The 57,671-nt window shown below is 41.8% G+C and carries 40 protein-coding genes (1 of these 40 running past the window's edge); 21 read left to right on the plus strand and 19 right to left on the minus strand.

The features are described from left to right. Nucleotides 1-158: 158 nt before the first annotated feature. The 3 genes from H6G41_RS24785 to H6G41_RS24795 form a co-directional block, all read right to left on the minus strand. Nucleotides 159-1,379 carry a type II secretion system F family protein gene (locus H6G41_RS24785; RefSeq protein WP_190749604.1) on the minus strand — a complete coding sequence of 407 codons (1,221 nt, stop codon included), beginning with the start codon at nt 1,377-1,379 and terminating at the stop codon, nt 159-161. Nucleotides 1,380-1,523: 144 nt separating this feature from the next. After that, nucleotides 1,524-2,639, minus strand: a complete 1,116-nt coding sequence (locus H6G41_RS24790) for a type IV pilus twitching motility protein PilT (protein WP_190749606.1) — start codon at nt 2,637-2,639, stop codon at nt 1,524-1,526. A 73-nt stretch (nt 2,640-2,712) separates the two neighbouring features. Further along, nucleotides 2,713-4,725, minus strand: coding sequence for a GspE/PulE family protein (locus tag H6G41_RS24795; protein WP_190749608.1), 2,013 nt, complete (start codon nt 4,723-4,725; stop codon nt 2,713-2,715). A gap of 443 nt (nt 4,726-5,168) precedes the next feature. Between H6G41_RS24795 and grpE the strand changes: the two genes are divergently transcribed. The 6 genes from grpE to H6G41_RS24825 all read left to right on the plus strand — a co-directional run bounded on the left by grpE (nt 5,169) and on the right by H6G41_RS24825 (nt 13,245). Then, nucleotides 5,169-5,906, plus strand: a complete 738-nt coding sequence (gene grpE / locus H6G41_RS24800) for a nucleotide exchange factor GrpE (protein ID WP_190749610.1) — start codon at nt 5,169-5,171, stop codon at nt 5,904-5,906. Nucleotides 5,907-6,185: 279 nt separating this feature from the next. Continuing rightward, nucleotides 6,186-8,144: a molecular chaperone DnaK gene (gene dnaK, locus H6G41_RS24805; protein WP_190749612.1), complete on the plus strand. Its 1,959-nt coding sequence runs from the start codon at nt 6,186-6,188 to the stop codon at nt 8,142-8,144. 675 nt (nt 8,145-8,819) lie between these two features. After that, complete coding sequence (dnaJ, locus tag H6G41_RS24810) at nt 8,820-9,947, plus strand: molecular chaperone DnaJ (RefSeq protein ID WP_190749613.1); 1,128 nt, start codon at nt 8,820-8,822, stop codon at nt 9,945-9,947. Next, nucleotides 9,947-10,204, plus strand: coding sequence for a sulfurtransferase TusA family protein (locus tag H6G41_RS24815; RefSeq protein WP_096644151.1), 258 nt, complete (start codon nt 9,947-9,949; stop codon nt 10,202-10,204). Before dnaJ ends, H6G41_RS24815 begins: the two co-directional genes overlap by 1 nt. Further along, nucleotides 10,201-11,322 (plus strand): small ribosomal subunit biogenesis GTPase RsgA, encoded by a 1,122-nt coding sequence (rsgA, locus tag H6G41_RS24820; protein ID WP_190749615.1) that lies wholly within the window; start codon nt 10,201-10,203, stop codon nt 11,320-11,322. The genes H6G41_RS24815 and rsgA overlap by 4 nt, the downstream gene beginning before the upstream one ends. A gap of 333 nt (nt 11,323-11,655) precedes the next feature. Next, nucleotides 11,656-13,245 carry a glycoside hydrolase family 57 protein gene (locus H6G41_RS24825; protein WP_190749617.1) on the plus strand — a complete coding sequence of 530 codons (1,590 nt, stop codon included), beginning with the start codon at nt 11,656-11,658 and terminating at the stop codon, nt 13,243-13,245. A gap of 204 nt (nt 13,246-13,449) precedes the next feature. Here the strand turns inward: H6G41_RS24825 and pstB are convergent, their stop codons facing one another. From pstB to pstS, 4 genes are all read right to left on the minus strand, one after another. Then, complete coding sequence (gene pstB, locus H6G41_RS24830; protein ID WP_190749619.1) at nt 13,450-14,256, minus strand: phosphate ABC transporter ATP-binding protein PstB; 807 nt, start codon at nt 14,254-14,256, stop codon at nt 13,450-13,452. 54 nt (nt 14,257-14,310) lie between these two features. Beyond that, a complete protein-coding gene (gene pstA, locus H6G41_RS24835; protein WP_190749621.1) occupies nt 14,311-15,192 on the minus strand; it encodes a phosphate ABC transporter permease PstA in 882 nt (293 codons plus the stop codon). A gap of 19 nt (nt 15,193-15,211) precedes the next feature. Then, nucleotides 15,212-16,162, minus strand: a complete 951-nt coding sequence (pstC, locus tag H6G41_RS24840) for a phosphate ABC transporter permease subunit PstC (protein WP_190749623.1) — start codon at nt 16,160-16,162, stop codon at nt 15,212-15,214. A 204-nt stretch (nt 16,163-16,366) separates the two neighbouring features. Continuing rightward, the gene (gene pstS, locus H6G41_RS24845; RefSeq protein WP_190749625.1) at nt 16,367-17,545 is read right to left on the minus strand and encodes a phosphate ABC transporter substrate-binding protein PstS; all 1,179 of its coding nucleotides are present in this window, start codon (nt 17,543-17,545) and stop codon (nt 16,367-16,369) included. A 1,197-nt stretch (nt 17,546-18,742) separates the two neighbouring features. Between pstS and H6G41_RS24850 the strand changes: the two genes are divergently transcribed. Further along, on the plus strand, nt 18,743-19,324 hold the full coding sequence (locus H6G41_RS24850) for a biotin transporter BioY (RefSeq protein WP_199316293.1): 582 nt from the start codon (nt 18,743-18,745) through the stop codon (nt 19,322-19,324). 119 nt (nt 19,325-19,443) lie between these two features. Then, on the plus strand, nt 19,444-19,914 hold the full coding sequence (gene lspA / locus H6G41_RS24855) for a signal peptidase II (protein ID WP_190749627.1): 471 nt from the start codon (nt 19,444-19,446) through the stop codon (nt 19,912-19,914). A gap of 297 nt (nt 19,915-20,211) precedes the next feature. Here the strand turns inward: lspA and H6G41_RS24860 are convergent, their stop codons facing one another. Beyond that, nucleotides 20,212-20,844 (minus strand): hypothetical protein, encoded by a 633-nt coding sequence (locus tag H6G41_RS24860; protein WP_190749629.1) that lies wholly within the window; start codon nt 20,842-20,844, stop codon nt 20,212-20,214. 434 nt (nt 20,845-21,278) lie between these two features. On the opposite strand from H6G41_RS24860, the gene H6G41_RS24865 reads away from it, so the two are divergent. Further along, nucleotides 21,279-23,549, plus strand: a complete 2,271-nt coding sequence (locus H6G41_RS24865) for a transglycosylase domain-containing protein (protein ID WP_190749631.1) — start codon at nt 21,279-21,281, stop codon at nt 23,547-23,549. A gap of 68 nt (nt 23,550-23,617) precedes the next feature. On the opposite strand, the gene H6G41_RS24870 is transcribed toward H6G41_RS24865, so the two are convergent. Both H6G41_RS24870 and H6G41_RS24875 read right to left on the minus strand, forming a co-directional pair. Further along, the gene (locus tag H6G41_RS24870; protein WP_190749633.1) at nt 23,618-25,123 is read right to left on the minus strand and encodes a DUF4335 domain-containing protein; all 1,506 of its coding nucleotides are present in this window, start codon (nt 25,121-25,123) and stop codon (nt 23,618-23,620) included. After that, entirely contained in the window at nt 25,120-25,746 is a 627-nt protein-coding gene (locus H6G41_RS24875) for a DUF3038 domain-containing protein (RefSeq protein WP_190749635.1), read from the minus strand. The genes H6G41_RS24870 and H6G41_RS24875 overlap by 4 nt, the downstream gene beginning before the upstream one ends. A gap of 416 nt (nt 25,747-26,162) precedes the next feature. Here H6G41_RS24875 and H6G41_RS24880 point away from each other — a divergent pair, with 416 nt between their 5' ends. The 4 genes from H6G41_RS24880 (at nt 26,163) to H6G41_RS24895 (ending at nt 29,005) form a co-directional block, all read left to right on the plus strand. After that, complete coding sequence (locus H6G41_RS24880; RefSeq protein ID WP_190749637.1) at nt 26,163-26,681, plus strand: adenine phosphoribosyltransferase; 519 nt, start codon at nt 26,163-26,165, stop codon at nt 26,679-26,681. Nucleotides 26,682-26,812: 131 nt separating this feature from the next. Then, on the plus strand, nt 26,813-27,859 hold the full coding sequence (locus tag H6G41_RS24885) for an ABC transporter permease (RefSeq protein ID WP_190749639.1): 1,047 nt from the start codon (nt 26,813-26,815) through the stop codon (nt 27,857-27,859). A gap of 91 nt (nt 27,860-27,950) precedes the next feature. After that, a complete protein-coding gene (locus H6G41_RS24890) occupies nt 27,951-28,232 on the plus strand; it encodes a hypothetical protein (RefSeq protein ID WP_190749678.1) in 282 nt (93 codons plus the stop codon). Between the two features lie 137 nt (nt 28,233-28,369). Next, nucleotides 28,370-29,005, plus strand: coding sequence for a hypothetical protein (locus tag H6G41_RS24895; RefSeq protein ID WP_190749641.1), 636 nt, complete (start codon nt 28,370-28,372; stop codon nt 29,003-29,005). A gap of 160 nt (nt 29,006-29,165) precedes the next feature. Here H6G41_RS24895 and H6G41_RS24900 read toward each other — a convergent pair whose 3' ends face one another. Continuing rightward, nucleotides 29,166-29,708: a hypothetical protein gene (locus tag H6G41_RS24900; RefSeq protein WP_190749643.1), complete on the minus strand. Its 543-nt coding sequence runs from the start codon at nt 29,706-29,708 to the stop codon at nt 29,166-29,168. Between the two features lie 451 nt (nt 29,709-30,159). Between H6G41_RS24900 and H6G41_RS24905 the strand changes: the two genes are divergently transcribed. The 3 genes from H6G41_RS24905 (at nt 30,160) to H6G41_RS24915 (ending at nt 34,300) form a co-directional block, all read left to right on the plus strand. After that, complete coding sequence (locus H6G41_RS24905; protein WP_190749645.1) at nt 30,160-31,233, plus strand: AAA family ATPase; 1,074 nt, start codon at nt 30,160-30,162, stop codon at nt 31,231-31,233. A gap of 133 nt (nt 31,234-31,366) precedes the next feature. Then, nucleotides 31,367-33,997: an ATP-binding protein gene (locus H6G41_RS24910; protein WP_190749647.1), complete on the plus strand. Its 2,631-nt coding sequence runs from the start codon at nt 31,367-31,369 to the stop codon at nt 33,995-33,997. A gap of 27 nt (nt 33,998-34,024) precedes the next feature. Then, the gene (locus tag H6G41_RS24915; protein WP_190749649.1) at nt 34,025-34,300 is read left to right on the plus strand and encodes a hypothetical protein; all 276 of its coding nucleotides are present in this window, start codon (nt 34,025-34,027) and stop codon (nt 34,298-34,300) included. Nucleotides 34,301-34,559: 259 nt separating this feature from the next. Here H6G41_RS24915 and pcrA read toward each other — a convergent pair whose 3' ends face one another. The 4 genes from pcrA to H6G41_RS24935 all read right to left on the minus strand — a co-directional run bounded on the left by pcrA (nt 34,560) and on the right by H6G41_RS24935 (nt 42,147). Next, on the minus strand, nt 34,560-36,872 hold the full coding sequence (gene pcrA, locus H6G41_RS24920) for a DNA helicase PcrA (RefSeq protein ID WP_190749651.1): 2,313 nt from the start codon (nt 36,870-36,872) through the stop codon (nt 34,560-34,562). A 159-nt stretch (nt 36,873-37,031) separates the two neighbouring features. Then, the gene (locus H6G41_RS24925; RefSeq protein ID WP_190749653.1) at nt 37,032-38,756 is read right to left on the minus strand and encodes an ATP-binding protein; all 1,725 of its coding nucleotides are present in this window, start codon (nt 38,754-38,756) and stop codon (nt 37,032-37,034) included. A 710-nt stretch (nt 38,757-39,466) separates the two neighbouring features. Then, nucleotides 39,467-40,741 (minus strand): methionine adenosyltransferase, encoded by a 1,275-nt coding sequence (metK, locus tag H6G41_RS24930; protein ID WP_242038039.1) that lies wholly within the window; start codon nt 40,739-40,741, stop codon nt 39,467-39,469. 401 nt (nt 40,742-41,142) lie between these two features. Further along, nucleotides 41,143-42,147: a phosphoribulokinase gene (locus H6G41_RS24935; protein WP_190749657.1), complete on the minus strand. Its 1,005-nt coding sequence runs from the start codon at nt 42,145-42,147 to the stop codon at nt 41,143-41,145. Between the two features lie 1,465 nt (nt 42,148-43,612). Between H6G41_RS24935 and petH the strand changes: the two genes are divergently transcribed. Continuing rightward, entirely contained in the window at nt 43,613-44,890 is a 1,278-nt protein-coding gene (gene petH, locus H6G41_RS24940; RefSeq protein WP_190749658.1) for a ferredoxin--NADP reductase, read from the plus strand. A 206-nt stretch (nt 44,891-45,096) separates the two neighbouring features. Here petH and pdxH read toward each other — a convergent pair whose 3' ends face one another. After that, on the minus strand, nt 45,097-45,741 hold the full coding sequence (gene pdxH, locus H6G41_RS24945; RefSeq protein ID WP_190749660.1) for a pyridoxamine 5'-phosphate oxidase: 645 nt from the start codon (nt 45,739-45,741) through the stop codon (nt 45,097-45,099). Between the two features lie 233 nt (nt 45,742-45,974). Between pdxH and H6G41_RS24950 the strand changes: the two genes are divergently transcribed. The 3 genes from H6G41_RS24950 to H6G41_RS24960 all read left to right on the plus strand — a co-directional run bounded on the left by H6G41_RS24950 (nt 45,975) and on the right by H6G41_RS24960 (nt 49,850). Further along, the gene (locus tag H6G41_RS24950; protein ID WP_190749680.1) at nt 45,975-47,075 is read left to right on the plus strand and encodes an AI-2E family transporter; all 1,101 of its coding nucleotides are present in this window, start codon (nt 45,975-45,977) and stop codon (nt 47,073-47,075) included. Between the two features lie 546 nt (nt 47,076-47,621). Next, nucleotides 47,622-48,452, plus strand: a complete 831-nt coding sequence (locus H6G41_RS24955; RefSeq protein WP_190749662.1) for a segregation/condensation protein A — start codon at nt 47,622-47,624, stop codon at nt 48,450-48,452. A gap of 231 nt (nt 48,453-48,683) precedes the next feature. Next, nucleotides 48,684-49,850 carry a sugar phosphate nucleotidyltransferase gene (locus tag H6G41_RS24960; protein WP_190749664.1) on the plus strand — a complete coding sequence of 389 codons (1,167 nt, stop codon included), beginning with the start codon at nt 48,684-48,686 and terminating at the stop codon, nt 49,848-49,850. 111 nt (nt 49,851-49,961) lie between these two features. Here H6G41_RS24960 and speA read toward each other — a convergent pair whose 3' ends face one another. Beyond that, nucleotides 49,962-51,980 (minus strand): biosynthetic arginine decarboxylase, encoded by a 2,019-nt coding sequence (gene speA / locus H6G41_RS24965; RefSeq protein WP_190749666.1) that lies wholly within the window; start codon nt 51,978-51,980, stop codon nt 49,962-49,964. 230 nt (nt 51,981-52,210) lie between these two features. On the opposite strand from speA, the gene ndk reads away from it, so the two are divergent. Then, nucleotides 52,211-52,660 carry a nucleoside-diphosphate kinase gene (gene ndk, locus H6G41_RS24970; RefSeq protein ID WP_190749668.1) on the plus strand — a complete coding sequence of 150 codons (450 nt, stop codon included), beginning with the start codon at nt 52,211-52,213 and terminating at the stop codon, nt 52,658-52,660. A gap of 196 nt (nt 52,661-52,856) precedes the next feature. Here the strand turns inward: ndk and H6G41_RS24975 are convergent, their stop codons facing one another. Next, entirely contained in the window at nt 52,857-53,582 is a 726-nt protein-coding gene (locus tag H6G41_RS24975) for a TerC family protein (protein ID WP_190749670.1), read from the minus strand. An 885-nt stretch (nt 53,583-54,467) separates the two neighbouring features. Continuing rightward, nucleotides 54,468-57,671, minus strand: the 3' portion of a protein-coding gene (locus H6G41_RS24980) for a hypothetical protein (protein ID WP_190749672.1). Its footprint extends 2,154 nt past the window's final position; the window shows 3,204 of its 5,358 coding nt (coding positions 2,155-5,358); its start codon lies beyond the right edge, outside the window; it ends in the stop codon at nt 54,468-54,470.

The raw sequence follows: 57,671 nt of genomic DNA on the forward strand, positions 1-57,671 counted from the left end.
CTCGGCTTATGGATTTAGAAACTTTGAAAACTTCCGAATTAGATGCTTGTTAAACTGGCATTTTGATTGTTAGTTTAGCATAACAAGTACTAAAGAACCATAATAAAGTCGGAAGTATAAACATTTCATACTTCCGACTTTGTTTTTCAGTCTTTTTTTTAGCCCAATTTTTCAAATACTTTAAACATCGGCAAATACATCGCTAACAAAATCGTTCCAACCATCCCCCCCAAAACCACAATCATCAGTGGTTCTAAAACACTAGTTAATGCTTTAACTGCTTGCTCAACTTCATCTTCATAGAAATCGGCAACTTTCATCAACATTCCATCTAATTCCCCAGTTTCTTCACCAATACTAATCATCTGAATAGCCATAGCTGGAAAAACTGCTTCTTTTTGCAAAGCAACACTAATCATGCCACCTTGCTGAATTTCTATACGGGCTGCATCTATAGCATTAGCTACAATTTGGTTCCCTGATGTATCTCGAACAATTTCTAAACAAGTAAGAATGGGTACGCCAGAACGAGTCAGCGCCCCAAAAGTCCGGCTAAAACGGGCAACTGCTGTTTTTTGAATCAAGTCACCAAACAAAGGCATTTTAAGAGATAAACGGTCGATAGTTAGTTTACCAACAGGGGTTTTGTAATACTGGTTATAGGCAATTTTAAATCCTATCAATCCAGCAATAATTACTACTGACCAAAAACTGCGTAATATCTCACTACAATTCATCAAAAATTGTGTTAAAGCAGGTAGTTCTATACCGATGTCTTTAAAAATTTTGGCAAAAATGGGAATCAAAAAAACCGTCATCCCGACGAAAATACTAGTTGCTAAAACACCCACAACAACTGGATAAGACAATGCCGCTTTGATTTGGTTTTGTAATCGAGCAACATCTTCTAATAACTTAGCTAAACGATTTAAAACTTCATCAAGTACACCACCAATTTCCCCAGCTTGCACCATACTGACATATAAATTATCAAAGCACTGAGGATGTTTTCGCATTGAGTCTGAAAGATTTGTGCCGGTTTGCACATCATTACCAATATCAGTTAAAGCCGCTTTTAATTTAGGATTGCTACACTGCTCAGCAAGTACACCCAAACTTCTCACAATAGCGACACCTGCATTAGTTAAAACGGCAAATTGACGAGAAAAAACCGCTTTATCCTTTACAGTCACACTGACCATTGAAGTCTGAAATTTCTGTAAATCAAAATTGAATCCACTTTGAGACTCTTTCAGGTCTTGGATTACAAAACCTAAATCTCGCAAATTATTACGGGCTTGAGCCAGAGATTCCGCAGTTAATTTTTCAGTTCTGGATTTTCCTTGTGCATCCCGAACGCGGGCAACATAGGTAGGCATAGGCTATAAAATCAAAATAGTCAAGAGTCAATATTCAATAATTAAGGGTGAAGAGGCAATATGTAATCAGCAATAGTTCTGATTTATTTTTCAACTGATTCCTCTGCCTCTTTTGTACCCTCTGCTTTCTCATTTGTTAATTAATTAGTGGTGAGCTTTAGCCCCAGCACCAGCAGCTTGTGGTGGTACTCCACCAATTAGACGTTGAATTTCATCTGGTTTAGAAGTCTTAGAAATAGCCGCTTCAAAAGAAATAGTTCCAGCTTTATATAAATCGGCTAAAACCTTTTCTAGAGTTTGCATACCCAACTTACCGCCAGTCTGAATTGCTGAATAAATTTGCGATGTTTTACCTTCACGAATCAAGTTAGAAATAGCGGGGGTAATAATCATAATTTCTTGCGCCATTACCCGACCATATTCACCTGGTTTAGGATTTTTCTTGGGTACTAAAGTTTGGCTGAATACTGCCACTAAAGAGTTAGATAATTGCACCCGCACTTGAGTTTGTCTTTCATGGGGAAAAACGTCAATAATCCGGTCAACTGTCTGAGCCGCAGAACTAGTATGCAAAGTACCAAATACTAAGTGCCCTGTTTCCGCAGCAGAAATCGCCAAAGAAATTGTTTCTAAATCTCGCATTTCTCCCACCAGAATAATATCTGGATCTTCCCGCAAGGCTGCTTTCAAAGCATTAGCAAAACTCTTGGTATCTTCACCTAGTTGGCGCTGGTGCACCAAGCTTTTAATTGGTTCATACACAAATTCAATCGGGTCTTCTACTGTCAAAATATGCTCTGCTCTAGTGCGGTTAATCAAGTCAATCATTGCCGCGAGAGTCGTTGTTTTACCAGAACCAGTAGGCCCAGTCACCAAAATTAATCCTCTAGGCTTTTCTGTCATTTCTCGCACAACATCTGGCAAACCCAATTTATCAAAGTTAGGAATTTTAGAACTCAGCGCCCGCAAGCAAGCAGCGTAAGCACCACGATCCTTATACACATTGACGCGGAAACGAGCCAAACCCTTCACACCATAAGAACAGTCAAGTTCCCAGGTCTGCTCTAAGGTTTTACGCTGAGTATTGTTGAGCATACTAAAGATTAGTCTTTGACACTGATCCGCAGTCAATATCTCGTCGCCTATGGGGGTGAGTTTGCCACTGATGCGGAAATAGGGAGGTAAACCTGCGGATAAATGCATATCCGAACCACCCATTTCAATCATCTGTTCCATCAAGTCTTCAATCATCATTTCCATAGTTTTACTTCCCTAGTTATTTGTTAGTTGTCAGTTGTTCGTTGTTATTTGTCTAATGACCAATGACTATTGACTAATCCGAAAAACGAGGTGTCATACAGTAAGGACAATCCAGCCATTCTGGTTGTAATGTGGCGTCACAAGTGCGACATGTTAGACCACTCTTGCGTTTAGCTTTTAATTCGGCTTCCAAACCGGTATCAGTGAATGTCACCCGCTCAACTTCTTCTAGGGTGGTAGAACCTTGACGGACTAAATCCAAGCTGTAAGCCAGCAAGGTTTTCATACCTTCTTCTACGGCTACTTCTTTAATGCGTTCTGTTGGTGCTTCTTCGTTAATCAGAGTTTGCAAGTTTTCGGTAATTCTCATGACTTCGTAAACACCACAACGTCCTTTGTAACCAACACCATTACAACTTGGGCAAGCCTGACCTTTGGCTTTGGCTTCGGCTTGGGCTTCGTTGGTCAAAGAGTTAGCTTTATAGAAAGTGACATTCACCTCTTGAGAAGCAGATAGACCGTAACGGGCCAGTTCTTCAGGCGTAGGAGTATAAGGAATACGACAATCAGAACAAACACGTCTGACCAAGCGTTGTGCTAATACCCCAATCAGAGAACTGGACACCATGAACGGTTCAATGCCCATTTCTCCCAAACGAGCGATCGCGCCGGGGGCATCATTGGTGTGTAAGGTAGTTAATACTAAGTGACCTGTTAAGGCTGCTTCAATTGCTGTTTTCGCGGTTTCTTTGTCTCGAGTTTCACCCACCAGTAACACATCAGGGTCTTGTCGCAGAAACGCCCGCAAAGCTGTGGCAAAATCTAGCCCTTTTTCCCGAATTACCTGTACCTGGGTAATTCCTGGCAAACTGTACTCAATCGGATCTTCCACCGTACTGATGTTAATTCCCGGAGAGTTCTTTTCTGCTAATGCTGAATACAGCGAGGTCGTTTTACCAGAACCAGTTGGGCCTGTTACCAAAATCAACCCAAAGGGACGACTAACCATGTCCTTAACGATATCTAAGGTTTCCTGGTCGGTAATCAACTTATTCAAACCTAGTTGGGTGGAGGAGTTATCTAAAATCCGCAGACAAACCTTTTCCCCATAGCGACTGGGTAGAGTATTGACCCGGAAATCCACCTTGCGTCCCTCAAACATCCGGCGAATGCGTCCGTCTTGGGGTAAACGTCTTTCCGCAATGTCTAAGCTAGAAATGATTTTGAACCGAGCCGTGACCGCCGGAATGATTTTTTTCGGTAGCGGATCGAAAGCTTCACGCAGCACACCATCCTTACGAAACCGAATGCGGAGGTTTTCTTCTTGTGGTTCAATGTGAATATCTGAAACCTTCTCGTGTAAGGCTTTCGCCAAAATTCTATTAACTAGATTAATGACTGGAGCATCTTCAGCACCCTTCATCGCTGCGCCTAAGTCAGCCTCCATCTCATCAGGCGCATCATCTATATCGAGATTGTTAAGATTTTCTAGATCTTGATTGATATCTGTAAACTTTTCTTGCTCTAGATGTTTTTGCCGGATAGCTAATTCATCTAGATATTGATTGATCAGCTTTTGGTAGTCCTCTTGGGTAATTACCATGCGCTGCAATGCTAAACCTTGTGGGCGCAAGATCCGGTTGAGATCATCGGAAGCTTCCAGGTTATCTGGATCGACCATTGCCACCAAAACACAAGGTGGATTTTGGTCTTCATGCTTTGAGAGGGGGATTAACCGATGGCGACGACAAATATCTACTGGGATGAGGGTGTCAATTAACCTTCCCACCATAGTATTGCCCAGTTGGCTGACTTCGGGATCTAGGAATTCAACACCATATAGTATTTTTAGTTCAAATAACTGCTGTTTCTTATATTGTCTAAGTAACTCAGGTGATAGTTGTCGCCCAGAGATTGACTCTAGCATCTCCGTTAAGGGAGTGCCGGATTTGCGGCTTTCAATCAAAGCCTGCCTCATCTGTTCGCTATTAACATAGCCAGACTGCACTAGCTTATTGCCAAAGGGCGAAAACTCTGTTTTTGTAGTGAGAGCGGTACTGCGCCGTTGCGGTGACGAGTAAGTCATAATTGAGCAATGAGTAGGGAAAACCTCTGAGTAAAGTATTCCCAAGCTGTGGCAGATAATTCTCATTTAGATTAAGTAAATTCCTGCCAAAAATTTTCTTTGCTGCCTGAGTTATTCGCTCCACAACAGCAGCACTCTAGCTTTTAAGTCATACAAAAATTAAATTTTAAGTATATTTATGTTAAAAAAATACTCAAAATCATACTTGTAAAAGATTGACTGCTACTCATCTTGTTGATGTACTGCTAAAGCTACTAGATCCGTTCGGGTTACCGCCCTGCTCAGGTCTACGCCAAGACGTTCGCCATTTGTCACAATAAGAGGACAGTGACATCACTTCCAGGAATATATCGGCAAAAAATTCGCCTCATTCATCAGCCGTCCATTGCAACGGTTGCTAGATGTGGTGTAATGCCGTAAATAGTATCTGGGATGAGTGGACAATGATAGACGACAATAAACAGGTAAACAATACAAGCCAACAATTGGGTGAACCCACAGAGGTAAAGCAAGCAATGAAGAGTGACTCCCCAGTCGAAATTAACTCCAACGAATCTGGCAGCGAAGTAACTGAGCCAGTGGCAGCACAAAATAATGTGTCGGGAACTACATTTACATCAGAAAATTCTGCCGCAGCGACGGAGAAGGTCGAACAAGAAACGGCAGCTTTAGGAGAATTGACTCAACAAATCGAGTCACTCAAAGCGCAATTAGAAGAACGCAGCAATCAATATATGCGGATTGCAGCAGATTTTGAGAATTATCGTAAACGCAACCAAAAAGAAAAAGAAGATTTAGAAGCGCAGGTTAAGCGCAACACGATTACGGAATTACTACCAGTTGTGGATAATTTTGAGCGGGCGCGATCGCACCTCAAACCACAAACTGATAGTGAAATGACTATTCATAAAAGCTATCAAGGCGTTTACAAACAACTAGTTGATTGCTTAAAACGCCTTGGTGTCTCGCCAATGCGTCCTGAAGGTCAAGAATTCGATCCGAATCTGCACGAAGCTGTAATGCGGGAACCTACGGATGAACATCCTGAAGGAACAGTGTTAGAAGAGTTAGTACGTGGTTATTACTTGGGCGATCGCATACTGCGCCATGCAATGGTCAAGGTAGCTGCTCCCAAAGAAGATACACCATCACAAGATAATCAGTCGAGTCCAGCTAACTAATAACCTGTAGTTGCTCGCCTCACTGACCAAAGGTGCCTTGGTTTTTGTCAGGGCGAGCATCACTTACCAAAAGTGAAATAAAGATACTAACTGATGGATCTGCTAAGGAGAAAAAGAGACAAACAAGCAGCGGTAGCAGCGGAGAAATAACCAATGTCCAATGCCTAATACTCTATTTCTTATCAACATTTCCGTCAGTATTTGTCTGTAACAAAAAAATCAAATAAGATAGTCCGCAAAGCCTTATGGCCACATAAATCCGTAAAAATACTGAACAGTATGGGAAAAGTTATAGGAATCGACTTAGGCACCACTAACAGTTGCGTCGCAGTTTTAGAAGGCGGTAAAGCAGTTGTCATTGCTAATTCTGAAGGTGGACGCACAACTCCTAGTATTGTGGGTTTTGGTAAGGGGGGCGATCGCTTGGTCGGTCAGCTAGCCAAACGACAAGCCGTCACTAATGCGGAAAACACAGTTTTCAGTATCAAAAGATTCATCGGTCGTCGTTGGGAAGAAACAGCAACAGAACGCGATCGCTCACCTTACACCTGTGTCAAAGGTCGAGATGATACCGTGGATGTGCAAATTCGCGGACGTAACTATACACCCCAAGAAATATCTTCCATGATCCTGCAAAAGCTCAAGCAGGATGCAGAGAATTTCTTGGGTGAATCTGTAGATCAGGCAGTAATTACTGTACCAGCCTATTTTACAGATGCCCAAAGACAAGCAACTAAAGACGCTGGGACAATTGCTGGGCTAGAAGTCTTACGGATAATTAATGAACCGACTGCGGCAGCTTTAGCCTTTGGTTTAGATAAACAAGACCAAGAGCAGCTAATTTTAGTCTTTGACTTGGGAGGTGGAACTTTTGACGTATCCATCCTGCAACTCGGAGATGGAGTTTTTGAAGTCAAGGCAACTAATGGTAATAACCAACTAGGTGGTGATGACTTTGATGACTGCGTCTTACGCTGGATTATTGAAGGCTTCTTGGAACAAGAGAAAATAGACTTGTCTCAAGATAAAATGGCACTGCAACGCCTAAGGGAAGCAGCAGAAAAGGCAAAAATTGAACTTTCTAGTATGATTAGTACCTCAATTAACTTGCCTTTTATTACCGCCGATGAAACAGGCCCTAAGCATCTAGAACTAGAACTGAGTCGCTCAAAATTTGAAGAACTTACGGGGCATTTAATATCAGCTACCATCGAACCAATGACTCAAGCTTTGAAAGATGCCGAATGCAAAGCACAAGACATCGATCGGATTATTTTAGTGGGTGGTTCTACCCGCATTCCCGCAGTTCAAAACGCCTTAATTAAGTTTTTCAATGGCAAAACTCCCGATCGCTCTGTTAACCCTGATGAAGCAGTAGCTCTAGGTGCTGCTATCCAAGCTGGGGTAATGGGTGGAGAAGTTGATAATCTGCTGTTGTTAGATGTTATTCCCCTCTCTTTAGGAATAGAAACTTTGGGTGAAGTTTTTACCAAAATAATCGAACGTAATACCACAATTCCTACCAGTAGATCTCAAATTTTTTCCACAGCAGTTGATGGGCAAACTTCAGTAGAAATTCATGTGCTGCAAGGTGAACGGGCAATGGCACGAGATAACAAAAGTCTCGGTAAGTTCCTCTTAGCAGGAATCCCTCCAGCACCCCGTGGTGTGCCGCAAATTGAAGTAGCTTTTGAAATCGATGTCAATGGTATCCTCAAAGTTTCTGCCCAAGACAAAGGCACGGGTAGAGAGCAGAGTATTAGAATTACTAATACTGGTGGCTTAACTACCCAAGAAGTAGAAAAAATGAGGCAAGCAGCCGAAGTGTTTGCGGAAGACGATAAAAGGCGCAAAGAACTAGTTGAGTTGAAAAACCAGGCCGAAAATCTATTTTTCAGTTATGAATCAACTCTAAAAGATAATAGCGACTTAATTCCTGAAGAGATGAAAAATTTGGCAAATGAGAAAGTCAAACAACTGCAAGCAGCCATGACTAACTCTCATATTTCTCTACAGGAATTTCAGCAGAACTTGGAAGATTTCCAAAAAACTCTTTTTGCCATCGGTGCTAACGTCTACAATCGGGCTAGTAGTCAAATAGGTGAAGAATCCGCAGTTCCTGAGGAACAGCTTGTTTCACAACCAGAACAACCAATTGGTGGCACATTGATACCCCAATTTAACTTTGATTTTGATGACGAAAATACTGCACAGGCTGATTACGAAGCCATCGATTAGAGATTAAGTACTGGGAATTGGCGACAGAAAATTGGCGACAGAAAATTGGCGACAGGAAATTGGCGACAGGAAATTGGCGACAGGAAATTGGCGACAGGAAATTGGCGACAGGGAAATAGAAATTAAGAATTGATAAGTTAGTATTAGGGACTTGGATATTGGGTACTGGGGATTGGTATTAGGAATTGAAACACATCTTTCCTAGTCCCTAGTCTCTACTCCCTAGTCCCTAATCTCTAATTTTGCTAGATTGTAGAAGCAAATTGCCGTGGGCTAGATATGTCCCAGCACAAATACCAAACGCTCTTAGGGGGGTTTTCCACACCTAATGGTGCGGCTAGCCCCTCTGGTGGATGGGCGTGTTTTTCCTTACCTACGTAGCACAATTGTAAAAGAGACAGCCTCAGGCAGTGAGAAGTCAGAGCAGGGTTCTGCTTTGCTCGTCCTTTCCGTAGCTTTTATCGTCTCTGGCGAGCAAAGCACCTGTTGCTTAATACTTGCTGGTGATTTTTGTAAAGGGGAAAAGGTAAAATCAATTATTAACAAAATTTAACTGCTACCTTTTGTCCTCTAACTTCTGCCACGCCACATGCTACCCAGCTTTTACAAGCTGGAAAATCCATCAGGACGCAGTGGCTGTTCTGCTTTCTTCCTTCTAACTTTTACCTTTGCTATATGGCCCGCGACTATTATGAAATTCTGGGTGTCTCTCGTGACGCCGACAAAGAAGAAATCAAACAAGCTTACCGCCGCTTAGCCCGGAAGTATCACCCAGACGTGAACAAAGAACCGGGAGCAGAGGAGCGGTTTAAGGAAATTAACCGCGCTTATGAAGTACTTTCTGAGCCGGAAATGAGAGAACGTTATAACCGTTTTGGCGAACAAGGGGTCTCTGGCGCGGCGGCATCTGGTTTTCAAGATATGGGTGATATGGGCGGATTTGCCGATATCTTTGAGAGCATTTTTAGTGGTTTTGCTGGGGGAATGGGTGGCCCGACCCAAAGAAGACGTAGCGGCCCAGTGCGGGGTGATGACCTGCGATTAGACCTGAAGTTAGATTTTCGGGAAGCAGTGTTTGGTGGTGAAAAGGAAATTCGCATTTCTCACCTAGAAACCTGCGATGTTTGTAGTGGTTCTGGAGCCAAAGCAGGTACTCGCCCACGGACTTGTTCGACTTGTAGTGGCTCAGGTCAAGTACGCCGTGTCACTAGAACACCCTTTGGTAGTTTTACCCAAGTTTCTACTTGTCCTACCTGTAATGGTACGGGAATGGTGATTGAAGATAAATGTGATGCTTGTGAGGGTAAAGGCACAAATCAAATCACCAAAAAACTCAAAATTACTATTCCTGCTGGTGTAGACAATGGTACGCGTTTGCGTATCTCTCAAGAAGGAGATGCCGGACAAAGAGGCGGCCCTCCTGGAGACTTGTACGTCTACTTATTTGTGAATGAGGACGAGGAATTTCACCGGGATGGTATTAACATTCTCTCTGAGATTAAGATTAGTTACCTGCAAGCAATTTTAGGCTGTCGTCTGGAGGTAGATACAGTTGATGGTGCAGTGGAATTAATAATTCCGGCGGGAACTCAACCAAATACAGTGATGAAACTAGAAAATCGTGGTGTACCACGCTTAGGCAATCCTGTAAGTCGTGGCGACCATTTGCTGACGGTGCTGATTGATATTCCCAATAAGGTAACTCCAGAGGAGAGAGAATTGTTAGAGAAGCTAGCTAAAATTAAGGGAGAGCGCACTGGTAAGGGCGGTCTAGAAGGATTCTTGGGTAATCTGTTTAAGTAATGACTGTATCTTCTCTATCATCTCCTGATGCTCAATTGGATTTGCGCGGTACTCCTTGCCCGATTAATTTTGTCCGGACAAAGTTACGTCTGGAGAAAATGCCACCGGGAAGTTTGCTTGAAGTTTGGTTAGACCCTGGCGAGCCAATTGAGCAGGTTCCTGATAGCTTGTCTATGGCAGGCTATCAAGTAGAACAAATTGCAGATTGCACTGGTTATTTTTCCTTGTTAGTACGCCGTCCTGCGATCGCCCAATGACAGGAACAGTTAATTTCACCACTGGACAGTTATTAGGTACAGTGCTAGCTGTACAAGCTAATTTTTATCAAGTCCAGTTGGATGTCACAGACAAGGAACCGCAGGAAAATGATGACGCAGGGAATTTATCACCAACAATTTCTGCGTCTTCCACTCCCCCCATGCTCCTCTGCACCCGCAGAACACGCTTGAAAAAAATTGGTCAACAGGTAATGGTGGGCGATCGCGTAGTCATTGAAGAACCAGATTGGGCTGGGGGACGCGGTGCGATCGCTCATGTCCTACCCCGCCAAACTCAGTTAGACCGTCCGCCAATTGCTAATGTCAACCAAATTCTCCTCGTATTTGCTGTTGCCGATCCACCTTTAGAACCATATCAATTAAGTCGCTTTTTGGTGAAGGCGGAATCTACAGGCTTAGATGTGGTTTTATGCCTGAATAAAAGCGATTTAGTATCGCCACAAGCACAGCAGCAAATTAGCGATCGCCTGGGAGCTTGGGGTTATCAACCGCTATTTATTAGCGTGCAAAATAGTATAAATATTGACCAAATATCTGCTTACTTAAATCATAGAATCACTGTAATTGCTGGCCCGTCTGGAGTTGGCAAATCTAGTCTAATTAATTCCCTGGTTCCCGATGTAAATTTGCGCGTCGGTGAAGTTTCGGGTAAATTAGCTCGCGGTCGTCACACTACCCGCCATGTAGAATTATTTGAATTACCTAGTAAGGGTTTACTCGCAGATACTCCAGGTTTTAACCAACCAGACCTCGATTGTACTCCCGAAGAATTAGTCTATTACTTCCCTGAAGTCAGAGAGCGGTTAGCTACTGGTAGCTGTCGCTTTAGTGATTGTCTGCATCGAGATGAGCCTGATTGTGTGGTGCGAGGAGACTGGGAACGCTATGAGCATTATCTAGAGTTTTTAGCAGATGCGGTTGCCTATCAAACTCAACGCAATCAGCAAGCTGACCCTGAATCTACCCTCAAGTTAAAAACTAAAGGCAAAGGTCACAGCCAATACGAGCCAAAGTTAGAAAGTAAAAAATATCGCCGTGTAGCTCGTAAAACCCAACTGCAAGCTTTACAAAATTTGTATCAAGATAGTGAAGAATAAGCAGATAATAAAGTTGGTAACAGTAATAGCGATCGTAAATTATCCGCTCAACTGTAGTTTTTTACACAAAAATTTCCTATTTTAGTAATCTCCGTATTCAGGACTTTAGGCCTGGGATTAAGGATTTTATCTACTCGCTAAGAAATCCAAAAGCTTCAGTGCAGATTTTATTTTAGCGATCGCGCTACAGCAGATCATTTCTGCTGTGGAAGAATATTTATTGAGGAAAAAATCATTAACTAATGTCACAATCCCAATAAAGTCTTAAAATATTGTTAATTTCTGCCAAACACCTCTCGACCTTCAATTTACACGTACCACCCCAGAATAATTATGGCTATAGGCTACGTCGCGCTTGTTCTCCATGCACATCTACCCTTCGTTCGTCACCCAGAAAGTGATTATGTGTTGGAGGAAGAATGGCTATATGAAGCCATTACTGAAACTTATATTCCCTTATTGAAAGTATTTGAAGGACTAAAGCGAGACGGCATCGACTTTAAAATCACGATGAGCATGACACCACCTTTGGTATCAATGCTCCGCGATCCCCTGTTACAAGAACGCTATGATGCACATTTAGCCAAGCTAGAAGAACTAATTGAACTAGAGGCTGAGCGTAATGTCCACAATGGGCATCTTAAGTATTTAGCAGAACATTATGCTACAGAGTTTAACGAAGCGCGTCAGATATGGGAACACTACAAGGGCGATTTAGTAACAGCATTTAAGCAGTTCCAAGATACTAACAACCTGGAAATTATTACTTGTGGTGCTACTCACGGCTACCTACCACTGATGAAAATGTATCCGCAAGCTGTGTGGGCACAAATTCAGGTAGCTTGCGAACACTACGAAGAAACTTTTGGTCAAGCACCTAGAGGCATTTGGTTACCTGAATGTGCTTACTATGAAGGTTTAGAGCGGATGCTGGCAGATGCAGGGTTGCGTTACTTCCTGACTGACGGTCATGGTATCCTTTATGCCCGTCCTCGTCCTCGCTTTGGCACCTATGCTCCCATTTTTACTGAAACTGGTGTTGCTGCTTTTGGACGCGATCACGAATCTTCTCAACAGGTATGGTCTTCTGAGGTGGGCTATCCTGGTGCAGCAGAATATCGCGAGTTTTACAAAGATTTGGGCTGGGAAGCAGAATATGAGTACATCAAGCCCTACGTTATGCCTAATGGCCAGCGTAAAAATACTGGCATTAAGTATCATAAAATTACTGGACGTGGCTTAGGACTTTCTGATAAAGCACTGTATGACCCTTACTGGGCAAAGGAAAAAGCTGCAGAACATGCTGCTAACTTTATGTATAATCGAGAACGGCAGGCTGAACATTTACATGGGATAATGCAGCGTCCACCGATTATTGTTTCGCCCTACGATGCTGAGTTATTTGGACATTGGTGGTATGAAGGCCCCTGGTTTATTGATTATCTGTTCCGTAAATCATGGTATGACCAAAAAACCTATGCCATGACTCATTTAGCAGATTATTTACGCCAACAGCCAACGCAACAGGTGTGTCGTCCTTCCCAATCGAGTTGGGGTTACAAAGGTTTCCATGAATATTGGTTAAACGAAACCAATGCATGGATTTACCCACATTTGCATAAAGCTGCGGAACGGATGATTGAAATCTCCCATATTGAACCAGAAGATGAATTGCAATGGAAGGCGTTAAACCAAGCTGCGCGGGAGTTACTATTGGCCCAATCTTCTGACTGGGCATTTATTATGCGGACGGGAACAATGGTACCCTATGCCGTGAGAAGAACGCGATCGCACTTAATGCGATTCAATAAAATCTACGAAGATGTAAAAATTGGCAAAGTTGATAGCGGTTGGTTAGAAAAAGTTGAGTTAATGGATAACATCTTCCCGAATATAAACTACCGCGTCTATCGTCCTTTGTAATAAGTTTGCAACCAACTCCATAGAGGTAAAAACATCTTAGGGTGGGGTAATACCTACCCTAATTTTATTTGATAAAGCTTTAGGTATTAGCTTTTGTTTTATTAATCATCAAAAATAATGTGTGGCTGTCAACTGTTAACAGCCACACATTAGCTTCTTAGATTTCAATGGAGATGGCGATTGTAAATAATTTACAAAGTGTATTTAACCAAATCTGCCACTAACATAATCTTTTGTATCTTCCTGTTGAGGATTGTTAAAAATTAACTCGGTGGCATCGTATTCTACTAGGTAGCCACTACGTCCACCTTTTTCTGTCCGTTGGACGTTAAAGAAAGCTGTCATGTCCGAAACCCGCGCAGCTTGTTGCATATTGTGGGTAACGATCACAATGGTATATTGCTCTTTCAACTCATGAATCAATTCTTCAATCCGCAAAGTGGAAATTGGATCAAGAGCAGAGCATGGTTCATCCATTAAAATAATTTCTGGTTGGACAGCGATCGCTCTGGCAATACATAAACGCTGTTGTTGTCCACCAGATAAAGATAAGCCACTTTGCCGCAGTTTGTCTTTGACTTCATCCCATAAAGCCGCCTGACGCAAACTCTTCTCTACCAATTCATCCATATTTCCTTTATAGCCGTTAATTTTGGCTCCAAAAGCAATATTGTCATAAATTGATTTAGGAAATGGATTTGGCTTTTGAAATACCATCCCAATCCGCCGCCGCACCTCTACTGGATCGATGTCAGATGCGTAGAGGTTCTTATCATAATAATAAACTTTACCCTCTGCCCGAAAAGTTTCAATCAGGTCATTGAGACGGTTATAGCATCTTAGTAATGTACTTTTACCACAACCAGAAGGGCCAATAAAGGCTGTAACTCTGTTTTTCGGTATATCTAGCCAAATATCCCGCACAGCTAGGAAATTGCCATAGTAAATATTCAGGTTTTCTGTACGTAATACAGTTTCGGTACCATTCACTGTGCTAATGTTAGAAGCCATAAATAGTCTAGTGTAAGTTTTGGGGTAGTAATATGCCCTGAAGACGAGACTGCACTAAGCTTTCTGGCGAGTTGCCCAGCGGGCGATGATACTGGTCAAAAGTACCATTAACACCAAAATCAGAGAAGCTGCCCAAGCTAGTGACTGTAAATTTTTAAACGGAGTAGTCGCGAAGTTATAAACCAAAACAGCCAGCGAGGCTGTGGGTTGGAATAAGCCATTTGGCCAAAATGGTGAGAATAAAGCCGTAAACAGTAAAGGAGCCGTTTCTCCTGCTGACCGAGCGATCGCTAAAGTTGCTCCTGTGACAATTGCTGGTAAAGCAGCCGGTAACACTACTTGCGTTACCGTTTGGAATTTAGTTGCTCCTAAACCCAAAGATGCTTGTCGCAAATCTTGTGGTACTAACTGCAAAGCCTCATCAGTGGTGCGGACAATAATTGGTAACATTAAAATTGATAATGCAAAACCACCACCTATCGCTGAGTAAGAACCTAAGTTAAGTTTTACTAAAGATAAAACTACAATCCCATAGGCAAATACCCCAGCAATAATAGACGGCACCCCACTGAGAATATTAGTTGCAAATCGTACTACTCTTGCTATTTTACCAGAACTAAATTCTGTCAAATAAATTGCTGCCAAAACGCCAAAGGGTATGCTAATTAATGCACCAATTCCTACCATCATTAAGGTGCCTAAAATTGCATTACCAAAGCCACCTCCCTTGCGTAATGGAGCCGGCGGTAGTTCAGTAAATATACTAAGACTGAGACTGCTAAAACCTTGAATGATGACATAAGACAACACTGCCAATAAAGGTAGCAGCGCTAGAATTCCGCATGTAAATGCTAAGACGGTCATCACTGTATTAAACAGCGTCCGCTGAGACATAGGGGCGCGTGTTAGGCTGCTTTCTGGATAACTAGAAGTCATAATTCAACCCAAAACTACCCTAAATTCGCTTCATTCGGATCACAATCAATTCTGCAAACACATTGACTATGAGTGTTAAAACAAACAAAACTAAAGCTGCATACATTAAAGCCGCTACTTGCAAACCGCTAGCTTCCGAAAATTGATTTGCCAGTAAAGATGCAATTGTATTGGCTGGCGCTAAAAGTGAAAGACTAATATTGTTAGAGTTACCAATCAACATTGTTACAGCCATAGTTTCTCCCATAGCTCGACCTAGTGCCAACATTACAGCACTAACGATGCCTGAAAATGCTGCTGGAATTAAAATTTGAAAAATCGTTTCCCAACGAGTTGCGCCTAATCCTACAGATGCTTGTCGCAAACTCGGCGGAATCGAAATCAGGGCATCCCGCGATATGGCTGTAATTATTGGTAAAGTCATAATTGCTAGAATAACTCCAGCAGGTAACATTCCTGGCCCTGTGGGAATCGTGCTAAAAATTGGTAAAAAACCCAAGGAACTATTGAGCCATTTGCCTACGTTTGTGACAATGGGTACCAACACAAAAATTCCCCAGACTCCGTAGACAACGCTAGGAATGGCTGCGAGCAGTTCTACCAAAAATACTAATACCAGCCTGACTTTGGATGGCAGAAAATCCTCGCTCAATAAAACAGCGGTACCAACACCAATAGGTACGGCTAATAATAGGCCCAAAAAAGAACTCACTAAAGTTCCATAAACCTGTGGTAGTACGCCATATTGATCGTTAACAGGATTCCAAGTACTCTCGGCTAAAAAGCCGAGACCAAACTGCTGGATAGCAGGCCAAGATCCTATTGCTACCTGTGCTGTAATCCACAATAAGGTAGCAGCGATCGCCAATGCAAAAATTCGAGTCAGCCAAATAAAGCTCCTATCTAGGGACTTTTCAACTTCCGAGCGATGTTTGATTGCTGATGGCAAATTCTGAGTATTTGTAGCCATGACTACTGACTTTAAAAGATTAGCTCAAGAAAAATGTGGAAGAGAACCAGACTTATTAAAATTGTCGCGCGATAAACTGTATGAACCGCAGATCGGTCTTCTAGATTAGGAGCGATAAGAAAGCGACAAACCTAGCAATTAATTAAAACTTGCTCAAATCATAGCTGCCCATCCTTTAGCCCTTGACTCCTGTCTAAAAAAAGGCTACTTACTACTAGCGCTAGTAGCACCGCCAACAGCAATCTTATAATCAGGAGTGATTTGATCGGCCGCCGCCGCTACCTTAGCAATTACAGGTTGGGGTAAAGGAATATAACCTAATTCGCTAGCAAGTTTTTGGCCATCAGTTAAAGCGTACTCGATCATAGCTTCCATTGCTTTGGCTTTTGCAGCGTCGGGATATTTCTTGTAGGCTAAAATCCAAGTATAGCTGACTATGGGATATGAATCTGCACCTTCTGGATCTGCAATAAAGGCACGGAGATTTTCTGGCAAGGTTACTGCTTCTAGAGTTTTGGCAGCTGACTGGTCGTTATAAACTATAAACTTGCCTGCTTTATTTTCTAAAGCTGCAAATTTGAGTTGATTTTGTTTTGCATAGCCATATTCAATGTAACCAATTGCACCTTGAGTTTGTTGAATTTGGGCAGTAACACCTTCATTACCCTTAGCGCCCACACCTACAGGCCATTTTACACTCTTACCATCCCCAACTTTTGTTTTCCACTCTGGGCTGATAGCACTCATATGTTGTGTAAATACACCTGTTGTACCACTACCATCAGAACGATAAACCACTGTAATTGGTTGTTTAGGAAGCTTGGCTTCAGGATTAGCCTTAGCAATTTGGGGGTCATCCCAGGATGTAATTTTTCCTAATAAAATATCGGTGTAAACTGTTCTGGGCAGCTTGAGTTCAGTAACATCAGGTAAATTGAATGCCAGTACAATGCCACCAGCTGTAACAGGCAGCAAATTTACACCATTTTGTACTTTTTGAATTTCTTCATCCTTCATAGCAACATCGCTGGCACCAAAGTCTACAGTGCCTTTGATAAATTGCTCAACACCAGCACCACTACCAACTGATTGATAGTTAACTTGCAAATTGGGATATTTTTTATTCAAATCAGTAAACCAACTTGCATACAGAGGTGCAGGAAAAGATGCGCCAGCACCTGTTAAGGAAAGGTTACCACCCAGATCTAATTTTTTACCAGGGTTAGAAGCAGTAGCATCTGTAGCACTACCAGGTGTCTCTTTAGTCGCTGTATTATCTGGAGCTTGTTGTCCGCCGCAAGCAGCCAAGCTCATAGTCAGTGCTAATACCGATATAGTTCTAATAATTGGAGTATTTTTTCTTGCACTTAAGTATGAAAGCATGGGCGTTAGTCTTCGTCAACTTTTAAGTGAGCGATTCTACAATACCTCTAAAATGTAACCTTGAGGGTAAAAAAGAGGTTAACAAAGTACAAGAATTTGTCTTTTTTTGGTAAATTTTATAATTGGCAACCTTGTAAAGTTGGATAAAATTTATACATAGTGGTTAAACTTACAAGATACTACTTACATAATTATATGTATTGCGGATTTACAAAACAATTTCTAATACTGTCATAACTGCTGCAATGTCAAAAAAATATGCTAATTTCATCAGTCAGATCCGAAGAAACAAGGTAGTCCTAATGAAAAAATTACCACTGACTATGAAAGTAGGTATGGAGCACTGAGGTACTAGTGCTGCCATAGTATTATTGAAGAATATATACAGATGTAAAAACTATGTGTCGATTTAGCTTCAGTTTAATTTGAACTTGCGCGTCTCACTGTTCGGCAATTACAAATTATCAATATATAAAGGTGATTAACAGACAAAATAGACTTGCAAGATAAGCCTCAATACTCATACCCTGATTTGGCTTTTAGTTAGACATCCTCACTCATTATTGCAGAGCAAATCAAGATTTGCGGGATAGTTGCACTGTTTTGACTGAGCTAAGTGGATACAATTAAGGACTAAGACAATAATTCTGAATCTGTCTGTCTTGTCTTCATACGTTTATTCGTAATGGTGTAAGCTTCTGAGATTACGATTCTCTATGATGTTGCACTGGATAATATATATTTCCTTATATAACCAAAATGCAACGGATAATTAAGATTTTATTCTGCTCTTACTTGCAGCGAATTGATACAAGTAAGTAAATTTCCCTAAAACTATACCACAAAAATTCATTTAAGCAGCTTGGGAAAGTTCGCAGTTATTTCAGAATCTCAATTTTGCTATAGGTTCTAAAAGTTTAATCTTTGTTTTTACTGTTACATTATGACGAATATAACAAATTTCGCCTTGGATAAAACACACATTAAAAATAGCCTTTGTTAAACAATTTAGTTAAACTGTTTCACCCAATTCTCTATTTGGATGAGGTAAAAGAGATAGTAAAAGATGAGCATTAATTGAAGATGCATTTTTAGTATAAAAAAATACTAGTCTTTTGCCACATAAACACTGATAAACATGTTTTCGAGTATTAGATGAGCATTTCAGATACAGACAAGGTTGAAAGCCCTATAAATATGGCAACTGTTCAATTACTATGGTCTATGATCGGCTTACTCTTGACAATGGGTAGTACCTTCCTAGAAGCCTATGGCATTACCTTACCTTGGAATTGGAGTAAGCAAGGAATTCAAACTTTTTCTTTAGGGGTCAGCTATCAAATTGGTGCTGTACTTCTGGTAGGTTGTTTAGGCGGTAAAAATGCTGGGGCGCTTTCACAAATTGCTTATTTAGTTATGGGGTTAACATTTCTACCAGTTTTTTCTGAAGGTGGTGGTATCGGTTATGTCAAATTAGCTCACTTTGGTTATTTGCTGGGCTTTATTCCCGGTGCTTGGATTTGTGGCTTTTTAGCGTTTAAAGCTAGGCCTAGAGTAGAAACTTTGGCATTTAGCTGTTTTTGTGGATTGTTATCTGTCCACATCTGCGGTATTACTTATTTGATTATCAGTTATATTTTCCAATGGCAAGGCACAGAAGATTTAAGCTTAATGCAAGCAATTATTAAATACTCTTGGTCTGTACTACCAGGACAATTTACTGTAGTTTGTGCCGTTACTGTAATAGCATATTTATTGAGACATTTAATGTTTTATTAGTTTTAGCGGGATTAGTCGTGAATAGTTTGAGTTAAAAAAAATTACAACCTATGCTTCTAATCCCTAAACCTTACAGCCTATTCCATAGTATCTATCCCTAGTCTATAGTCCCTAATTTCATGCGTTTAAAAAATCACCTGTTCTGGCTTGCAGCCTTCATAGCTTTCTTTATCGACCAATTGACAAAATATTGGGTGGTGCAAACCTTTAAATTAGGGCAGACATTACCAATTATACAAGATATATTTCACTTTACTTATGTGACCAATACTGGTGCAGCTTTTAGTATTTTAAGTGGGAAAGTTGAGTGGTTACGCTGGCTCTCTTTAGGAGTTAGTTTAGTTTTAATCGGCTTAGCATTATTTGGCTCTTTATTGAATTTTTGGGATCAGCTCGGTTATGGTTTGATTTTAGGTGGAGCAATGGGTAATGGCATCGATCGGTTTATTTTAGGTTATGTTGTTGATTTCCTGGATTTTCGCTTAATTAATTTTGCAGTCTTTAATATGGCAGATTCCTTTATAAGTATCGGTATTGTTTGTTTACTAATTGCTTCTTGGCAAAAAACACCAAATTCTAATCATAGATAGTCTCAATTAACCTAAATTTAAATCTGTCTTTGAAATCTGGCTTAACTTTGGCGCAGAGTTTGCAAGTGCTGGTTTCTATATTTATGGTAGTTTTTCAAACTATATAAGCCTGAGAGTAATTACCCTCAGGCTTAGATTATTTGCAAACCTTAATTTTAGGATATCAAATCAGAATTTGAGATATTTGCTGTCGCAACTTTGGATTGCATATTATGCAATTTTATTAACTAGTGCGAGATATCAGATGAACTGACTATTTATAATTGGCAAATAAATCTCAAAATTCTGTTTCATCTGTTAGTTCCCAGTAGATGGAGTTGTTGGGGAACTAGTAGCCGGAACTTCAGTAGGAGAACTTGCTCCTGGTTCGATAGTATTGCCTTGGTTGCTAGAATCAGGTGTAGTTGTACTGTTTGGTACTGGAGTTAAACTACCAGGAGTACTAGAATCGGGTGTAGTTGTACTGTTTGGTACTGGAGTTAAACTGCCAGGATTAGGATTACCTGGTTCAGGCATGTTAGTAGTACCTGGTGCTGGTACTGGAGTTACAGGTGTATTGCTACCTGGTACTGGAGTGCTGTCAGTAGGAGAGGTGGTACTGTTTGGTGATGAATTGGTTGTATCAGCAGGACTAGATCCTGGTGTGGTAGTGCTACCTGGTGTTGTACCTTCATTGGTTGGACTGGTTGTTGTACCGCTATTAGGAGCGCTAGTATCAACTGGGGTGCCACCTTGACAACGTGAATTTAGCGGAAAATTTTCACACAGAATTTTCATTCCTTCTGGTGACATTTTGATTTCCGTTGGTGAACTAGTGGATGAGCTATTAGATTGAGCTATGGAGGATTTACTTGATTCGGCACCAGCAACATTGGCACTTAGGGCTAAAGTTAGGGCTGTACCAATCAGGCTCAGAGTTTTTCCCTTCATTCTGAATTAACCTCAACGGAACACTCCGCCCATTAAACCAAACAATATTATTTATAAAATCTGTCTAAATGGGGATGTATATTTTTGCTGAAATATATGTGGATTTGTTAAAGCGGTAAATTTTACACGGTTGATTTCTTGAATATTAGTTTTGACGATGACAAAAGCAAATTTGCTATTTTAGGACTTGATTATGACTAATAGTATATATAATAAGCACTCTAGAGTTGAGATACAAGTATTTAGTGATGTAAATAGTGGTTCAAGACAAATTTAGTAAATATGCTGATTAACTATATTTCAGATGTAAAATATATTCGGAAAAAATCAGTACAGCTAATTTCTGCTTAGGCTTATGAGTAAAATGGTGTAAGACTACCATTAAAATTGTAAATCTTCTGATTCTTAGTTAATAGGCGTAATGTAAATAGCCAATGAGTTCCCCGCAACCCCCTCAAAAGCCCCAAACAATACTTGGTCAACTGACGCAAGCCGTACATACAATTCAAGCTAGGGTGGATTTTTCCAAACTGGCACTTAAGCCTAATGCCAAAGTTCCGGAACTGTGGGTGCAGGATGCGGGGGCAGATAAGGCGGAGGTATATCCGTTGTTAGGCGATCGCTATATTTTAGGACGCAGTTCCAAATCTAGCGATATTGTGGTTCGCAACCCGGTAGTTAGCCAAATTCACCTGTCATTATCCCGTGATTCTAGCCAACGCACCCCCGTTTTCATTATTAAAGACGAAAACTCTACTAATGGTATTTACCGAGGTAAGCGCAGGGTCACCTCTTTAGAATTACGTCATGGCGATATTCTCACCTTGGGGCCACCAGAACTAGCGGCTTCTGTGCGTCTCCAATATGTCGATCCACCAGCTTGGTATGTGAAAGCAGCAACTTGGGCTACTTATGGCGTTGGTGGGGTGAGTGCCTTATTCGCTTTGATAATTGGTGTGGAATGGCTGAAATTTTCTGTTAGACCTTTACCAACAGCTACCCGTGCGCCTGTGGTGGTTTACGCCCGTGATGGTTCTACTCCACTGCGCGAGCCGAGAACTACTTCTCACATAGATTTGAAGCGATTGGAGGATTTTGGCCCTTATTTAGCAAAAGCTGTGGTGGCCTCGGAAGACAGTCGTTATTATTGGCACTTTGGTGTCGATCCTTTAGGGATTTTGCGCGCTGTGCTGATTAATAGCCGTAGCGGTGATGTCCAGCAAGGAGCCAGTACAGTTACCCAACAAGTTGCTCGCAGTTTGTTCCGGGATTATGTAGGTAGGCAAGATTCCCTAGGACGAAAATTGCGGGAAGCTGTGGTAGCTCTAAAGCTGGAAACGTTTTACAGCAAAGACGAGATTTTGCTGACTTATTTAAATAGAGTATTTTTAGGTGGGGATACCTCTGGTTTTGAGGATGCTGCTAAGTATTACTTTGAAAAGTCGGCTAAGGAATTAACTTTGTCAGAAGCGGCGACTTTGGTAGGTATTTTACCAGGCCCCAACGCCTTTGATTTTTGTGGAGATGGCCCCAATAAGCTAGAAGCCGCTGAATACCGTAACCGCGTGATTAAGCGGATGGTAGAAATGGGTCAAATCAAGCCAGAGGAGGCGAACCGCGCTAGACGTTCCACTGTCCAAGTCAGCCCAAAAGTTTGCGAACAGCAGGCGAAAACAATCAGTCCTTATTTTTACAGTTATGTGTTCCAAGAACTGGAAGACATTTTAGGGGAGGGGGCAGCCAAAGAAGGCAATTATATTATTGAAACTCAGCTAGATCCAGCTATTCAGGCGCAAGCAGAAGTAGCATTACGTAATTCAGTGAATAATGCTGGGTCAAATTTTGGCTTTTCCCAAGGTGCGATCGTTACTTTGGATTCCAGCAATGGCAGTATTTTAGCTATGGTTGGGGGAACAGATTATAGAAGAAGCCAGTTTAATCGGGCGGTGCAAGCCAAAAGGCAACCAGGTTCCACTTTTAAAATTTTTGCTTATGCTGCTGCCCTAGTACAAGGAATTTCCCCATTTAAGAGTTATTCTTGTGCGCCTTTAACTTGGCAAGGCTTTACTTACAAACCCTGTCGTGTGGGTGGAGATACCAGCTTAGACGTAAGTACGGGTTTGGCGCTTTCAGAAAATCCCATCGCTTTGCGAATAGCACGAGAAGTTGGGCTAGACAAAGTGGTAGCAATGGCCCATCGTTTGGGAGTGAAATCAGCGCTCGATCCTGTTCCGGGTTTGGTGCTGGGTCAAAGTGTTGTCAATGTTTTAGAAATGACAGGTTCTTTTGGAGCCATCGCTAATCGTGGGGTATGGAATCCTCCCCATGCAATTAGCCGAATTTTAGACAGTGGTGATTGTCGAGATCCCAAAGATTTCAAAACTTGCCGTGTAATTTACTCTTTTGACCAAGATCCCGATGCGAATAAACGCGTACTATCCAATGAAGTAGCCGATCAGATGACTACTATGATGCGGGCGGTAGTTACCAGAGGTACAGGTCGGGGTGCGGCTATTGGATTAGGGGAAGCTGGTAAAACAGGTACAACGGATAAGAACGTTGACTTATGGTACATCGGCTTTATTCCCAGTCGCCGCTTGGTTACGGGAATTTGGTTAGGCAATGACAATAATTCCCCCACATCTGGTAGTAGTGCGCAAGCAGCTCAATTATGGGGTAATTATATGGGGCGAATTGTTAAGTAATTGGTCAGTTGTCAGTTGTCAGTTGTCAAGAGTTTTTTCTTGTTGCTAATACTTTTATTCCTGTTTCATTATTGATATCCACGCCAGGGAGCGATTTCTAATTTACCGCTGGGCTGAAAAATGAGTTGGAAATGGGCAAGTGGTTCTTTGGTATTGGGGGCGACTAAATTAGAGCCGTAAGCTGCTTGTAACAACTGGGGAAGAGGAGTTTCTCTAGCATAATCATAGGCAACTTGGTTCAGTGGTTCATAATCTGCGATCGCGCCATCTTTATTTACCGCTACCCGATATTTCAAATCTCTATCAAAGTTGGGTTTACCACCCCAACGTTGGCGAACTGTATTATAAAGGTTCTGGCTTAAATCTTTGACTGCATTTGAGTCAGTAATTTTTACGCCAACGACTTCTGGTGTCTTGGTATATCCTCGCCAAGGACTAACTTGTAGTTCACCTGTTCTTGTCAATACAACTTTAAATTGGGCAATTGGTTCGTTGCCAATAGGGGCACCTTGAGCGGGATTGTACAGTAAGTTAGGTAAAGGAGTTTTTTGGATATCATCATTGGCCTTTTTATTGACTGGTTTATAGCCAATAATCGCTCCATCGGCCGCCGCGCCTACACGATAAATTAAATCTTCTTGTAATCCTGAGCGATTAGTCCAAGCGGGATTAATTTGGTTATACACTTGGCGATTTAATGCACGCAGTTTCGATGCATCGGTAATTTCTGGAACAGTAGTTAAAAGTGCTTCTAAATCTCTAACTGCGGCGGTTGCTGTAGTGGGTGTGGGATTGGGTGTGGGAGTTACCGCCGCATTAGTAGCCGCATCTGTGGGCGTAACAGTTGGGGTAGCTGTAGGAGTGATAGTTGATGCAATCGGCGCTGTAGACTCAACAGCTACAGGACTAGCACTAGGTGAAGCACTAGGAGTTGTGGAGTTAGTTGGGTCTTGTGATTTTGTCTCTGGTGCACGGAGTTGCGGCGATGGTACCAAGCTTAAAGCTAATGCTGCAACTGCCAAACTAGAAACGCCCACACTAGCAGGTACTACTTGCTTTAAGACAGCTTGATTTGCAATACTACTGCGTCTAGCAACTGGTTGTAATTCCAGTGATAATTCTGGTAAAGTTTGGGTGTCAGCAAAAAACTGATCGACTGCTTCTACTAAGTCAAATAACTGTACCGTATTCAAATCTACTTCAATAGGTTCTTTACTCCGATTAGGGTTAGTATCAAAACCTTCGGCTTCACCTTCAGAATGGACAATCAATCTATGTCTATTGATGTCTATTTTTTGTATTTCTACTAACTCGGAATCGCGATTGTGTGCTTGGGGATTTGGTACGTTACTCAAAAATTCTTGAGCATAACCACTAACAGCTCTCACCAAACTTTCAAAGAATTCTCTTCCTCCCCTTAAGGGCTGCTTATAACTAGATAAATAGCATTCTGCATTTACTAATATTGATAGTTCTGGACGCAACTCTTGAAATTGTGCAGCCCTAGTTGCATCACTTAACCCTTCTAATAGCAATGTACAATTAGGTAGACTATACTTACGTTGAATATTCATTCTACTTCCCCATCAAAAAGACTGATCCAGAACCGCTGCATCCCTGCTGTGCCAGTACAGAAGAGTAGTTGTCCTAATAGATCTATAGCCAGATCGTCTAATTTTTCATCAGAATTTAATGCCAATACTCCCGATCGCCTGGGACTCATCCTACTGCGAAAATGCGTTCTAAATCGCTCCAAATAATTAGACAGCCGCAAATTTTGTTCTAGTGGGAGTTGCTTTTCATTCATTTGTTGATAAATCATCAACAATTGGCGGATGACAACTGTTAGGCGTCGCGCTATGTAACAAGCAATCACCACTAAAGCTTTTGCTTCCATGATGCTTAAAGGGCGGCGCATGTGTGCTCGACGCAGTGGGTTAGAGCTACGCATTCGCCATAAATTAACTCTATCTTTAATAATTCCTTTGAGGTCTAATTCATCGGCAAAAGCAAGGATGGCTTCGGAACCACCGAGTTCTAAAGCTTCAATTGCTAGTAAAATCAGATCTATTTGCACCCGAGTTCTGCGGGGACATCCTTGTCCCTCAGTCGCCGGATCGGGTAATGTATCCAAAATCATAGGCAATGAGGGGGGAGGCGGACTGTTGAAAGGCGTTAAACTTGCGGAGACATTCATTCTATAGATACCTTGTGCGGTTCCAACAGACTAGGTAAAACTAATTTAAGATAAATAGCCAAACAAAAACATTAGGCTTGTAGTAGCAGTAATAATACTGCCTGATATATACATTACTTCTTCTAATCAAAGGTTTCCGTATACTGAAATCTAAGTTTTTAACACATAAGTGTATCAGCCTCAATAGGTAGTGCAATTCCATCCCTAGCTTGAATTAGATTCAAGTTATCGTCAATGGATAAGGAAACTAGAGCTTCGATCCCCAGCGTAAGACATTATAGTGTACGATTTGTCAGGTATCGGGAATTGGGAGCTAGAGGCTAGGAACTAGAGTCTAGGGTCTAAAGTCTAGGAATAAGTTTTTTCTCATGCTCTATGCCCAATTCCCAAAACTCAATCCCTAATATCAATATTTTATGGATTTGAAGTCGCTAATTCGTGATATACCAGATTTCCCCAAGCCTGGAATTTTATTTCGAGATATCACTACGCTGCTACGCGATCCTCAAGGACTGCGCTACACTATTGATTTTTTTGCCCAACGGTGTGTTGAAAAGGAAATGATCCCAGATTACATTGTGGGGATGGAGTCGCGGGGCTTTATTTTTGGCTCTCCTTTGGCTTATAAGTTAGGTTCTGGGTTTATTCCGGCTCGCAAAAAAGGTAAGTTGCCAGGAGCAGTACACTCTATTGAGTATGAATTAGAGTATGGTACAGACTCTTTGGAAGTGCATCAAGATGCGTTACACCCAGGTAGCCGAGTTTTGATTGTGGACGATTTGATCGCTACAGGAGGAACAGCGGGTGCAACTGCGAAGTTAGTGCAGAAGATTGGCTGCGATTTAGTGGGCTTTGGGTTTATTATCGAGCTACGGGATTTACAAGGACGGAAACATCTGCCAGATGTGCCAATTATCTCGCTGATTGAATATTAGTCAAGAGTCAAAAATTTTATAGTCTATAGTTCATAGTCAACAGTCCATAATGAATTGATTATTGACCCTTGACTCTTGACTTTTAACCCTTGACCTTTGACCACTGACCCTTGACCATTGACTAAACTGCAATGACATCTACAAAAATTTCTCTGGAGACAAGTCTGAACTGGCTAATTAGGCTGGTTACGAGTGAGACTTTTATTTATGTAGTGAAAAGGATTCTACAGGCATTGTTGACTTTATTTTTGGCGTCAGCATTGTCATTTTTGGTGATCCAACTAGCGCCAGGGGATTATGTAGATACATTGCAGCAAAACCCCAAAATTTCCCGAGATAGAATTGACGAAATTAAGCAACAGTTAGGTTTGGATAAGTCTTGGTTAGAGCAATTTTGGTTGTGGTTGTGGCGAATCTTTACTAAGGGAGATTTTGGCACGAGTTTTGTTTATCAACGCCCTGTGGTGTCGCTGTTGCAAGAACGGATACCAGCGACTTTGTTGTTAGCGATCGCATCTTTAATTGTCACATGGGCGATCGCTATTCCTTTGGGTATTATCGCGGCTGTGAAGCAAAATAAGCTGGTTGACCGGGTATTACAAGTCATCAGTTACACCGGACAAGGTTTTCCCAGCTTTATTACGGCGTTATTTCTGTTGATTGTGGCGCAGCTTACCTCACCTTTGTTTCCAGTGGGTAGCATGACTAGCATTAATCACTCAGAATTATCCTGGTTTGGTAAACTCCTGGATCTGGGTTGGCATATGATTCTACCAACGATCGCACTTTCAATTACTAGTTTTGCGGGTTTGCAACGGATTACTCGCGGCGAATTATTGGATGTTCTGCGTCAAGATTATATCCAAACGGCGCGGGCGAAAGGTTTGCCAGAAAATCGCGTAATTTACGTTCATGCTTTGCGTAACGCTATTAACCCCCTAATTACCTTGCTGGGTTTTGAATTGGCTGGGTTGTTAAACGGTGCATTTATTGCGGAACAGTTCTTTAACTGGCCTGGTTTAGGAAGGTTAACTTTACAAGCTGTACAAGCACAGGATTTGTATTTATTAATGGCCAGCTTGGTGATGGGTGCGGTACTGTTGATTGTGGGTAACCTCATTGCTGACTTAATGCTGAAAGCTGCCGATCCGCGCATTAAGTTGGAGAATTTGAATTAGTCAATGGTCAGTTGTCAGTTGTCAGTTGTTACAAGGAAAAGTCAACGGTCAACGGTCAACAGTCAACAGTCAACAGTCACCTCATTTCGCTATGTTGTCGGAAGTATATTATCTAATACGTTCAAAATCTGATGGTCGTTATCTGACGGCGCGTCCTGATGGGGAAGCGTCGGGTTATTTGTTGTTGTTTGCGGAAAATTTTGATGCTTTGAGTTATCTCAATACTCATGCGGCAGATGTGGCAAATCGCCTTGCTGTAGAATCTATTCCACGGACGCAGGTGGGTAGTTTGCTGAAGCGCTGGGGTTTTATTGGTGTTGGTGTTGTCACTGATCCTTTGTTACCCAAGATTGATTTTTTACAGCATGGTTAAAGAATCTGAATTGAAGCGCGATCGCCTGTGTGTCATGATGATAAGAATTACACATTGGCTGGTTGCATCTAGGCAGTGTATATACCAGAAGTGTTAGAAAAGACTTCAGAAACCATCTTGTCTTGAGGTGACAGGCTATGGATGAAGTTGTGAAAAAAGTTGCAGCGTTGGGTTTACCAGGTGTGATTTTGGTGATCACAATGGCTGCTACAGGTTTTACGGGTGCGGCGGCGATTACCGCCGCTTTAGCTTTTTTAGGTGGCCCTGCGGGAATGCTGGGGGGAATTGCTGTGTTGGGATTGACGGGTTTAATTACCGATGCTTTGGCGAAAGTTAGTTTGGAAGATTTGCTGACAGCTGTTTATTGTCAACGCCGCCAAACTGAACCACATGGCAAACTTTTAGATGAGATTAATTCTTTATCGCTATTTGATGGCGATATGAAAGATAGACTCAAGATAACTGTTACTGATGGGTGTGGTTGTGCCACGGTAGTTACTGAGAATACAACAGATGATGCTAAAGAAGTAATTGCAATTCTCGAAAATGTCCCTGGTATGACTCGCGCCCATCACCGAGATTTTAAGAGTTCTAACCCGATTATGCGGTTGAGGGATGGTAGCGTGGTGAGAACTTGGAAAAATCAATTTGGCGTTGACCATGTTTTTATTAGCGATCGCTATGACAGAATGATTTACGGTGGCTTTGTCGGTTGGATTCACAGCGAAGGTTTAAACCAAGCCATAAATCGTATTAGGCGAGATTTTACTTAGAGGTTGTTTGAAAAGTGGTTGGCTGTGATTTTAAACACTTAATGATCCCCCCTACCACTCTTAAAAAGGAGGGAAAAGTTCTTAAAATCCCCCTTTTTAAGGGGGATTTAGGGGGATCTAAAACGTTTTGCTATCAACGACAGGACTTTTAAAATGTCTTCTAAGAACCAACATCTAAAGTGAAGTAGAAGCTTTTATCAACAATTCTGTTGCTGCCATCATATTTGATAATTGGAATCATGACTTGATGTTGTCCTGGTTCAAGTTTCCAGATTGTTTGGAAGTTGCCAATTTTGTGACAAACGCCAGTATGAATAGGGAATTGACTGGGAGTTAACAAAACATCTTGATAACTCTCAACTCCATTTTTAAATAGATAAGCTTTTGCTTCTAATTTATTTAGGTTCATTTCAGATGGTATGCAATAGTTGAGATGAATAACCTTTAAAGTATCGCCGACTTGTAAAGAAATCCGTTGAAGATTATTTACAATTATCGGTTCATCGCTGTTAATTTGTACCAATAGGTTAGCAACACAAATTTTAGATGCAATATTGGGGCTGCATTGTAATGTAGAAGGTTTAATGTCTGTTTTAGTCGGAGGATTTGCAGTAATCAAGGCAGATAATATTGCACCTGCAAAGCCTATGAGGGCACCTACTAGAGGTACGATTACTTTTTCACTGGATACTGATACTCTCATATTAATTTTCCTCCACGAAATTACTTTTATTCGTCAAAGTTCTAGATTGCTAACATCAGAATCATAAAATTTTGCTTCGATAATGTCCCAGAAAGAGCTTTCCGGCTACTCTAAAAAAGACCGGAAAAAATTTTCCGTATTTTCAGCTAATCGGAAAACGGTTATATTTAAATTCAGTTAAATTCAGTCTTGCTAGTGAAGCTTTGCTTGCTAATACCAATTAGCTGTGAAGCTGCACATATCTCGATCCCCCTAAATCCCCCTTAAAAAGGGGGACTTTGATTCTCTTCCCCCCTTTTTTAAGGGGGGTTAGGGGGGATCAAAACGTTATCGGGCTAGGTTATAAGACTTGTGTGTACACCGTAGCCTTTTTAAGGGGGGCTAGGGGGGATCGAATTTTATGCATCTTCATATTGAATTGGTATCAGGTGTTGAGGAGTAATGCAAAAATATGAACTCTTGGGAAAACTTTCTCGTAATGGAGGTATGTCGTAAGCATGGTTTAAGCCCCACAGAACAGGACATTCTTTTGGCGAAGTTTCCCGATGAGAATACTGTTAATGACAATCAGCAGGTTGCGAAACAATTAAAATATCCGCCAGAGTCTAGCTGGGATGAAAATGTCAGGAGGCAAATGTGGAATATATACAACAAACGATTTAGTCCTCAGCCAAATCTAAAAGACTTCCCAGATTACAATCAGAGATTTCGCGATAAAGATGCCAAGTTTCTAGCTTGGCTTAAACCACAGTATTTAGAATGGTTGAAAAGCCAAAATAATAATAACAATAATAATATTGTCCCTATCGTTCCTGTTTCTACAGGGAACCCATTTATTCCCCTCAATGACATCATCACCGAACAGCATCTATTATTCGGTCGGGAAAGGGAGATTATCAGAGTATTTGAAACACTAAATAGTGGCAGTAGTGTAGCGCTTATTGGTGAGAGAAAAATCGGCAAGTCTTCACTACTTAAAGCCATTGAGCAACAGGCACAACATCGACTGCTCAAACCCCGCCAGGTAATTTATCTCAACTTAAGTTTAATTTTTAATGATGATGATTTTTATGATGAATTCTGCTATCAGGTGGGAATCGCTGTTAGCAAAGGTCGGCAATTAATTCGGGAGTTACAAAAACAGCAATTATTGTTGTTATTAGATGAAGTACAACAAATGACTTGGGATGGTTTCACTAGGGAATTACGCCAACAACTGCGCGGTTTAGCTGACGGACAAGCTAACCCACCTTTGCGCTTGGTAATTGCAGCTAGCGAACACTTAGATGTTCTGTTTCCTGATAGCCGAGATAATCCTTCACCGTTTCAAGGTGTTTGCATTGAAGAAGTTATTAAGCCTTGGGACGAAAATATTGTGCGTGGGTTTATTGACAGTCGGTTAGGTAATACTCAGGTGAGTTTTACGGAAGAGGAAATTATTAAACTAATTCAAGAAAGTGGCGGACACCCCCAGCGACTTATGTATTTGTGTCATCGCACTTACTCGCGGTATATGGAGAGATGAAAACTGAGTTATGAATCAACACCAGTGAAGAATAATTGTAGGTTGGGTTGAACGCAGTGAAACCCAACAAAGCCGCGAAAATGTTGGGTTTCGTTCCTCAACCCAACCTACTCAATTTAAGCCTAACTGAGTTATGAGCCAACACCAGCCTGTACCGCGTTTAAATTTAGCGCCTAAATTACGCCGTCCCCTGTCGCTGTGGAATCCCTTAGATTATCTACGCCTGTTGTACTGGGTGTTTTATTTTCCCCAAGCTTTGCGGTGGTATGTAGATACTTTCGGGGGTGGGTATATCCCTGAAAGTGAAATGAATTGGCGAAAGGGATTAGAGTTGTTGCGTCAAAATCCTATCCAGCGCCAATTACTTTTCCAAGGCTTAGTGTTGACAGTAGTTACACCAGTGGTTGTAAGCCTAATTTTGGAGAAGATAGGCGTTCCTGTCATCTGGTTCTTCGTGGCGGTAGGCGTGGCGGTAGGCGTGGCGGTAGGCGTGGCGGTAGGCGTGGCGTTCGGCGTGGCGGTAGGCGTGGCGGTAGGCGTGGCGGTAGGCGTGGCGTTCGGCGTGGCGTTCGGCGTGGCGTTCGGCGTGGGGTTCGGCGTGGCGGGAGGCGTGGCGGTAGGCGTGGCGGGAGGCGTGGCGGTAGGCGTGGCGGGAGGCGTGGCGGTAGGCGTGGCGGGAGGCGTGGCGGGAGGCGTGGGGTTCGGCGTGGCGGGAGGCGTGGCGGGAGGCGTGGCGGGAGGCGTGGGGTTCGGCGTGGCGGGAGGCGTGGCGGTTATGCGTCCTGAGAATTGGCTAGTTGGCTTACCTTTAAATTTACAAAAAATCCCAAATGGTAGTTTTTTACTTCCCCGTATCACTTCAATTCCCTTACCGAATCTTGATAAGCAGTTGCAGAATTGGCTGCAACAAGATTGGGAAACAGCTTTGCATAATACTAATGAATTGCTAGCTTATACTCTGCAATTTATTCCCGTTGTACAAGCAGTTAATAAAGTACTTATCAAAACACCGTCAGACCAAATAATTTGGCGCATTTCTCGATTAGCTGCAAATCCTTTTGATTGGAAATTAGTAGGTTTTGCCTCAGCTTCGTTGCGAAAACAAATTCAGTCACAACTGGTTAGAGGTTTTTTATTCTTTCGTTATTTTAATGAGCCATTCTCCCCTCCGCTAACTGTCAATCTTCACTTAGATACTTCTGCTCGTGCTGCTGCTGCTGGTTTTTGGTATCTGCATGAAAAAAAACCAGCAAAAGCAACAGAGGCTTTTGCTGTAGTGCGTTCTCTTCTCTATGGCGAGGAAATGTATACTCTTGCCCAAACTCTAGCAGCATTTCACGCAGCTAAAGAACCAGTCTCTATTGCTGCTGTGCAATTACTTACATTTCCACAAGAACCGCTTTTACGTCCAGTCACTTGGAAAGCAATTACTAGCCTGCGTCGAGTTATTGAAGATGTCCAGTTTGTTAATCGCAGCGTGTCACGTTCAGCTAAGTCTTTAGCTCTCAATCGCACTTTAGGTGAACTGACTAACATCCTCAATCAAGCCGATACTTTGCCGCAAGCAGAACGCGGATTAATTGTCGATATCGCCCAAACTTGGAAAGAAAGCTTGTTACAAATCGCTGGTGAGGTGGGGGAAGTTACCATCACCAAGCCTGTGCTTAATCCTTATATAGTAGGCGACCCGGTTCAAGGTAATCTCTTTGTAGGGCGTGAAGATATCATCAGACAGTTAGAAGAACTTTGGGTGATGGGTCATCAACTCCAGTCTGTAGTTCTCTACGGTCACAGGCGTATGGGTAAGACTTCTATTTTAATTAACGCCGCTAGTTCTCTAGGGTCAGGGATACAGCTAATTTATGTCAATTTGTTGCGGTTGGGAGATAGTCCGCAAGGAGTTGGCGAGGTGCTAATGGCTATTACTGATGAAATTTCCCAAGCTGTTAATATTGCACCGCCAGCTGATGCAGATTTGCTCAATCTTCCCTACCGGACTTTTGAACGCTATTTGAAACAGGTAGAAGCACAGGTTAATTGTGGGCTAATCATCGCTTTAGATGAGTTCGAGAAAATTGAAGAATTAATTGAATTAGGAAGAATCCCCCAAGATTTTATGGGTTTTCTGCGGGGGTTGGTGCAAATGAGTTCTAAAGTTGCTTTTGCTTTTGCTGGGTTGCACACCTTGGAGGAAATGACAGCAGATTATTTTCAGCCTTTCTTTGCTAGTGTCATCTCCATTCATGTAGGATTTTTGACAGGTGCAGCTACTAGGCAAATTCTCGCTAACCCAGGTGAAGACTTTCTTCTTGACTATACCCCAGAAGCGTTAGCTGAAATTTATGATTTAACATCTGGTCAACCTTATTTAGTGCAATTACTGGGATTCCAACTAGTGCGCGGCTACAATGACTTTGTGTTTGAACAAGGACGTTCTCGCAATCCGGTGTTTACAGTGGAAGATGTCGCCGCAGTTATTAATGACACTGAGTTTTTTAAGCGGGGACGCTACTATTTTGATGGGGTTTGGGGTCAGGCAATGGGTAGTCAGCAGGCGATAATACAGGTACTTGCACCGCACCCAGAAGGGTTAAGTTTAGATGCTTTAGCTGAGTCTACGGCTATGGGTAGGGAAGAGTTACAAGCGGCGCTTGGTGTTTTAATGCGTCATGATGTGGTGACGGAGAATGGGGGACGTTGGCGGATTATTGTAGAACTGTTTCGCCGTTGGGTTGTGCAAAATCATCCTGTGTCGGGGGGGTAATACCGTTTCACTTTAAAGGTGATACAGGTGGGCTTGGCATATGCATTTGTGGCTTTTGCATGTCCATTTGCTGCTTTTGGATATGCATTTGCTGCTTTTGCATGTCCATTTGTGGCTTTTGGATGTCCATTTGTTACTTTTGCATATCCATTTGTAGCTTTTGGATATGCATTTGCTGTTTTTGCATGTCCATTTGTAGCTTTTGGATGTCCATTTGTTACTTCTGCATGTCCATTTGTAGCTTTTGGATATGCATTTGTGACTTTTGCATATCCATTTGTGACTTCAAATCAAAAGGTGTGATGTTGGATTACAAGCTGTATAGCAGCTACAGTTTCTCATTTTTTGCGATCGCACTAAGTAATACTAATTTAAAGAAACAATGCGACGGATGCTAGGGGCATGGCAGTGCCCATACCCTTACCATTTGTCGTATTATTTTTTAAGGTATAAAATTGCCGATTCCATAAAATTTTAAGGTGCGTTGCGCTTCGCGACAACACACCCTACATAAAAATATCCCATAGTGACAAATTCGTAATTAAATAACAATTACGAATTATCAATCTACTTTTTGCAACTGCGCTACTCTAGGATCGATAATTTTTTGTCCCAAATTGGCAAATTTAATCGCTACAGATAGCTTAGTTCCTTCTCCAAATACATGAGTAATTTCACCAAGACCAAAAGATTTATGTAATACTCTATCGCCTACGCGCCAATTCTGCTTACCATTGCTAGGTGCAGCAGTTTTTGTATAGGTTTGACGCACTTTACGCCCAGTGGTTAACAATTCTTCTGGTACTTCATCGAGAAATTGCGATCGCACTGCGGGTTCTCTGGAACCATAAAGGCGACGTTCGCGAGCATGTGATAAATATAACCTTTCCTGAGCGCGGGTAATTCCCACATAACACAGGCGACGTTCTTCTTCTAAAGCTGCGGGATCGCTTAAAGAACGATAACCGGGAAATAGTCCCTGTTCTAAACCAACTAAAAAGACTACAGGAAATTCTAGCCCTTTAGAAGCGTGCAAAGTCATCAAAGAAACCGCAGTTTTTCCTTCTTTTAAATTATCTAAATCGGAACTAAGGGCGGTACTTTGTAAGAAACCTTGCAGAGTTGCATCTTCGTTTTCTTCTTGGAATTGCAGTACAGCGTTGTAAAGTTCTTGAACGTTTTGAATTCTATCTTGGGATTCGTCTGTACCTTGACTGAGCAAGTCTTGAATATAGCCAGAGTCCTCTAGTATACCTTGAACTATTTCTGCTGCTGGCCGATTGCCGATTTCGCTTTGCCAACGGTTAATCATTTCTGCAAAGCCTTTCACCGATTTTGCACCCCTTCCCGCCAAGGTATTCACCGATGTATCATCAGATAAAATTTCCCAAAGGGTAGTTCCTAATTGCTGGGAAGCGTTAATCAAAGCATCAATGGTGGTTTTCCCGATACCGCGCCGGGGAGTATTGATGACTCGTAATAAGCTTACAGTATCCGCAGGATTAGCGATCGCTCTTAAATAAGCTATAACATCTTTAATTTCTTTGCGATCGTAAAATCTCATTCCCCCGACAACTGTATAAGGAATTTGATATTTCACTAACAGTTCTTCAAATGGGCGAGATTGAGCATTTGTCCGATAAAGAATAGCAAAACTTCCCCAATTTAATTCAGGGTTTTGATATTCTAAAGAACGAATTTGATTGATAATAAACTCGGCTTCATCTAATTCATTATCTGCTTTATGACAATAAATTTGTTCGCCTGCTCCCCTTGTCGGTCTAAGAACTTTATCAATTCGTTGGGTATTATTTTCGATTAATTCATTAGCCGCTTGCAAAATATTTTCACAAGAACGATAGTTTTCTTCCAGCTTCACCATTGTTCTGGTATCTGCATCTGGTAAACCATCGCCAAAATCTTGCTGAAACTCTAGCAAGATAGTGAAATCAGCCATTCTAAAAGAGTAAATTGATTGGTCAGCATCACCGACAACAAACACCGAGCGATTTTGCCAATTCCATTCACTCTTTCTATCTTCGCCATTCGTGACTAATAGGCGAATTAAGTCATACTGGGTTCGGTTAGTATCTTGATATTCATCAACTAGAATATGGCAGAATTTGCGATGCCAATAACCTAATACCTGTTCATTCTGCTGAAACAGTCTTGTAGGAACCAGAATTAAATCATCAAAATCGAGAGCATTATTTTGTGACAACCTATCTTGATAGGCGCTATAAACTTGAGCAATTACCCTTCCCCGATAATTCGGTTGTTCTCTTTCAAAATCTTGGGGTGATAAACCTTGGTTTTTGGCATTACTAATTGCATAGCGCACCGAACGATGGTCAAATTTTTTATCATCTAAATTAAGCTGTTTGGTAACAATTTCCTTCACCAAACTTTGCGCATCAGATTCATCAAAAATCGAGAAATTTTTATTCCACCGCCGTCCTTTTTCGTCTTCATACTTCTCAATATCAAACCGCAAAATCCGGGAAAACAGACTGTGAAACGTACCGCACCATAAATCTTTGATGGTTTCGCGGTAAACTTGCGATCGCAGTTGAGATTGTTGATATTCCGTCAACAAATCAAATTTTGTTTCATATTGTTTTACCGCTTCTGCTTCCGCAAACAGCTTTTGAATCCGTTCTTTCATTTCCCTGGCGGCTTTATTCGTAAAAGTCACCGCCAAAATATTCTCCGGATTGACGCGATGTTTGAGAATCAGGTTAGCAATCCGATAAGTCAGCGCGCGTGTTTTACCGGAACCTGCGCCAGCCACAACTAGCAGCGGGCCGCAGTAATGTTCTACGGCTTGACGTTGGCTGGGGTTAAGATGGCTAAGAAAGTCTATAGTTGTGGTCATGGATGACTGGGCAGAGAATTGCTTATTCTGAGAGTATCGCACTCAACGCCTATTATTCTAGGCTAATTACCAGATCACGATTCTCGCCTGTTACATTTTCCCATGTTGCTGAATAATAATTACAATAAACCAGTCAGCCTCTAAATATCTCTATTCAACTCATTCTTGCACAGTCAAAGGCAAGCGGACGGTAAAAGTGGAACCAACACCCAGTTGACTTTTTACCAGAATTTCACCACCCATCATTTGGCAAAAATGGCGGCTAATTGCTAACCCTAAACCAGTACCACCATACTTTTTCGTTGTTGATGTATCCCCTTGAATAAAGGGTTGAAATAACTGCTTTTGTTGAGTTTGTGACATCCCAATTCCTGTGTCACTCACAGTAAAAGTAATTATCCCAAAAGGCGCTGTTGGTAGTAACTCGTCTTTGTCACTCTTAACTGTTAGGGTAACTTTGCCATTAGTAGTAAATTTAGCAGCATTACTTAATAAATTTAACAACACTTGCCGCATTCTTGTCTGATCGGCATACATTGTACCTAGTTGTTCATCACAATCTACTTCTAAAATATTGCCATTTTTCTCTACAGCCGATCTCACTGTTAGCACAACATTATTTATTAATGTTGCAATCTCAAATGTCTCTGGGTAAAGAGTCATTTTCCCCGCTTCAATTTTTGATAAGTCGAGGATGTCGTTAATTAATTCGAGTAAATGTCTACCAGCCGCGTTAATTGTTTCTAAATCGGTGATGAAATCTCCTGTTAATCCTAAATCGGTAGCATCATCTTGTAGCAGTTGACTCAAGCCAATTACTGCATTTAATGGGGTGCGTAATTCGTGACTGACATTAGCTAAAAATATGCTTTTAGCTTTGCTAGCAGCTTCGGCTAATTCCTTCGCTTGTTGCAATTCTTTAGTCCGCTCAGATACGCGCTCAATTAAGCGATTTAAAGATTTCGCTAATAAACCAATTTCATCTTCTGTGGTGATAGGTGCGCGCAAATCAAAATTAGATTTTCTCGCTACCTGTTCTGCTACTTGAGTTACCGTGATTACTGGTTCAGCGATCGCGCGACTCGTCCGCCAAGCTACAATGGCCGCGATCGCTACTGACACCAACATACTCATAATCACAATTAATCTCTCAACACCTTTAGCCTGCTCTACACCTCTTGTTCTTTCCCGCTCTTGAACTTCAGCATTTTGTAAGATATTCGTCAGTGTCTGCGATAGTTGCTCTAGGCGCAGCGCTGTATCGCCACGCATAACTTCGAGCAATTGCTCGCGTTTTTCATCAATTTGCTGCGGCTGAATTAACGGAGATTCAATTCCCTCTAAAACCGACTCTATCTGATTAACATAAATTTCTAAATTATTCCCATAATCCAGCAATAAAGTTTCTAAAGTAGCACTTGTTGCTGCTAGTCTTTTCGGATGTCTTTCGATAAAAGCTGTAATTTCTGCTTCTATTTGCTTAGCCTGCTCAACATTCTTGAGAAATTCGCTTTTTTTAGTTTGTCGCTGTATGGGATCTTCTAATACTGCAACTAAGTTAGAACTATATAATTGTGCCCCTACTACGGCATTTTTATAATTAGTTAATAATTGTCCTTGTTCATGAGCGCGATTTAGTTGGCTAATCTCTCTTCCTCGATAATAGTTAGCTATTACTAAACCAGTTAGTGAACCAAAAAAACCAATTCCTATGGCGACAAAATATCCATAGCCAATTTTTTGATGTATGCGCCAAGAACTCGCCTTGAGTTTCCCTCGTGAAGGAAATTCAATAGTCGGGAGTTCGTCTGTCGATGGCTCTTCCGCTGGCACTGTTTTGCTTTCTGAACTGCTGTCAACAGGGATTAACTTTTGAGTTTGCATCCCTCAAATCTCCTTACCCTCCCATAAAAGTCATTACATAAGCTTGGCTTAGGTAAACAATATATCTAGTGATTATTAACTAAATTATCTTTTTTTGTGACAAGAGTAAATTATATATCACGAGATCATTGCCATGAGTTTTTTTATATTTAAGTTAATTAGTTACGAATTCTAAATCCCATTTATAACTTTTAATAAAACTCATTTTTCTAAAAAAGCTTGTCCCGAAACCAAATGCACCCCTACCAGTATATCTTTTTCATCAATTTACTTCCATATACAGTTGATTGCAGCTATATTAAGTTAATGGGAAGTAGCTAATCTAACCTCTTCTAGCCTTTCATGAGCTACTATCAAGCCGTATAAAGCCTAATCATTAAGTTTTCTACAGCAAAGAGTCTCAAAATCCGCGCTGTTTATCCACAAAATAATTGTCTTATCATCTTATCACCAATCCCTTTGATTAACCAATAATGGAAAAAGGGCATTGGGCATTGGGCATTGGGCATTAGGGAGCCATCCCTTGTTATAGCAACTGCCGTCATAGGGCACAGAGCTATAAAAATCCTCTGGTTATAAGTAGTTTCAATGCCACCAAACCAGAGGATGTTGCTATTAGATATTTATTTCGAGCAATATAGAGTATAAGTAAATACAAAAATTTAACTTATACTCAGAGATATAGCGATCGCCAGAATAATTACACCAGTTTACTTGAGTGCTGGAGCGATCGCAGCAGAAACTGACTCGCTGACTGCTTGCTTCAACAAGTCGGCCTTGTCAGTACGTTCCCACGGCAAATCTAAATCATTCCGTCCAAAATGACCGTAAGCCGCGACGTCCTGATAAAAACGTCCGCCTCGTTCATTTGGTAGGTTGCGTAAATTGAAGGCATGGATAATTCCCGCTGGACGCAGTTCAAAATGCTTTTTGACTAATTCCAACAGAATTTCATCATCGACTTTGCCAGTTCCAAAGGTATCGAGAAAAATGCTTACAGGACGCGCCACGCCAATAGCGTAGCTTAGCTGCACTTCACATTTTTCTGCCAAACCAGCAGCGACAATATTTTTAGCCACATAGCGAGCTGCATATGCCGCAGAACGGTCTACTTTTGTGGGATCTTTACCAGAAAAAGCGCCGCCACCATGTCGGGAATAACCACCGTAGGTGTCAACAATAATTTTTCTGCCGGTCAAACCAGAGTCGCCTTGAGGGCCACCAATGACAAATTTGCCAGTGGGGTTGACTAAAAAGCGTGTTTGCTCATCTGGCTTAATTTCAATATCGCCAAATACAGGCTCAACTACAGCTGTCCATAAATCTTCTTTGATTTTCGCTTGGACTGCGGCTTCATCCGTAATTTCCCCAATACTAGTAGTATGCTGGGTGGAAATCAGGATTGTATCAATACCTATTGGTCGCCCATCTTCATAAATTACGGTAACTTGGGTTTTACCGTCAGGACGCAGGTAAGATAAATCGCCTGTTTTGCGCACTGCGGCTAATCTGCGAGCAATGCGGTGAGCCAGGCTAATGGGTAAGGGAATTAATTCTGGTGTTTCGTTGCTAGCAAAACCGAACATAATCCCTTGATCACCCGCACCAATGGAGTCAAATAGCTCATCGCTATCTTCTTCACGGGTTTCTTGTGCCGTATTCACACCTTGAGCAATATCAGGTGATTGTTCATCTAACGCCACTAGCACGCTAGTACTGTTAGCGGAAAAGCCGTTATCAGCATTGGTATAGCCAATTTCAGCAATTTTCTTCCGGGCGAGATTCACATAATTGACATTAGCTTTAGTGGTAATTTCCCCTGTAATTAACACTAAGCCGGTATTAACCACTACCTCAGCCGCAACTCGACTAGTGGGGTCTTGTGTCAGTAAGGCATCAAGAATCGTATCAGAAATCTGATCGCAGATTTTATCTGGATGACCTTCGGTAACTGACTCGGAGGTAAAGAGATATCGACGAGACAAAGGCATTCCTCCTTAATTAAGAGCGTTTCACTGAACTAAATTTACACTCTATCCCCAAGAATTCATTGAGGAAAATTCAGAAATTGTTGTTTTTGCTACCTGCAAATTACAACTTACTACTGACGGGCTAGGGTTTGTTTTTCCCCCTATCTCTAGAAGAGAAGCACTGAAGCCTCACCCTGCTGAGTGATTATTTATTTCAGTTACTCTAATTTCTGAAATCATAACAATATTTACACATTAAATAGTTAGTGTGTTCTTAACTTTTCTAAAAGTTATTATGGCTACTTAATAATTTTTTCAAGAAAATATAAAACTTTGGGCAAAAATGTTTTTAGCAACACAAAAAAAGGGAGATACCCTTAAGCATCTCCCAAAGCTTTGACACAAATACTGCTGCTTTAAACTTGAACTGCTAATTTGGCTTCCTTTGCTGTTAAACGCTCGTAAGCATCGCGCATTTTCAAGCCGGTTAGTACTTGGAACAAACCAGTTCCATTGTTGGAACCGGGATACTCGCGGTGTTGGAGTAACAAGTGAGTCATCTCACCTTGGTATTTGGTGGATGTTTTGCTCAGATGGGTTTCGATATAAATAACTTCTTCTAAGTTGTCGAATTGACCGTCTACTTCCAATACTGAGACGTAACGACCGTAGTAAACATCTGAACCGTAGTACAGTTGCATACCAGGGTAAGAACAAGTCAGCTTCCGTCCGCAAGGTGTCCAATTAATTGTCGATCCTTCATCAAAAAGGTAGGTTGGCTCAAAGCCGTCTTTACCTTCTCTTTGGAGCATCCGTACCCGCAGGACTTTGCGCTCTGTGTCGTTTTTAATTAAATTAGTAGGTAATACTTGGAGAACTACATCAGCAAATTCTCGTTGTGGTTCAATAAACTTATCAAAGTCTGGCTTGCGAGAATTGATTTGTGCTAAGACATCTTCATAGCGGTGACCCCTTTCGGCCATGTCGCGTTGAATCTTCCAAGCAATTTTAACTTCGTCACTGATATCAAAATATACACTGAAATCAATTAGCGATCGCACCCGCTCATCATACAAAGGATGCAGCCCTTCCACAACTATAATGTGATTCGGCTCAATCCGCTCTGGTGGATCAATCATGCCGGTTTCGTGGTTATAAATCGGCTTATCAATTGCTTGACCATTTTTGAGCGCACTAATTTGCTCATACATTAGGTCAAAGTTATTCGCCCTAGGATCAAGAGCAGTAATCCCTGTTTCTTTGCGTTGTTTGCGATCTAAAGAGTGATAGTCATCTAAACAGATAACTGTCATTAAATCTTCACCGAACAAATCGATTAAACGACGCAAAAATGTAGATTTACCGCACCCAGAGTCTCCAGCTACTCCAATTAGTACCACGCGTTCCGGCTTACTCGTCATAAATCTCCTCTAGATACTAAAAAATGTGTCAATCAAAATTTTTCACACAGCAGATTTTGAAGCCAAGAGTTTACCCAATCGGTTTTTCCGGCGTTCTTGTTACCCACAGCGCCATAAAGAAGTTCAGACGGGTAGACAAAAATGTCATAGTTGTTACTCGCCTGCCTAGCCTGAGTTTGTTGCTGGTAAGTATTTAATCCTAGTGGTATATTTGATTTTAACAGAAGGGGTTATTCTATACAAGTTTACTGTCAAGAAGAATCTAGTCGTTCATCGATCGTGTTGATGATTTACTTGCTCATTTGAAAACACATATATTCACTACCCCAAACAATCAGGTAACGACTGCTTGATGATTGTGACCTTCTTAATTAAGTTTATATTGGATGATTTTCTCCGGCCACAAATTTTTTGCGATTTTGGCATTTTAATTTGCGATTCAGTAATAATCCACAGATTCATGTGCCAATATCTATCTCAAGAATGAGTTAGCAAGTTACATACAAAAATTTTGCTTGTCAGATCTCATGTCAGGTGAGTCAGGTTTTATTTGTGATTGGAGATTAATGTTGACAAAGGATAAAGTTCAAAATCCCTTGTCTTGTTTCTGTCCTTGAGACTTGATTAGAGAGAATAATAACTAATCATGGTTGGCTCTTGTCAAAGACGCGGCGCTCAGTATAAAAAAGCTCCATTTAGCCTGCCCTTAGCTGAAATTTTCCAACATGCTCCCTCGCAAGTAAGTATGTTTGACAAGCCATTGATAGAGGTTGACATATGTATCACATCAAGTGAAACTGATTATAATTGCTTATATCCCCCATACCTGTATCATTCGGTTATACAGATTAACTTAACCTCTTCATGAGACTAGTCATGATTAGGTAATAGCTGCATCTAATAATATTTTGGGTGTATTGCATAAAAAACTCTGCCGCCGGATGCAGGAAAAGAGTCAGTGATAAGTTAGTGTGTTCCTAACAAGAAATTCACCAGCACTTCTGAAAATATGGGATTGTCGTCGATAGACGAAAAAACAGGTCGCAACTATCTTAAAAACCACTCGGTTAAAAGTGCGATCGCCAAGCCTACCAAAAACCCAAATGCGTAGAACTTTTTTTCTAGGCATTAGGCTCACCTTATTTGACATAAAACTCAATTTATGCATTTGTTAGGAAACATTAGCGACAAGGTATCGGTAAGTTAGTAAACGAAGAAAACATTAAATTGACTCATTATTAACATTCTCCAAAAGACTTATCCTCTAACTTAGAAGGTGAACAGGTGTGTTTTTGTGCTGCCTGCATGTCTTTGGTGAGTGTACTTAGCAAGGCATTATTTAGTGATGCCATTTTCCTAGAACGCCAGTTTTGTGCAGCAAAAATCCGGTAAACTAAAGCTGGCTTGTGATAGGAAAAGTTTTTTTTTGAAAAACGGTTAAGTAAACATCGGAGTGGTAGAAGGAATGAACAAACAAGGTACTGTTGAGGGTGCTGCCAATACAGAATCAGGTAGCCGCGTCTTCGTTTACGAAGTGGTTGGTCTGCGTCAGAACGAAGAAACCGATCAAACGAATTACCAAATTCGTAACAGTGGCAGTGTGTTCATCAGAGTGCCTTACAACCGCATGAATCAAGAAATGCGACGTATCACTCGCCTAGGCGGCAAAATTGTTAGTATTCAACCCGCAAGTGCTCTACAGCAATTCAATGGCAAAACTTCATTGGGGATTCCTAACATTGAGGGGAATGGTCAAGCCACACCTGTGAATGCACCAGCTGAACAACAGCTTACGAAGAAGGATCAAAAAGGCAAAACCATGACTCAAGCGAAAGGCAAAAAAGACGCCCATGCTGATGTTCCTGTAAACACTTATCGCCCCAATGCACCTTTTATTGGGAAGTGTATATCCAATGACCCCTTAGTTAACGAAGGTGGTATTGGTATTGTACAGCACATCAAATTTGACCTTTCTGGTAGTAATCTGAAATATATAGAAGGTCAAAGTATTGGTATTATCCCACCAGGGGTAGACAAAAACGGCAAGCCTGAAAAACTCAGACTTTATTCCATCGCCTCAACTCGTCATGGTGATGATGTAGATGACAAAACAGTATCCCTGTGTGTCCGTCAATTAGAGTATAAGCACCCAGAAACAGGCGAAACAGTTTACGGTGTTTGCTCAACTCACCTGTGTTTCTTAGAACCAGGTGCAGAAGTAAAAATTACCGGGCCCGTGGGTAAGGAAATGTTACTACCCAGCGATCCCGATGCCAAAGTCATTATGATGGCAACCGGAACAGGTATTGCGCCCATGCGTGCTTACCTGTGGCGCATGTTCAAGGATGCAGAAAGAGCTGCTAATCCAGAGTATCAATTTAATGGATTTGCGTGGTTAATCTTTGGGGTACCCACAACTCCCAACATCCTTTACAAGGAAGAATTGGAAGAAATGCAGGCTAAGTATCCTGATAACTTCCGCCTCACCTACGCTATCAGCCGGGAACAAAAGAATCCCCAAGGTGGCAGAATGTACATTCAAGACCGAGTTGCAGAACACGCAGACGAACTGTGGCAATTGATTAAAGAAGAGAAAACCCACACCTACATCTGCGGTTTGCGCGGTATGGAAGATGGTATTGATGCTGCTTTAACTGCTGCGGCTGCAAAAGAAGGAGTCACCTGGAGTGATTACCAAAAAGAAATCAAGAAAGCTGGTCGTTGGCACGTAGAAACCTACTAAGTTCTAACCACTGAGTCTTGAATTTTGAGTTTTGAATTTTGAGTTTTGAATTTTGATTAATTTTGTAGGCTGGGCAATACCCAGCCTACAATTTTTTATTGGTCAGTTGTCAATTGTCAATTGTTTTTGCTACTAACAATTGATGGCGGTAGGGCGATTGTTTCTCGTTCCTCATGCACAAGAGAGTTTCCCGCCGCCATGAATAATTAAGGCGATAAGCGTTGAATTTTCCAAGTTTGAGCATCTAAACGAGTATAAAGCAAGCGATCGTGCAAGCGGCTGGGTCTTCCTTGCCAAAATTCAATTTCTATGGGAATTACTCGCAAACCTCCCCAGTGAGAGGGGCGAGGAATCTCCTGATTTTCATACTGATGCTGCAACTTTTGTAAGTTTTGTTCTAAGACTTCTCGACTAGCGATCGCCTCACTTTGATGAGAAGCCCATGCACCAAGGCGACTGTTTTCAGGACGGCTGTAAAAATATTTATCGGACTCAGTCTCCGAAACTTTTTCCACATGTCCAATAATCCTAACTTGGCGTTCCAACTCTGCCCACCAAAAAACTAGGGCTGCTTGGGGATTTTCTGCCAATTCTTGCCCTTTACGGCTGTTATAGTTAGTGAAGAAAACAAAGCCCCGCTCATCAAAATCTTTCAGTAATACCATTCTGGCTGAGGGTTTACCATCGGGCATGGCGGTTGCTATAGTCATGGCATTGGGTTCAGGAAGTTGGGCAGATAATGCCTGCTCGAACCATTGTTTAAATTGTATAAAAGGATTAGGGTCAACCTCAGTTTCACTCAAATCTTCCAATGTGTAATCTTTACGAATGTCGGCAATGGTAGGATGCATGATCGTTAACTTCCTTGCGATTCAGATATGCGTATATATATCTTTATGCAAAATATCTCCAATCGTGATGGAAACCCATGCTAGCAATTAAGGCAATTGTTGCCAAAAATTGAGAAAAAACATTGCATATGTTACCAAATTCGGATAAGTAATATTGTTTGAGAGCAATTGAGCAGCCTGACATTGAAGATTTGTCATCCCTCATTCCCAATCTAAAATCGCAAATTGGTATGATGCGCCGTTCAGCCTCCCTGCAAAGTTTATTAATTTATGGTCTGAGCGGCCCAATTATCGCTCTGAATGTCTGGCTACTCTCTGTACTTTTTCATTATTTCCAGCATCCCATCACTATTCTCAGCGTTGCAGCAATTTTAGCTTTTTTGTTAAATTACCCAGTTCAGTTTTTCAAACAGGCACGCATCACTCATGCTCAAGCCGTGATTGTTGTTTTACTGGTCACTTTAACACTCGTGGTAGTTCTAGGGGTAACATTAGTGCCAATGTTAATTGACCAAACAATTCAACTGCTAAATAAGATTCCTGATTGGTTAACCAGTAGCCAAAGGAACTTAGAGCAGGTGGAAGCTTTAGCAAGACAACGGCGATTACCTTTAGATTTGAGAGTGGTGAGTACGCAAATTAATGCCAATATCCAGAATTTAGTGCAACAACTAGCGTCTGGTGCGGTGGGAGTGGCTGGGACGCTATTGTCAGGATTGCTGAATTTGGTGTTGGTAGTCGTGCTAGCGTTTTATATGCTACTGTATGGCGATCGCGTCTGGTTAGGTTTGGTCAGTCTCTTACCAGCTAATATCAGAAAACCTTTAACTGCATCCTTACGCTTAAATTTTCAGAATTTTTTCCTCAGTCAGTTGTTGTTAGGGTTATTCATGGTAGTCACCCTTACCCCCATTTTCTTAGTACTGAGAGTACCATTTGCCCTCTTGTTTGCCATAGTCATTGGCATAGGTGAATTAATCCCTTTTGTAGGAGCAACTCTAGCTATTGGTTTAGTCACCATATTAGTGCTGCTACAAAATTGGTGGTTAGCAGTTCAAGTTGCTATAGCCGCTATTGTCTTGCAACAAGTTAAAGATAACCTGTTAGCACCGAAATTACTCGGTAACTTTATTGGACTTAACCCTATCTGGATTTTTGTGGCTATTTTGATGGGATTTGAAATTGCTGGCTTATTAGGAACACTAGTTGCTGTACCCATTGCTGGTACTATCAAAGGCACTTTTGATGCGCTCAAGAGTGGTCAATCTGGCGAATTTGTATCACCTTTTACTATTACTTATGAATCTGGCTGTGATGAAGATCGTAAAACTTAAACTCCCAACTCCCCAAGCAAATAGCCCAAAGTCTAAACTTCCAAGTCAATGGTCAAATTACTAATAAATCAGCATTGACTCTTGACCATTGGCCATTGACTCTTAACTATTAAACGTTGACTTTTGCCAAAGTAAGTTTTCTTGCTGCATCGAGTCTAGCGAGAATTATCCAGGCACAAAGTATTATAAAATACTACTTTTTGTTGAAGATATAGTATAAAAATGTCATGTTATACTTGGGTGGGTATGGCAATAATTAGACAATTGGCTAGTTAGGGTGAAAGTAATGAATATTTCAAACTACCTAAAAACAAAAGTTGCACAATTTTTAATCCCGATTCACAATAGTATTGAATCAAATCTTATTATAAAAAATATGTATTATTTAGTACACAAAAGTAAGTTCTCAATGAGACAGGTGAGGTATGTGCTAAATTTCACCTACATAGTAAATAATGAAGCTTTGACAAACAAAGTATGATTATTTGTTCCACAAGTGTCAATGTTTAATCGACCTAATTTAAACTTAATCACAGAAAATAATTAATGGATGCTTCCGAGCTATTAGAAACAATTACACTCCTGATTCAGCAAGCCGAGAGAGGAGAAATTGATCCTTGGGATGTACAGGTAATAGAGGTTATTGACCGTTACTTAGAACTAATGGCACCGGAGTCTACTGTTAGAGGTTATGAAGCCGACTTGTCTCAATCAGGGCAGGCTTTTTTATCAGCATCAATGCTGGTGTTATATAAGGCCAATACCTTAATGCAATTGCAATCAGCAGCAGATGAACAAGCAGAGAACTTAGATGAAGGACTGCTAGAAAGTGAAGATGGCGTATTACATTTAACCCCTCGCCTGCCTTTAGAGCATCATTTGCGTCGTCGTCCCGCAGCCATGCCACCACCAAAACGGCGCGTGACTCTGCAAGAGTTAATTGAGCAATTGCAGATTATGGCGAACCAGCTCAAACTGGTACAGAAGACGAGCAAACCCGTGCGTCCTCGGCGTCAGCCCACTGTGCAATCTATGCGAGCAGCGCTAGAATTGGCTCACCAAGAAAACTTGACGGAAGTAGCCGGGGAACTAGAACAAGTTTTGCATGTTTCGGCAGCAAAGCTCCATTTGGAGCAAAATTGGTTGAATTTAGAGCAATTGGTGGATTTATGGACTCAGAGTAAACAACTGTACCAAAATGGCTCTGCCCACGGATCAGAACATAGCCAGCTGGTTAGTGTTTTTTGGGCGCTACTACTGCTATCGGCTCAATCCAAGGTAGAACTATGGCAAGAGGAGTTCTACAAAGAGATTAAAATCCGTTTACTTATAGATTCAGCTAACACCTATCAACCTGTGGAGCAGCCCATGAACTAAGTAACTGAAATCCATCGCTAGATATAAATTAGAGACTTTTGGGTCAGCGGCTCTCAAAATCCGGGTAAATTGAAAAGATAAGCGATCGCTTATGATTTTGCTATTACCCTGTTGCAACAAGCAACGCTTCGCTGAACTTCTCCGAGCGGCGATGATGACTAAAAACAGAATAAACACAATGAATTATAACTTGTTGACAGTAACCTGGCTTGTGGTTGAGGAATAATCTTTATGAAAGCGATGATTCTTGCGGCGGGTAAGGGTACTCGTGTGCGTCCAATTACCTATACAATCCCCAAACCCATGATTCCTATCCTGCAAAAGCCAGTGATGGAATTTTTATTGGAACTGTTACGCCAACATGGTTTTGACCAAATTATGGTGAACGTGAGCCATTTGGCAGCAGAAATCGAAAACTATTTCCGTGATGGTCAAAGGTTTGGCGTGCAGATTGCCTATTCTTTTGAAGGGCAAATTGTTGACGGTGAACTGATGGGGGAAGCCGTTGGTTCTGCTGGTGGGATGCGCCGTATCCAAGACTTCTCACCGTTTTTCGACGATACCTTTGTGGTATTGTGCGGTGATGCTTTGATTGACTTAGATTTAACAGCCGCTGTCAAGTGGCACAGAGAAAAAGGGTCGATTGCGACGATTATTTCTAAATCAGTTCCTTTGGAAGAAGTTTCCAGCTACGGTGTAGTAGTGACTGATGAAGAGGGACGGGTGAAGGCTTTCCAAGAAAAACCCTCCGTTGAAGAAGCCCTCAGCACTAACATCAACACAGGTATTTATATTTTTGAGCCAGAAGTATTTAAGTATATTCCATCAGGAATGGAATATGACATTGGTAGCGAATTATTCCCCAAACTTGTGGAAATTGGTGCGCCATTCTACGCCATTCCTATGGACTTTGAATGGGTAGATATTGGTAAAGTACCAGACTACTGGCGGGCGATTCGCGGCGTATTGCTAGGTGAAATTAAAAACGTGCAAATTCCCGGTCATGAAGTTGCACCAGGGATTTACACTGGCTTAAACGTGGCTGTGAATTGGGACAAAGTTGATATCACAGGCCCGGTTTACATTGGGGGAATGACCAGAATTGAAGACGGCGCAAAAATTGTCGGCCCGGCAATGATTGGCCCCAATTGCTGGATTTGTAGTGGTGCAACTGTAGAAAACAGCGTCATCTTTGAATGGTCTCGTCTGGGGCCGGGAGTACGCTTGGTTGATAAGCTGGTGTTTGGACGTTACTGCGTCGATAAAACTGGCGCAACCATTGACGTACAAGCTGCGGCTTTAGACTGGTTGATTACCGATGCGCGTCAGTCTCCACCATCCCATACGCCCGTGGAACGACAGGCTATAGCTGAATTACTCAATACTACTGCTAGTTAGGGCATGGGGCATTGGGCATGGGGCATTGGCTTCGGCTTCGCTCAGCCACCAGGGCATTGGTAGTCTTTTCCCTCCTCTAACCCCTAGTCCCTAGCCTCTAGCCCCTAGTCCCTAACTATTCAAGTATGTGTATCTTCTGAGACTCTGTTCGTAGGTTTGTAGGAGTCGTTGAGATTCAGCTAGAGTGATGCGCTTTTCCTCCAAGGCTTTTTCGCAACGTTGGCGGATGTTTTCCACCATGTCTTCGGAGTCATACTGCACGTAGCTCACCACTTCACTCATGGTATCGCCTTTGACGACATGTTCAATTTGGTAACCTTTGGGGGTCAATTGAATGTGCACTGCGTTAGTGTCGCCAAATAGGTTGTGTAAGTTACCCATGATTTCTTGGTAAGCACCACTGAGGAACATGCCTAAATAATAGGGTTCTCCAGGTTTAAAGGTGTGCAGTTCTAAAACAGATTTGACATCACGCAAATCAATAAAGCGGTCGATTTTCCCATCACTGTCGCAGGTTAAGTCTGCTAAGATTCCCCGACGGATTGGTTCTTCGTCTAAACGATGTATGGGCATAATTGGGAATAGTTGGTCTATTGCCCAACAATCTGGTGCTGATTGGAACACCGATAAATTCGCGTAGTAGATGGAAGCCATGATTTGCTCTAGGTCTTCCAGTTCGTCGGGTACGTATTCTTGCTGTCTGGTGATGTTAAGAATTTTTTGGCAACAAGCCCAGTAAAGGCGTTCGGCTTTGGCGCGTTCTCTCAGGCGCAAAATGCCTAGGTTGAAGCGGCTGATGGCTTCTTCTTTAAATTGGGCGGCGTCGTGGTAAAACTCTTGATAATTTTCTTTGTTAATTGATTGGTAGGTTTCCCAGAGGTAATTAATGATGGGGGATTCGCCTTCTTGGGGCGGTTCTGGGGTATCTAGGGGGACATCGCTGGTGCTGAGAATATCAAAAATCAGCACGGATTGATGGGAAGCGATCGCTCTGCCGCTTTCACTAATCAGTGTTGGTACGGGAATTTGTCGTTCGGCACAGGTATCTTTTAACTCTGCCACGATGTCGTTGGCATAGTTTTGCATGTTGTAGTTTTTCGAGGCGTAGAAGTTGGTTTGGGAACCGTCGTAGTCTACACCTAAGCCACCGCCGACATCCAAGTATTTCATGTCAGCGCCCAACATTGCCAACTCGACGTAAATCCGGCTGGCTTCTTGGATGGCATCTTTAATTACATTGATGGCGGAGATTTGCGAGCCGATATGGAAATGCATTAACTGCAAGGAATCAAGCAAATCAGCTTCGCGTAACTTGTCAACTGCCTCAATTACTTCAGGCATTGTTAACCCAAATTTAGCGCGATCGCCACTGGAACTTCCCCAGCGTCCCATACCTTGGGTACTGAGTTTAGCTCTTACCCCCAGGATGGGTTTGATACCTAACTGACGGTTAGCAGCAATGACTAAATCAACTTCTTCAATTTGCTCTAAGACAATAATTGGTGTTTGTCCGAGTCTTTGAGCCAACATTGCTGTTTCGATGTATTCTTGGTCTTTGTAGCCGTTGCAAATTAACAATGCGCCTGGGGTATCCAATATCGCCAAAGCAATCATTAATTCTGGCTTGGAACCAGCTTCTAAACCAAATTGATGGGGCTTACCAAACCTGACTAAATCCTCAATTAAATGGCGTTGCTGGTTGCATTTGACAGGAAATACACCTCGGTAAACACCAGGATAGTTATAGCGGGCGATCGCTTTCGCAAAACAAGCGTTTAATCGCTCAATCCGGTCTTCGAGAATGTCTGAAAAACGAATCAACATTGGCAGCCCTAAATTGCGCTGCTTCAAAGCGTTGACCAATTCAAACAAATCTAACGAACCGCCGCGATCGCCTTTGGGAGACACAGTGACATGACCAGCCGCATTAATGGAAAAATAAGGCTGTCCCCAACCTTCAATCCGATACAGTGCTTCGCTGTCTTCGATTTTCCAAGAGCGCGGCGAATCATCTGTACTAGTACTAGGGGCTAACAGCTTTTTCGGCTTCTGGTTTTTCACTTCTAGTTTGTGTCCATTGGACGGCAGCTTAACTATCTCTTCTGATGTAGCAGTTGACTCAAGACCCATTGATTCCTGACCTCTGTGTTTCACCCACGAATTTTCAATTTAACGCATTCATTTGCGATCGCATATGCACCCAGTGATAATTTCTGAGATAAACTCTGATTGGTCAAGGGTTATCTGTTACTCGTCATTATTCATTAACTATTGAGAGTATCAACAAAAGGTTAAGGATAAAGGACAACAGACAGAGGACAATTGATCTTGAAAAATTTATTAAGTTTTCGGAGATAGCTTTGGAACGCACATTTTTGGCAATTAAACCCGATGGTGTACAGCGCGGACTGGTCAGCGAAATTATCAGTCGCTTTGAGAAAAAAGGTTTTACCCTGGTGGGTTTGAAGCTACTCAAACCCAGTCGCGAACTCGCTGAACAACATTACAACGTTCACCGCGAAAGACCTTTCTTTGCAGGCTTAGTAGAATTTATTACCTCCGGCCCCGTTGTAGCGATGGTTTGGGAAGGTGAAGGTGTAATTGCTTCGGCAAGAAAATTGATTGGTGCTACCAATCCCCTCAACGCTGAACCTGGAACAATTCGCGGCGATTTGGGGATCAATATCGGGCGCAACATCATCCACGGTTCCGATGCTCCGGAAACAGCGCAAACAGAAGTTGCTCTGTGGTTTAAGGATGAAGAGTTAGTTAATTGGCAGCCTACTGTAACTCCCTGGTTGCACGAGTAATGAGGGGCTAGGGGCAGGGAGAATTTTAGATTTTAGATTTGCGATTTTGGATTCCAATCTAAAATCTAAAATCCGTCTTGAAAAGTGACGCTCCTGCGTCGCTAACGCTGCGCTAACAGATCGCCGGAAGCCGGCGCTCCGACTTTTCGCAAAATCCAAAATTGTTTTCAATGCCCCATGCCCAATGCCCCATTCCCTATTTCGTTACTTCAGTTTTTTCAGGTAATTCTTGGGGTGCTTCAATTTCAGTACGTTTGGAAAATCCCCAAGCTAAGATAAGACTGATCGCAGTAATCATTAACCATTCTGGTGGAACTAAGCTATCGTTCACCACCTTTAATAAGAGACGCAAACCGACAAAGGCGACAGTTATATAGCCTGCGTCTTCTAAGTTTTCAAATTCGTCTAACCAGCGAATAAATAATTCTGCCATGAAGCGCAGAGTAATAATCCCAATAGTTGCGCCGGTGAGGACTAACCATCTTTCTTGAGAAACCGCGATCGCTGTTGTCACACTATCTAAAGAAAATGCCAAATCTGTAAAGGCAATTACTGGTATTGCTTGCAACAATGACTTGAAGCGCGGCCCGTGATGGTGATTTTCTTCATCTGTTTCTTGGGATGTGAAATGTTGGAATACTAGCCATAACAAGTAAGCAGCACCCAATAGTTCAAATTGCCAAAAATTTTGTACCCAAGTCGCAGTGAGAATTAAGGTAATTCTTAGCACATAAGCAACGACTAAACCAAAGTTGAGGGCTTTGCGCTCAAGTTCTTTGTCTTGCAAACCTTGGGCGATCGCAGCGAGGGCGATCGCATTATCAGCAGATAGCACCGCCTCTAGAAACACCAGGATAAGTAGAACTATAGGAGCTTCAACGCTAAAGTGAAAATTCAGATAATCAAAAATTTTGTCTAGCATTCCAAGTATCTCAAGCAGGGAAAATTAAAAATTAACAGCAGCAGCGAATTTTATCTTCAAAAGCGCAATAATTTGCTACCTTTATTCAGCTTAACTTGGCTGTAGTAGATTCTGAAGACTCTGGCATGAAAGCGATTACAGGTCAGGTAGGGTCTGTTGAGTGTAGCATGACACATTAGCAGCCTTAACATTTTCTTAAAAAAACTCCTCATAAATCAAGGACAAAAATACCTAAATGTAGCTGAAGTCTCTTGACAGATAGGCTCTGATAGGTTTTGAAAATTTTGGTTAATGAGAGCGATCGCCAAAAACGAGAAAGCGTAGCTGTACAGCAGCTTATCGTTACACATCGCACTTGTTGAGTAATTAACCAGCCTAAATACTTGCTTAAAACACTCAAATAAGTGCGTGATTCACCGAAATGAGTAAGTGTTAAGGCATTTCACCTGCGGAAAACACCAAAATGAGTGCGTGATTCACCGAAATGAGAACTCGTTAAGGCATTTCACCTGCGGAAAACACCAAAATGAGTGCGTAATTCACCGAAATGAGAACTCGTTAAGGCTTATTGAGTAAGTGTTAAGGCTTTTCATCTGCGGAAAACACCAAAATGAGTAAGTGTTAAGGCTTATTAAGTAAGCGATAAGGCTTATTGAGTAGGTGAAATGGCTTTTTGCTTACTCAAAACATCTAAATGAGAACGTAATCAGCCTTTTTGTTTACTAAAAATATAAAAATGAGTACCTAATTTAAAGAAATCGTAAAGTGCGATGTCTACGATAAGCTTGCCTATGCGCAAAATGAGAAATTTAAAAGTAAATGTAGGGTGTGTTGTCGCGCAGCGCAACGCACCAACATATCATCAACGATTCAAGGTGCGTTAGCCTACTGGCGTAGCTTCTCTAACTCTTCTTTTGTAAACGGATTTTTACCAGCACTGAGGGAATTAACCCATTTTTGACGTTGTGCTTGCCACTCGGGAGAAACTGTATTTGTATATGTTTCAAAATCTTCAATTGCGCCTTTAGTATTGCCAGTTAGTGCTCTAGCTACACCACGGGAACCACGAGGATATCCATCTTTTGGTGCAAGGGTAACAGCTTTTTCACAGGCAAACATAACATCAGCTGCATACCCATGCAAGCTACCATCCCAACACAGGCTGTTCCAATCGTTAGCAGAGATTTCTAGTTTTGCATCAAGTTTTTGAGCTTCAGCGTATGCTGCAATAGCTTTTTTGATATCACCTTTGCTAGCTAGTTCCTTACCCTGAAACAGCAGAAAGAGCAATTTTCCTTTCGTCTCTGGATTAATATCTAATTGAGGGTTCCATTCCTTAGCCTGTTTAAACTTGGCAACTGCTTTCTTAAATTCACCTGCGCTGCTTAATTCTTCACCTTGGGTAACAAAATTAGACGCTGCTGCCATTAGGATAGATTTATTTTGGCATAGTTGTAATTCAGCTAAAGTCTCAGGATGATTAGTTAAATAATCTTGCAACCAATTACAGCCCAAAACCACAAGATTTTCTAAATCTAAATTCCACAGAATTACCGTCTTGTCACCACTAGCAGAAGCGATGGTTTTGCCGTCGGGGGAGAAGCTGACACTCCAAACCGCATCGCTATGCCCTTTGAAGGTTTTGAGTTCTTTGCCTTCGAGATTCCAGAGTTTGATCGTCTTGTCACGACTAGCAGAAGCAATGGTTTTACCGTCAGGGGAAAAGCTGACACTCCAAACCGCATCACTATGACCATTAAAGGTTTTGAGTTCTTTGCCTTCGAGACTCCAGAGTTTGATCGTCCCATCAGCACTAGCAGAAGCAATGGTTTTGCCGTCGGGGGAGAAGGTGACGCTAGAAACCCAATCGCTATGCCCTTTAAAGGTTTTGAATTCCTTGCCATCTACACTCCAGAGCTTGATGGTCTTGTCACGACTAGCAGAAGCAATGGTTTTGCCGTCGAGGGAGAAGCTGACGCTATAAACCGTATCGCTATGCCCTTTGAAGGTTTTGAGTTCTTTGCCTTCGAGATTCCAGAGTTTGATAGTCTTGTCACGACTAGCAGAAGCAATGGTTTTGCCGTCGGGGGAGAAGCTGACGCTAGAAATCCAATCGCTATGCCCCTTAAAGGTTTTGAGTTCTTTGCCTTCGAGATTCCAGAGTTTGATAGTCTTGTCACGACTAGCAGAAGCAATGGTTTTACCGTCGGGGGAGAAGCTGACGCTAGAAACCCAATCGCTCTGCCCTTTAAAGGTTTTGAGTTCTTTGCCTTCGAGATTCCAGAGTTTGATAGTCTTGTCACGACTAGCAGAAGCAATGGTTTTGCCGTCGAAGGAGAAGCTGACTCTATAAACCGAATCGCTATGCCCTTTAAAGGTTTTGAGTTCTTTGCCTTCGAGATTCCAGAGTTTGATGGTGTTGTCACCACTAGCAGAAGCGATGGTTTTACCGTCGGGGGAGAAGCTGATGCTATAAACCGAATTGCTATGCCCTTTGAAGGTTTTGAGTTCTTTGCCATCTAAACTCCAGAGTTTGATAGTGTTGTCAACACTAGCAGAAGCAATGGTTTTACTGTCGAGGGAGAAGCTGACGCTAGAAACCTGATCGCTATGCCCTTTAAAGGTTTTGAGTTCTTTGCCATCTAAACTCCAGAGTTTGATGGTGTTGTCACCACTAGCAGAAGCAATAGTTTTGCCGTCGGGGGAGAAGCTGACGCTATAAACCGTATCGCTATGCCCTTTGAAGGTTTTGAGTTCCTTGCCATCTAAACTCCAGAGTTTGATAGTCTTGTCAACACTAGCAGAAGCAATGGTTTTACCGTCGGGGGAGAAGCTGACGCTAGAAACCGTATCGCTATGCCCTTTGAAGGTTTTGAGTTCTTTGCCATCTAAACTCCAGAGCTTGATGGTGTTGTCACCACTAGCAGAAGCAATGGTTTTACCGTCGAGGGAGAAACTGACTCTATAAACCCAATCGCTATGACCTTTAAAGGTTTTGAGTTCTTTGCCTTCTACACTCCAGAGTTTGATCGTCCCATCAGCACCAGCAGAAGCAATGGTTTTACCGTCTGGGGAGAAGCTGACGCTAGAAACCGAATCGCTATGACCTTTCAAGGTTTTGAGTTCTTTGCCATCTAAGCTCCAGAGTTTGATTGTCTTGTCATCACTAGCAGAAGCAATTGTTTTACCGTCGGGGGAGAAGCTGACGCTAGAAACCAAATCGCTATGACCTTTCAAGGTTTTGAGTTCTATACCTCTTACCCCATATACTGCTTGCCGCAATGCCACTATAACTTGAGTTTTAGTATCTGGTGGTAGCAAAAATTTTGGTGTTTGTTGCAGTTTCCCTGCTGCTTTTAAACTTGCAATTAAGGCGTATGTATCTTGTTCTGATGCAAACAGTGCTTCACTAGATGAACTAAGAACATTAATTTGGGCATTGATATTAGCAATAAATGATTGCCAGCCAAATATTCCTGTTAAAACTGTTAATGTTGTCAAGCCCAAACCTGCTAAATAAGCCTCGCGCAATCGCCGTTTTAAAACTTGGTTCAGCCTTGCTTCGACTAATTTGTTCTGTTCCTTTAGGCTTTCTAATTCTGCTAGTAATTCTGCACCACGTTGTTGGCGAATGAAAGCCACAAGATAATCATGCACTAGCTGATAGCGGTCAGCCGGAGATTGGGGAATTAAAAAGACTACTCCTGATGTCACTAAAATTTCTAATACCAAATCTAATTTATCGGCTTTGGCTGCTAAAGCTGCGGCTAACTCAGCTTTAGTTTTTAATGGGCGAGTATTATTTTCATCTGTCAGTAAATACAAAACTAACTGGGCTGCACGTTCATTTTCTGCGCCGCAATCTTTAACTATTACATCTAAAAATCGCTCAACTAATTTATCTTTCGGGCCATTTTGCTGATATTTATCCAGTGTTGTGATATTTTCTGCTTGCAATTGTGCCCCAACAACTTGCAACTCAATTGGGCGGACTTCCTGCAATTCCCCTGCTAAATCTCTAACTAATTCATCTATTAGTGCTGGCTCTAAATAAAAAGACCTTGCTGTTAAATCTTGAATAACTACTTT

It is taken from the genome of Tolypothrix sp. FACHB-123 (assembly GCF_014697075.1).
Taxonomy (GTDB): domain Bacteria; phylum Cyanobacteriota; class Cyanobacteriia; order Cyanobacteriales; family Nostocaceae; genus Aulosira.

Excerpts from the sequence above, each read along its gene's own strand:
- H6G41_RS24785 (WP_190749604.1), bottom strand. The coding sequence starts at position 1,379 with ATGCCTACCTATGTTGCCCGCGTTCGGGATGCACAAGGAAAATCCAGA.
- H6G41_RS24790 (WP_190749606.1), bottom strand. The coding sequence starts at position 2,639 with ATGGAAATGATGATTGAAGACTTGATGGAACAGATGATTGAAATGGGT.
- H6G41_RS24795 (WP_190749608.1), bottom strand. The coding sequence starts at position 4,725 with ATGACTTACTCGTCACCGCAACGGCGCAGTACCGCTCTCACTACAAAA.
- grpE (WP_190749610.1), top strand. The coding sequence starts at position 5,169 with ATGATAGACGACAATAAACAGGTAAACAATACAAGCCAACAATTGGGT.
- dnaK (WP_190749612.1), top strand. The coding sequence starts at position 6,186 with ATGGGAAAAGTTATAGGAATCGACTTAGGCACCACTAACAGTTGCGTC.
- dnaJ (WP_190749613.1), top strand. The coding sequence starts at position 8,820 with ATGGCCCGCGACTATTATGAAATTCTGGGTGTCTCTCGTGACGCCGAC.
- H6G41_RS24815 (WP_096644151.1), top strand. The coding sequence starts at position 9,947 with ATGACTGTATCTTCTCTATCATCTCCTGATGCTCAATTGGATTTGCGC.
- rsgA (WP_190749615.1), top strand. The coding sequence starts at position 10,201 with ATGACAGGAACAGTTAATTTCACCACTGGACAGTTATTAGGTACAGTG.
- H6G41_RS24825 (WP_190749617.1), top strand. The coding sequence starts at position 11,656 with ATGGCTATAGGCTACGTCGCGCTTGTTCTCCATGCACATCTACCCTTC.
- pstB (WP_190749619.1), bottom strand. The coding sequence starts at position 14,256 with ATGGCTTCTAACATTAGCACAGTGAATGGTACCGAAACTGTATTACGT.
- pstA (WP_190749621.1), bottom strand. The coding sequence starts at position 15,192 with ATGACTTCTAGTTATCCAGAAAGCAGCCTAACACGCGCCCCTATGTCT.
- pstC (WP_190749623.1), bottom strand. The coding sequence starts at position 16,162 with ATGGCTACAAATACTCAGAATTTGCCATCAGCAATCAAACATCGCTCG.
- pstS (WP_190749625.1), bottom strand. The coding sequence starts at position 17,545 with ATGCTTTCATACTTAAGTGCAAGAAAAAATACTCCAATTATTAGAACT.
- H6G41_RS24850 (WP_199316293.1), top strand. The coding sequence starts at position 18,743 with ATGGCAACTGTTCAATTACTATGGTCTATGATCGGCTTACTCTTGACA.
- lspA (WP_190749627.1), top strand. The coding sequence starts at position 19,444 with ATGCGTTTAAAAAATCACCTGTTCTGGCTTGCAGCCTTCATAGCTTTC.
- H6G41_RS24860 (WP_190749629.1), bottom strand. The coding sequence starts at position 20,844 with ATGAAGGGAAAAACTCTGAGCCTGATTGGTACAGCCCTAACTTTAGCC.
- H6G41_RS24865 (WP_190749631.1), top strand. The coding sequence starts at position 21,279 with ATGAGTTCCCCGCAACCCCCTCAAAAGCCCCAAACAATACTTGGTCAA.
- H6G41_RS24870 (WP_190749633.1), bottom strand. The coding sequence starts at position 25,123 with ATGAATATTCAACGTAAGTATAGTCTACCTAATTGTACATTGCTATTA.
- H6G41_RS24875 (WP_190749635.1), bottom strand. The coding sequence starts at position 25,746 with ATGAATGTCTCCGCAAGTTTAACGCCTTTCAACAGTCCGCCTCCCCCC.
- H6G41_RS24880 (WP_190749637.1), top strand. The coding sequence starts at position 26,163 with ATGGATTTGAAGTCGCTAATTCGTGATATACCAGATTTCCCCAAGCCT.
- H6G41_RS24885 (WP_190749639.1), top strand. The coding sequence starts at position 26,813 with ATGACATCTACAAAAATTTCTCTGGAGACAAGTCTGAACTGGCTAATT.
- H6G41_RS24890 (WP_190749678.1), top strand. The coding sequence starts at position 27,951 with ATGTTGTCGGAAGTATATTATCTAATACGTTCAAAATCTGATGGTCGT.
- H6G41_RS24895 (WP_190749641.1), top strand. The coding sequence starts at position 28,370 with ATGGATGAAGTTGTGAAAAAAGTTGCAGCGTTGGGTTTACCAGGTGTG.
- H6G41_RS24900 (WP_190749643.1), bottom strand. The coding sequence starts at position 29,708 with ATGAGAGTATCAGTATCCAGTGAAAAAGTAATCGTACCTCTAGTAGGT.
- H6G41_RS24905 (WP_190749645.1), top strand. The coding sequence starts at position 30,160 with ATGAACTCTTGGGAAAACTTTCTCGTAATGGAGGTATGTCGTAAGCAT.
- H6G41_RS24910 (WP_190749647.1), top strand. The coding sequence starts at position 31,367 with ATGAGCCAACACCAGCCTGTACCGCGTTTAAATTTAGCGCCTAAATTA.
- pcrA (WP_190749651.1), bottom strand. The coding sequence starts at position 36,872 with ATGACCACAACTATAGACTTTCTTAGCCATCTTAACCCCAGCCAACGT.
- H6G41_RS24925 (WP_190749653.1), bottom strand. The coding sequence starts at position 38,756 with ATGCAAACTCAAAAGTTAATCCCTGTTGACAGCAGTTCAGAAAGCAAA.
- H6G41_RS24935 (WP_190749657.1), bottom strand. The coding sequence starts at position 42,147 with ATGACGAGTAAGCCGGAACGCGTGGTACTAATTGGAGTAGCTGGAGAC.
- petH (WP_190749658.1), top strand. The coding sequence starts at position 43,613 with ATGAACAAACAAGGTACTGTTGAGGGTGCTGCCAATACAGAATCAGGT.
- pdxH (WP_190749660.1), bottom strand. The coding sequence starts at position 45,741 with ATGCATCCTACCATTGCCGACATTCGTAAAGATTACACATTGGAAGAT.
- H6G41_RS24950 (WP_190749680.1), top strand. The coding sequence starts at position 45,975 with ATGCGCCGTTCAGCCTCCCTGCAAAGTTTATTAATTTATGGTCTGAGC.
- H6G41_RS24955 (WP_190749662.1), top strand. The coding sequence starts at position 47,622 with ATGGATGCTTCCGAGCTATTAGAAACAATTACACTCCTGATTCAGCAA.
- H6G41_RS24960 (WP_190749664.1), top strand. The coding sequence starts at position 48,684 with ATGAAAGCGATGATTCTTGCGGCGGGTAAGGGTACTCGTGTGCGTCCA.
- speA (WP_190749666.1), bottom strand. The coding sequence starts at position 51,980 with ATGGGTCTTGAGTCAACTGCTACATCAGAAGAGATAGTTAAGCTGCCG.
- H6G41_RS24975 (WP_190749670.1), bottom strand. The coding sequence starts at position 53,582 with ATGCTAGACAAAATTTTTGATTATCTGAATTTTCACTTTAGCGTTGAA.